The organism is Micromonospora sediminimaris (assembly GCF_016863575.1).
GTDB classification, from domain to species: Bacteria; Actinomycetota; Actinomycetes; order Mycobacteriales; family Micromonosporaceae; genus Micromonospora; species Micromonospora sediminimaris.
Genome location: NZ_BOPD01000042.1, coordinates 1 through 48,425 on the forward strand (window position 1 = coordinate 1; position 48,425 = coordinate 48,425).

The window sequence follows — 48,425 nt, forward strand, 5'->3', positions numbered from 1 at the left end:
AGTGGCGGTTCCGGCCAGATGATCGTCGGTCAGCAGTCCGGCCGGTGCCTGGACGTGCCGAACTCCAGCACCAGCAACGGCACCCAGATCCAGTTGTACGACTGCTGGGGTGGCTCGAACCAGCGGTTCACCCACACCTCGAGCAGGCAGCTCACGGTGAACGGCAAGTGCCTGGACGCCTCGAATTCGGGCACCAGCAACGGCACAGCGGTGATCATCTACGACTGCCACGGCGGTGCGAACCAGCAGTGGAACATGAACTCCAACGGCACGATCACCGGAGTGCAGTCGGGGTTGTGCCTCGACGCCGGTGGCAGCGGTAACGGCGCGAGAATCCAGCTGTACAGCTGCTGGGGTGGAGCAAACCAGCAGTGGAGCCGCCGCAACTGATCCATCGCAACTGATCCATCGGACAGGGGCCAGGCGCTCACGGGCCTGGCCCCTGTCTCCGCTCATCGTCATGGGCGTGGTGCGCCCGAGCGCTACGACTCGCGGCGATGGCGGGCGGGCGTTCAAGGGCCGGAGGCGATGCGGCTAGGCTGGGTCATTGTGCTCGTACTGGTGGTGGACAGCTCGACCCCGGCGGTGACCGCGGCGCTCGTCGAGGTCACCGCGAGTGGCGTCACGACCCGGGCGCACCGGTGCACCGTCGACGCGCGGGCGCACGGCGAACTGCTCGCCCCGCAGGTCGACGCGGTGCTCGCCGACGCGGACGCCCGTCCCGCCGACCTGCACGCGATCGTCGCCGGGCTCGGCCCCGGCCCGTTCACCGGGCTGCGGGTGGGCCTGGTCACCGCCGCCACCATGTCGCAGGTGCTCGGCATTCCCGCGTACGGTGTCTGCTCGCTCGACGCGATCGGGCACCCGGCGGCGGCCGGCGAGCCGGTGCTGGCGGCGAGCGACGCGCGCCGGCGGGAGATCTACTGGGCGGTCTACGACGGCGCGGGCGGGCGTCTCGTCGGGCCGGAGGTCGGCGCTCCGGCGGTGGCCGCCGATCGGGCCCGGGAACTGGGCGCGACCGCCGCCGTCGGTGACGGTGCCCATCGCTACGCCGAGGTGCTGGGCCTGCCGCTGCGGGCCGAACCCCGCTATCCGGACGCGGGCGCGCTGGCCACCCTGGCCGCCGAGCGGATCCGGGCCGGCGCGAGCGGTGACCCGCTCACCCCGCTCTACCTGCGCCGACCGGACGCGGTGGCCGCCACCGCGCGCAAGCCGGTGCTGCCGTGAGCCGGTTGCGGCCGGCCCGGTTCCGCTGGTGGCACATCGACGAGGTGCTGCCGATCGAGGCGGATCTCTTCGGTGCCGAGCAGTGGTCCGCGGCGATGTTCTGGAACGAGTTGTCCCACGGGCATTTCTACCGGGTGGTCACCGACGACGACGGCGGGGTGCTCGGCTACGCCGGGCTCGCCGTCGCACCGCCCGACGAGGCGTGGGTGCAGAACATCGCGGTCCGGCGGGAGGCGCAGCGCCGGGGGATCGGCAAACTGCTGCTGGAGGCGCTGCTCGCCGAGGCCGGTCGGCTCGGCGTACGCGCCGTGCTGCTGGAGGTCGCCGCCGACAACGCCCCGGCCCAACGGCTCTACGCGACGTACGGGTTCGAGCCGATCGGCGTACGGCGCGGCTACTACCAACCGAGCAACACCGACGCGCTGGTGATGCAGCGCACCCAGGACTGAGAAATCCATGGCTGACGAACCACTGATCCTCGGCATCGAGACCTCGTGCGACGAGACCGGCGTCGGTGTCGTACGCGGCCACACGTTGCTCGCCGACGCGCTCGCGTCCAGTGTGGACCAGCATGCCCGATTCGGTGGGGTGGTGCCGGAGGTGGCCAGCCGGGCGCACCTGGAGGCCATCGTGCCGACCATGCAGCGGGCACTCACCGAGGCTGGGGTGACGCTCGCCGACGTGGATGCGATCGCGGTCACCGCCGGGCCGGGCCTGGCCGGGGCGCTGCTGGTCGGGGTGGCCGCCGCCAAGGGGTACGCGATCGCCGCGGAGAAACCGGTCTACGGCGTCAACCATCTCGCCGCGCACGTCGCGGTGGACACGCTGGAGCACGGTCCGCTGCCCGAACCGGCGATCGCGCTGCTGGTCTCCGGTGGTCATTCGTCGCTGCTCCTGGTCGACGACCTGGCCCGGGGCGTGACCCCGTTGGGCGCCACCATCGACGATGCGGCCGGCGAGGCGTTCGACAAGGTGGCCCGCCTGCTCGGTCTGCCGTTCCCCGGTGGGCCGTACATCGACCGGGAGGCCCGGGCCGGTGACCCGGCGGCGATCGCCTTCCCGCGTGGACTGACCGCCGCCAAGGATCTCGTCGCGCACCGCCACGACTTCTCCTTCTCCGGGTTGAAGACCGCGGTGGCGCGGTGGGTGGAGGCTCGCCAGCGGGCCGGCGAACCGGTTCCGGTCGCGGACGTCGCCGCGTCCTTCCAGGAGGCGGTCTGCGACGTGCTGGTGAACAAGGCGCTGGACGCCTGCCGTAGCCGGGGCGTGCCGACCCTGGTGATCGGCGGGGGAGTGGCGGCCAACTCACGGTTGCGGGCGATGGCCGAGCAGCGGGCGGCCCGGCACGGCATCAGGGTCCGCGTGCCCCGGCCCGGCCTCTGCACGGACAACGGCGCGATGGTGGCGGCCCTCGGCTCGCACCTGGTCGCCTCGGGTGTCGCGCCCAGCCGGCTCGATCTGCCCGCGGATTCGGCCATGCCGCTGACCACTGTCGGCGTCTGAGGAGGACGGCGACGTGATCGTACGGATGTGGGAGGCGCGGGCGGAGCCGTACGCGCTCGCCGACCTGGTCACCTGGGTCTGCGACAGCGCGCTGCCCGAGTTCGAGCACGACCCGCTGCACGTGTCCAGCGAGGTCTTCTCCTCCACCGACCACCGGGTCGTGGTGATCTCCAAATGGCGCAGCAGCCCTCGACCGCTGCCCGACCCGCCGGTGATGCTGCTCGCCCGGCAGCCGCACTCCTGGGACTTCACCCAGGTCGACCGCTGAGGCCACCCAGGCCAGGGCGGGTCAGCGGATGGTCACCGTGGTGGTGGCGGTGGAACGGTCGATCTCGCTGGTCCGGGCGCTGACCCGCAACGTCCAGTCACCGGCGACCGGGAAGTGGATCTCGGCGCTGCCGTGGTGCGGTTCCAGCGCGAAGACCTCGACGGTGATCGGCTCGATGCCGGCCTCCGGCAGGGCGGCGGTGACCGTCCACTCCGCCACCGGCAACTCCTTCGCCTGCGGCGTGTAGACGTACGCGTGCAGGCTGTTCGCGGTGCCGGCGACCGCCGGGTAGATGTCGAACTGCAGGGTGAACAGGTCGGTGGTGAGCGACTGCGCGACACCCTCCCGGTTCACCCCGTCGGCCGCCGTACCGACGGAACGGCCCGGCGGTGTCTGCACCAGCACCGCCGTCAGCGCCAGCACCACCGCCGTCACGGCGAGTTCCACGCCGGCCGCCCGAGCGATCCAGCGGGGCCGGGTCGCAGCGACCCGCCGCCTGATCAACCGGCGTTGCCCGGCCGCCACCGCCAGCACCCCGGCCAGCAGTGCCGCCTTGGCCAGCAGCAGGCGGCCGTAGGTGCTGCCCCACAGAGCCGAGAGGCGGCCGAGTTCGATCACGGCCTGCCCGAGCCCGGCGGCGACCAGCCAGGCCACCGCGAGGGTGGCCAGCCGGGACCAGGCCGGCAGGATCCGGGCGAGCACCCGCTCGTGCGCGCCTCGCAGCAGGAACACGGTAAGCGCGAACAGTCCACCCAACCAGGCGGTCACCCCGGCGATGTGCAGGGTGCCCAGCGCGATGCTCACCGGCGGCAACGGCGAGGCGACCGGATGCCCGGCCAGTGGCCAGGTGACGAACCCGGCCAGGCCGATCGCCGCCAGTGCCGCACCGCGTACCCGGCTGGCGAGGCCCCGACCTGTTGACGAGCGCTCACCAGCGCCCCGCAGCACCGCCAGCAGCAGGGCCGCCGCCAAGCCGACCAGCGCCAGCCGGGCGGCCAGCACCACTCCGACGTCGCTGTCCGCCACGGCCCGCAGGTCGGCCGGGGAGAGCTGGCCGACCGGCGCGCCGACCACCTGGGCCGCCTGTCCGACCCAGGTGCCGAGCGTGCCGGCGGCGACGAGGCCGAGCCCGCACAGCGCGGTGGCCGTGGCAGCCCGACGGGAGCGACGGCGGGGCCACATGGTGGCCACGAGCAGCGGCGGGCCGACTGCCAGGAGCAGCCCGAGATACCCGAGGTACTTGGCGGCCGGCACCAGCACCCCGGCCGGTGACTCGGACTCCGCCAGGGCCGGCTCGGGCGGGGTCGCCGACGGTGCCCCGGCGGCGAAGGTGAAGCTGCCCGCGACCGGGTGACTGTCCGCCGAGATGACGCGGTAGCTGACCAGGTAGGTGCCGAGTGGACGGTCCGAGGGCCGCAGGGCGATCCGGATGGTCCGGTCCCGGACCTCAGGTTCGCCGACGTTTATCCGCTTGCCGTCCGGGGCGAGGACCTGCACCCGGCCGGGGACCACGGCGATGGTCTCGCTGAAGGTCACCAGCACCTCGCGCGGCGCGTACCCGAGCACCTCGTCGCGCTGCGGGGTGGTGGCTACCACCACGGCGTGCGCCGCCGCTGGGCCGGCGGGGCCCAGGGCGGCGCACAGTGCGGTGAGGACCAGCCCGAGCAGGGCAGCGGCTCGGGTACGAACGGTCATCGAAGCGGGTGGCAGCGGTCAGCTGCGACGGAACATGCGGTACGTGAGGAAGCCGCCGGTGCCGAGGGCACCGAGGAAGATCGCCCAGATGAGCGTGTTGCTGACCCCGATCTGCGGGCCGGTGTTGGCCTGCGCGGCGGCGAGCAGTCCGTCGTTGCCGGGGGCCGGCAGCGCGGCGGGCGGCAGTTCGGCGTACCGGACCAGGCCGGTGCTCTCCAACATCCGCATGTGGTCACCGACGAACGTGTTGGCCGAGTTGGCCAGGTCCCGGATCACCTCGTTGCGGGTGCTGGCCCGGACCGCGCCGATCACCGGGAAGATCTTGCCGTGGGCGACCCGGAGTCGGGTGACGAAGATCTGGTCGAAGCGGGCGCCACGGGCGTCCTTCATCTCGGTGAGCCAGCCCTGCTGCTCGGCGGTCGGCGCGTTGGGGATGACGGCGCTCAGCTTGTTGGCCGCCTCCACGGTGATCCGGTCGAGCTCCTCGTGCTGCCGGGCGATTTCGGCGCCCACCTCGCGGACCACCTGCGAGCTGCCCTTTTCGGCGGCCATCTGCCCGGCTGGCATCTCCCAGAGCCCGGCCAGCCGCACCCCGTCGAGCAGGGCCTGGTCGGCGGCGGCGAGTTGCTGAGCGGCGGGCGCGGCCAGGGCCACACCGGGCAGGACGACGAGGGCTGCGACGATCGTGGTGAGCAGCACCGCCAAGCGACGGGACCGGTTGCCCTGCCGGCGACGAGCGGAATCCAGCGGTGCCATGTCTGCGACGCCTCCTCGGACGAGAACGATCGTTGAGCGATGGACGTCCGCACCCCGTCGGCCGTCCGCAACCTGGTACGGATTGTTCGGCCGATCAGTTCATCGGTTGGCGAAACCGGCTCGCGAAATACGGAACTGGAGATCAGTTGACGTCGAGCGGGTCGGCCAGCAGCCGGTCGAAGGCGAGTTCGGCCGCGCCGACCAGGGGAGCGTCCTCACCGAGCTTCGGCGTACGCAACCGGACGTGCTCAAGGCAGGCCGGCAGCCCGTTGGAGTTGAGCCGGCTGCGCACCTGGGCGGCGGCGGCCAGATAGAGGTCGCGCATGGTGCCGCCGAAGATGACCATTTCCGGGTTGAAGATGTTGACCAGGTTGGCGACGCCGAAGCCGAGCCAGTCACCGGCCTGGCGTACCGCGATCTGGGCCTGGGCGTCGCCGCGGTCGGCGGCGTCGAAGACCGCCAGCATCGCCTCCCGGCCCCGGGCGTCGGAGCGACCGGCGGCCCGGAGCAGCCCGTGCTCGCCGATCTCGGTCTCCCAGCAGCCCCGGTTGCCGCACTCGCAGCGGGCCCCGTCGCGGACCACCACCATGTGCCCCACCTCGCCGCTGTAACCGCCGTGCCCGGTCAGCCGCCGGCCTGCGGCGATGATCCCGGCACCGACGCCGACGTCGCCGTAGAGGTAGATGACGTTGTCGCAGCCCGCCGCCGCGCCACGGGCGTGCTCGGCGAAGGCCGCCACGTCGGCCACGTTCCCGACGGTGACCGGCACGTCGACCCCGAGTTCGGTGCCGAGCGCGGTGCCGATCGGTTCGTCCACCCATCCGGTGGTGGGTCCGAGCCGGACCAGGCCGTCGTCGCGGCGGACCATCCCGCAGACCGCCACCCCGGCACCGACGCAGACGGCGTCCTCCGGCATCGCCTGCCGCATCTCCTTGACCGCGCCGGCCAGCAGTGGAGCGGCCTCCGCCGCGGTGAGACCGCGTGGGCGGTCCAGCTCCCGGCGGTCGAGCACCGCGCCGCCGAGCCCGACCCGCGCGGCCCGCAGCCGGTCCACCTCGATGCTGTACGCGTACGCGAAGACCCGGTCCGACTCGGGCCGGACGACAAGCGACGGTCGTCCGGCCCGGCCGGTTTCCTTCGGCGCCCCCTCAGTCACCAGGCCGGCCGCGGCGAGGTCGGCGGTGAGCGCGCCGATTGTGCTCCGGTTCAACCCCAGTGCGGTGGTCAGTTCCGCACGCGTGGTGGCACCGTGCACGTGCACGTAGCGCAACAGGGCACCGAGATTCTGCCGACGAATCTCGTCCTGGCTCGGTCCCACGCGCATCGGTTGTGACTACCTTCGGTGCAGCGGATCAGCGGCTGCCGCTGGCGGCGGCTCGTCGGCGCGACAGCGCGTCGACGCTGGCCGCCAGGAGCAGCACCACGCCGGTGACCACGTACTTGACGCCCGAGCTGTAACCCATCAGACCCATGCCGTTGTCGATCACCGCGACCACCGCGCCACCGAGCACCGCGTCCAGCACCCGGCCCTTGCCGCCGAAAAGGCTGGTGCCACCGATCACGGCCGCGCCCACGGCGTAGAGCAGCACGTTGCTGCCGCCGGTGTTCGGGTCGACGGAGTTGGCCCGGCTGGCGGCGACGATGCCGCCGACGGCGGCCATGGTGGAGCAGATGACGAAGACCGAGATGCGGATCCGGTCCACGTTGATGCCGGCCCGGCGAGCGGCTTCCTTGTTGCCGCCGACCGCGTAGATGTGCCGCCCGTAGCTGGTGCGATGGAGCACGAAGGTGCCGATGATGAGCAGCACGGCGATGATCGGCACCACGATCGGCACGCCCTTGAGCGAGCTGATCAGCACGTTGCGGCTGCGCTCCAGGTTGAGCATGTAGACCGCGAGGCCGAGGATGACGGCCAGCCCGCCGATCCGGGCGAGCACCACCGCCATCGGGTCGGTGACCAGGCCACGTGCGGCGCGGTTGCGGTAGCGCAGCAGCTGGACGGCGGCGTACCCGGCGACGGCCACGGCGGCGAGCGCCCAGCCGAGCAGCGGCGGCAGGTTGCGGTTGGCGATCGCCACCAGCACCGAGTCGCGCACCGAGATGTTGCGGCCTTCCTCCATCAGCAGCAGCACCACGCCCTGGAAGGCCAGGAAGCCGGCCAGGGTGACCACGAAGGACGGAATTCCGATCTTGGCGACCAGAAGGCCGAGGATCGTACCGATCACCATGCCGGTGAGCACGGCGGCGGCCACCGCGACGTACCAGGGATAGCCGAGCACGGTGACCACGTTTGCCAGCACCGCCGCGCAGACGCCGCTGGCGAAGCCGGCCGACAGGTCGATCTCACCCAGCAGCAGGACGAAGACCAGACCCATCGCGATCAGGGTGACCGCCGCGCCCTGGGTGAACAGGTTGGCGAAGTTCCCGGCGCTGAGGAACGAGGGCCGCAGGATCGAGAAGACCGTGCAGAGGACGAGCAGGCCGAGGACGGCGGGGAGGGCGCCGATGTCGCCACCGCGTACCCGTCGCCAGTAGTCGCGGACGTGGCTGCCGACGGAGGGCGTCGACGTGACTGCGGCCGGCCCCTCCTGCTTGACGGCGGTGGTGCTCATGAGACGCCTCCCGTGGTGCTGCCGGCCGGCGCCGCGCCGTTGCCGTTGGTGGCCGGTTCGCCGGTGAGTCCGAGCCCGCCGGAGCGACCGGCGGTGATCAGCTCGACCACCTGCGCATGAGTGATGTCGGTGGTCTTCACCTGAGCGACCATCTGGCCGAGGTAGAGCGCGGCGATCCGGTCGGAGACGGCGAAGACGTCGTTCATGTTGTGCGAGATGAGCACGACGGCCAGACCGTTGTCGGCCAGCCGGCGGACCAGTTCGAGCACCTGGGCGGTCTGCGCGACGCCGAGCGCGGCGGTCGGCTCGTCCAGGATCACCAGCTTGCTGTTCCAGAGCACGGCCTTGGCGATCGCCACCGTCTGACGCTGGCCGCCGGAGAGGCTGGAGACGAGCTGGCGCAGCGACTTGACGGTGCGTACGGAGAGCCCGGCGAGGGTGTCGGCCGCCATCTGTTCCATCGTCGGCTCGTCGAGGACGATGCCGCTGCGCTTCTCGCGGCCGAGGAACATGTTCTGCACGATGTCGAGGTTGTCGCAGAGCGCGAGGTCCTGGTAGACGACCTCGATGCCGAGCGCTGCGGCGTCGCGTGGGCTGTGGATGTTCACCGGCCGGCCGTCGAAGACGAACTGCCCGGCGTCGGTCGGGTAGATGCCGCTGATGCACTTGACCAGGGTCGACTTGCCGGCGCCGTTGTCACCGACGAGCGCGGTGACCTCGCCCGGGTAGGCGGCGAAGGCGACATCGCGTAGAACCTGGACGGGACCGAAACTCTTGTCGATCCCGCGTAGCTCCAGCAGAGGGGTCGCGGACACGGGGTTCTCCTTTGTCACGGAGGGAGATCGGGGCCCGTCCAGCGGCGGCACGCCGCCCGGCACGGGGTTACCGTGCCGGGCGGCGCCGCCTAGGCGGGTGAGGTCAGCTGATGCCCGCTTCGGTGCAGAGCGCGGCGAAGTTGCCGGTGCAGACCTCTTCCTTGGTCACGAAACCGTCGGCGATGACGTCCTTGACGTTCTCCTTGTAGATCGCCTGCGGGGTGAGCAGGACGGCGGGGACGTCACGGTTGCCCTCGGGGTCCTTGACGGTCTGGCCGGTCTCCTTGCGCTCGCCCTTGGCCAGCGCGATGGCCAGCTCGGCGGCGGCGTCGGCCTCCTGCTTGACGGCCTTGTAGACGGTCATGCACTGGTCACCGGCGAGGATGTTCTGCAGGCCCTGCGTGGTGGCGTCCTGGCCGGTCACCGGAACCTTGCCGTTGAGCTTGTTCTTCTTCAGCACCGAGATGGCGGCGTTGCCGAGGCCGTCGTTCGCGGCCAGCACGCCGTCGATCTTGCCGCCGGTCTGGGTGAGCATCTGCTCGAAGATCGTGGCGGCCTGGGCGTTGTCCCAGTCCGGCACGGACTGGTCCGGGCCCTTGACGTACTCGTTGGCGTCGAACTTGGGCTTGAGGATCGAGTCGTAGCCGTTCTTGAACAGGGTGGCGTTGTTGTCGGTCGGCGACCCGTTCAGGTACGCCACGACCGGCTTCTCCGCCTTCTGGTCGGTCAGGCACTTGGCCAGGCCCTCGCCCTGGAGCTTGCCGACGGCCTCGTTGTCGAAGCTGACGTAGTACTCCGCCGAGCCGCCGAGGGTGAGGCGGTCGTAGTCGATGGTGGCGACGCCCTGCGACTTGGCCTTGTCGAGGACGGCCTTGCCGGTGCCGGAGTCCAGGTTCACGATCATCAGCGCGGTGACGCCGCTCGTGATCATCTGGTCGGCGATGGTCTGGAACTGGGTCTTGTCGCCCTGCGCGTTCTGGATGTCGTATTCGACGCCGGCAGCTTCGAACGCGGCCTGGAGGAACTTGCGGTCAGCGCCCTCCCAACGGGCGGAGGACTTGCTGTCCGGCAGGATCACGCCGATCTTCGGGGTCACGTCGGAGCCGGCCTGGTCGCCGCCGGACTCGTCGCCACAGGCCGTCAGGCTGCCGAGGGCCAGCAGGCCCACGGTGCCGACGGCGAGGAAGCCCTTGCGCATGTGCAGGGTCCTTTCGAGGGTGGGGAAGGGTGTCGGTGTTTTGTTTTGTTGTGTCCGGCAACGTATTCCGCGCCACACGCCAGCACAAGGGTGGGCCGGTCACGAGTTTGTTGTCGGCGGTAACAATTCAGCAACGCCAGCGACACCTCGCCGCCACCGTGCCTGCGAGGACCCTGGTGTCCGGGTCGCCGGTCGGCGGATACGGGTCGGGTCAGGGGCGCGAAAGCGGGGCGAACCGGGCGTCGGTGAGGGCGGCCAGGTCGGCCGGGGCCAGCTCCACCTGGAGCCCCCGGCGGCCGGCCGAGACGTACACCGTCGGATGCTTCAGGGCGGAGACGTCGAGGACCGTGGGCAGCCGTCGCCGCTGGCCCAGTGGGCTGATCCCGCCGCGTACGTAACCGGTGGCCCGCTCGGCCGTCGCCCGCTCGGCCAACGTGGCCCGCTTGCCGCCCACGGCTGCCGCGAGCGCCTTGAGGTCGAGATCGCCGGTGACCGGCACCACCGCCACCGTCAGCGCCCCGTCGACCTCGGTGACCAGGGTCTTGAAGACGCGCTCCGGCGCCACCGCCAGGGCGGCGGCGACCAGCGCGCCATAGTTGGGCTCATCAGGCGAGACGTCGTACGGATGGGTGCGATGGTCGACCTTCCGCTTGGTCAGCAGCGCGGTCGCCGGGGTGCCACGTCCCGCCATGCCCGCCAACGTAAACCCGGGCCGCTGCCCGCAGGGCGCCAACATGCCGCAAGTCGCGCCTTCCGGCCGACGTTGAGGGCCCAGGATGCCGCAAGTCGTGACCGGCATGCCCGGCGAGAGGCCGGCCTGGGCCTCGGGCGGGCAGGTGGGGGCGGGGCGGAAGAATAGGCGGGTGGATCTGGAGCAGTTCGCCGCGTTGCGTACGCCCGAGGGGTCGGCCGCGCTCGACGCGGCGGCCGGGGTGGCCGGCGGTGATCCGCTGGCCGCGGCGGTGGCGCTGCGCTCTGCCGGGGTGCCCGGCGGGCTCGCGGCGGCGGCGCTGACCCAGGCCGAGCTGCGCCGCCGGGCGACCGGCAAGTTCGGGCCGGCGGCGGCCGGCATGTTCTTCACCCGGCCGGGGCTGGAACAGGCCACCCGGCGGGTCGTCGCCGACCGGCGGGCCCGGCGGCTGCGCGCCGCCGGGGTGCGCACACTTGCCGACCTGGGCTGCGGGCTGGGCGCCGACGCGCTCGCCGCCGCCCGCGCCGGCATCCGGGTGTACGCGGTGGAAGCCGACCCGCTCACCGCTGCGCTGGCCGAGGCGAACGTCCAGGCCGCTGGGCTGGCCGACCTGGTCACCGTCGAGTGTGGCGACGCGACGGCGTTCGACGTGACAGGGGTCGAGGCGGTCTTCTGCGACCCGGCCCGACGCCGAGCCGGCACCGGTCGCCGGATCTTCGACCCGAACTCGTACTCGCCGCCGTGGGACTTCGTGACCGGCCTGGCCGACCGGGTGCCGCGCACGGTGGTGAAGGTCGCGCCGGGGATCGACCACGCGCTGATCCCGCCCGGCGCGGAGGCGGAGTGGGTGAGCGTGGAAGGCGACCTGGTCGAGGCAGCCCTCTGGTGCGGCGAACTGGCCGAGGTCTCCCGCCGCGCGACCGTGCTGACCGGCGAGTCGGTGCACCAGCTCGCGGGGTCGGGCACCCACGAGGCGCCGGTCGGGGCGGTGCGGCGCTTCGTGTACGACCCCGATCCGGCGGTGGTGCGCGCACACCTGATCGCCGAGTTGGCTGCCGACCTGGACGCCACCCTCGCCGACCCGACCATCGCCTACCTCTACGCCGACACGGCCCGGCGCACGCCGTACGCCCGCTGCCTGGAAGTGACCGACGTGCTGCCGTTCTCCCTCAAGCGGCTGCGGGCGCTGCTGCGGGAACGGCGGGTCGGCCGGGTGGAGATCCTCAAGCGCGGCTCCGCGCTGGAGCCCGAGCGGCTCCGGCGCGACCTGCGGCTAAGCGGCGACCAGCCGGCGAGCCTGGTGCTCACCCGGGTCGCCACCGCCCCGACGGTCCTGGTCTGCCGCCCGGTGGCCTGAACCCCGCCCCGCTGGCCGGGCCGCTCATGTGCAGCCGGCGGGCGCGGGTTGCGGCATCCTGGGCTGTCAGCTCGGCGGGAGGCCGCGTCATGCCGCAACTCGCGGACCCCAGCGCGGGAGGGCGCGCGACCGCATGGCGAGCCCAGCCGGGGTGGGGACGGGGGCCGGGTCGGCGCAGAAGGGGGAGCGCCGGGTCGGGGTTGGTCAGCGGGTGGGGGCGTGGGGGGCGATGAAGGCGCGCCAGGCAGCGGGGGTGAAGGCGAGCGCCGGGCCGGCCGGGTCCTTGCTGTCGCGTACGGCGACCACGCCGGGCAGGTTGTCGGCGACCTCGACGCAGGCGCCGCCGTTGCTGTTGCTGCGGGAGGACTTGCGCCAGGCGGCACGGGTCAGGTCCATGACTTCGCCACTTCCTCGATCAGGCGGGCGGACTGCCGGTGTGGCAGCGCCTCACCGGCCACAGTCTCCCAGTGTCGCCCCAGGGCGGCAAGGTCGTTCGGGCTGTCCACTGTGTGCCCCCGGAGCTGGTTGTCCAGGTGCGCCACCTCGGTGCCGTCGGCCAGCCGGGCCAACACGAAGGGGCCGTTGAGTCCGACGTACCACGGGGTCTCGGCCGGGATGATCCGCACCTGGACATGCGGGCGGTCACTGACGGCCAGCAGGTGTTCCAGTTGCTCGCGCATGGTCGCGCGCTCGCCGACCTGCCGGCGCAACACCTGCTCGTCGAGCACCGCCACGAGCTGCGGGGGCTCCTCGCGGGCGAGCACCTCCTGCCGGGCCATCCGGGCCAGCACCCGCTTCTCGATCTGCTCGTCGGTAAGCGGTGGACCGGCCCGGAGCATCGCCCGCGCGTACGCCTCGGTCTGGAGCAGGCCCGGCACCACCGCCGGGTCGTACCAGCGCAGCGCGACCGCCTCCCGCTCGATCTCGCCCCACGGCCGGAACCAGTCCGGCTCGGCGTGCAGCCGGATCAGCTCCAGCATCCCGACGAAGAGGCCACCGGTCTCCAGCACCTTGTCGAACCGGGCCAGGTAGTCGGCGCTGAGCTGGTTCGGGCCGATCTCCATCGCGCTCACTGCCGAGGTCGAGTAGTTGATCATCTTGCTCAGCTCCTCCTGGCTGAGCCCGCGCACCTTGCGCGCCCGGCGCAACTGGTCGCGCAGGAACCCCAGGGTTGGTACGTCCGCCATGTGTCTGCCCTCCGTGACGTGGTCGCGCCGGAGAGTAAGGGGCGGTCGTTGGGCGGGGAAGAGACTGTCGGCGTGTTGCGGTAAACGCTGGCGAACGACGCCGGAAGAGTGGGTAAAAAGTGGCGGAGGGGCGGCGACACGAGGGTGGCGGATTGGCACTCTCCTTGACGGAGTGCTAGCCGAGGAATAACCTGCGATTAGCACTCTCACCCTGAGGGTGCCAACCTTCGGGCCCTGGTGTCCGGGGGTTGAACGCCAGGCGGACCGGCACCCGCGACGACGGCCCCGCCCGGTGGCATGTGGCAGATTGACGCCGGTCGGCATGCCGATCGGCAACGAAACCAAGTACCCCAGGAGGGTATGCCCGTGACTACCGCGACCAAGGTTGCGATCAAGCCGCTCGAGGACCGCATCGTGGTCCAGGCGAACGAGGCCGAGACCACCACCGCCTCGGGCATCGTGATCCCCGACACCGCCAAGGAGAAGCCGCAGGAGGGCACCGTCCTCGCTGTCGGCCCGGGCCGGATCGACGACAAGGGCAACCGCGTGCCGATCGACGTCTCCGTCGGCGACACCGTTCTCTACTCGAAGTACGGCGGCACCGAGGTCAAGTACGCCGGCGAGGAGTACCTGGTGCTCTCCGCCCGCGACGTCCTCGCGGTCATCGAGAAGTAAGTAAGACAGACCGATCAGTGTCGTTGCCCCGGTCCGGCTCGCCGGGCCGGGGCGACGTCGCTTCGAAGGGACATTCATGGCGAAGATCCTGAGCTTCTCGGACGACGCCCGGCACCTGCTGGAGCACGGTGTCAACGCGCTCGCTGACGCGGTCAAGGTCACCCTCGGGCCGCGCGGGCGCAACGTCGTCCTCGACAAGAAATTCGGTGCGCCGACGATCACCAACGATGGCGTGACCATCGCCAAGGAGATCGAGCTCACCAACCCGTACGAGAACCTCGGCGCGCAACTGGTCAAGGAGGTGGCGACCAAGACCAACGACGTCGCCGGCGACGGGACCACCACCGCGACCGTGCTCGCCCAGGCCATGGTCCGCGAGGGCCTGCGCAACGTCACCGCGGGCGCCAACCCGGCCGGCCTCAAGCGGGGCATCGACGCCGCTGCCACCAAGGTCTCCGAGGCGCTGCTCGGCAAGGCCGTCGAGGTCTCCGACAAGAAGTCGGTCGCGCACGTGGCGACGATCTCGGCGCAGGACGCCACCATCGGCGAGCTGATCGCCGAGGCGATGGAGAAGGTCGGCCGCGACGGTGTGATCACCGTCGAGGAAGGCTCCGCCCTGCACACCGAGCTGGACGTCACCGAGGGCCTCCAGTTCGACAAGGGCTTCATCTCGCCGAACTTCGTCACCGACGCGGAGTCGCAGGAGTCCGTCCTGGAGGACGCGTACATCCTGATCACCACGCAGAAGATCTCCGCGATCGAGGAGCTGCTGCCGCTGCTGGAGAAGGTTCTCCAGAACAACAAGCCGCTGCTCATCATCGCCGAGGACGTCGAGGGTCAGGCGCTGTCCACCCTGGTGGTCAACGCCATCCGCAAGACCATCAAGGTCTGCGCGGTCAAGGCGCCCGGTTTCGGCGACCGCCGCAAGGCGATGCTCCAGGACATGGCGATCCTCACCGGCGCCGAGCTGGTCGCCCCGGAACTGGGTTACAAGCTCGACCAGGTCGGCCTGGAGGTGCTGGGCAGCGCCCGGCGCATCGTGGTCGACAAGGAGAACACCACGATCGTCGAGGGCGGCGGCCAGGCCAGCGAGGTGACCGACCGGGTCGCGCAGATCCGCAAGGAGATCGAGGCCTCGGACTCCGAGTGGGACCGGGAGAAGCTCGCCGAGCGGCTGGCCAAGCTCTCCGGCGGTGTCGCGGTGGTCAAGGTCGGCGCGGCCACCGAGGTCGAGATGAAGGAGCGCAAGCACCGCATCGAGGACGCCATCGCCGCGACCAAGGCCGCGGTCGAGGAGGGTACGGTGCCCGGCGGAGGCGCCGCCCTGGCGCAGATCCTGTCGGTGCTCGACGACGACCTCGGCTTCACCGGCGACGAGAAGGTCGGCGTGTCGATCGTGCGTAAGGCGCTTGTCGAGCCGCTGCGCTGGATCGCCCAGAACGCCGGCCACGACGGCTACGTCGTCGTGCAGAAGGTCGCCGGCAGCGACTGGGGCCACGGCCTCGACGCCGCCGTCGGCGAGTACGTCGACCTGACCAAGGCCGGCATCATCGACCCGGTCAAGGTGACCCGCAACGCGGTGACCAACGCCGCGTCGATCGCCGGTCTGCTGCTCACCACCGAGAGCCTCGTGGTGGAGAAGCCGGCTGAGCCGGAGCCCGCCTCGGGTGGCCACGGCCACTCGCATGGCCACGGTCACAGCCACCAGCACGGCCCGGGCTTCTGAGCCTGCCGTACGCCGGACGTGGGGCGCACCGTCGACGACGGTGCGCCCCACGCGCGTGAGTGGGACGGTCATGCGCCGGAGCCGGCGGCGGAGGCGGACCCCTCGGGACGTCGGACCCGGTTCCGGGCCGGTGCGCGGTGACGAGAGGTTACGGAACGCCGACGGCGCTACCGGACCGGTGCCCGGTGGGAAACACTGGGCGGGTGAGCAGCACGACACCCCGGTTCGCGGCCCTGGCCGGCATCGCCGCCGCTGCGACGGCCATCGGCACCGCCGAAGTGGTTGCCGCCCTGACCGGCCCCCGGTCGTCCCCGCTCGTCGCGGTCGGCGGTCTCGTCGTGGACACCGCCCCCGAGCCGGTCAAGCGGTTCGGCATCGAGGTCTTCGGCACGTACGACAAGATCGCCCTGCTGGTCGGCACGGCGCTGCTGCTCGGCGGCTTCGCCGCCCTGATCGGCATGCTGGCCGCCCGGCGGCTGACGGTGGGCCTGGCCGGCATCGTCGTCTTCGGCGGGATCGGCGCGGCGGCGGCCCTGACCCGGGCCGGCGCGGACGCCGCCGACGTGCTCCCGTCGCTGCTCGGAGCGGCGGTCGGCGGGGTGGCGCTGTGGGCGTTCGTCGCCGGCCCGCTGGAACTCGACCCCTGGCCCTGGTCCCCACCGACGCCAGCCGGCAGTCCGTCGGTCCCGGGAAGCCCGCCGGCCGCCGGCGGCCCATCGGGCCCCGCAGGTCCGGGGCGGGGGGTCGACCCGGACTCGCGGCGGCGGTTCCTCACCGGGGTCGGGACCGTGCTCGGGGTGGCTGCCGTCGGGGGAGTGGCGGGGCGGTGGTTGGCCGGCCGTCAGGGCGTGTCGGCCGCCCGCGAGGCGATCACGCTGCCGGCCCCGGTCTCCGCCGCACCGCCGGTGCCGGCCGGCGCTGACCTGGCCCAGCCCGGGCTGGCCAGTTACGTCACGTCGAACCGCGGCTTCTACCGGATCGACACCGCGCTCGTGGTGCCGCAGGTCGATCCCGCGACCTGGCAGTTGCGCATTCACGGCCGGGTCCGCAACCCGGTCACGCTGAGCTACGCCGATCTGCTCGCCCGGCCCATGGTGGAGCGGTACGTCACGCTGGCCTGCGTCTCCAACGAGGTCGGCGGCGACCTGATCGGCAACGCGCGCTGGCTCGGCGTGCCGATCCGGGATCTGCTCGACGAGGTGGGGCCGTTGGACGGCGCCGACCAGGTGGTCGGGCGTTCGGTCGACGGTTGGACCTGCGGCACCCCGACGGCCGCGCTGCGCGACGGGCGGGACGCGCTGCTCGCGGTCGGCATGAACGGCGAGCCACTGCCGGTGCAGCACGGCTTCCCGGTCCGGATGGTGGTGCCGGGCCTGTACGGCTACGTGTCGGCCTGCAAGTGGATCACCGAGCTGGAGCTGACCAGCTTCGCGGACTTCGACGCGTACTGGGTGCCCCGGGGGTGGTCGGCGCAGGGTCCGATCAAGACGCAGTCGCGGATCGACACGCCCCGCCCGCGCAACCGACCGGCCGCCGGCCCGGTCACGGTCGCGGGCGTCGCCTGGGCGCAGCACCGGGGCATCGACCGTGTCGAGGTACGCGTCGACGAAGGGCCCTGGCAGCAGGCCCAACTGGCGCCGACCGTCTCGGTGGACACCTGGGTGCAGTGGTCGTGGCAGTGGCCGGCGACCCCGGGCGAGCACACCCTCCAGGTGCGGGCGACGGACAGCACCGGCGAGACCCAGACCGCCCAACGGCAGGACGTCGCCCCCGACGGTGCGACCGGCTGGCACTCCGTCACACTCACCGTCACCTGATAGGTCCCGCGGTGCCGGCGCTCCGGTACCGGCCGGGAGTGGCGGGAGTGTGCGGACAGCGCGACGCCGCGTCCCTCTGGTCGGGACGCGGCGTCGGTGGTGCGGGTCTGGTCAGGCGACGTTGCGCTGGATGGGCACCGTCGACCGGTGCGAGCTGCCCAGCCGGGCCTCCAGGCGGTTGATGTCGACGCGGGTCTGGCGGCGGTCGGCGAGATCCTCCCAGCCGACCGCGAGCAGTCGCAGCCGCTCGGACTCGCTGAAGCCACCCCAGACGCCGTACGGCTCGCGTACCGCCAGGGCGTGCGCGGCACACTCGGCGCGGACCGGGCAGGCACGGCAGACGGCCTTGGCGGAGGATTCCCGGCGGAGCCGGGACGAGCCGCGCTCACCGTCGGGATGGAAGAACTGGGCGCTGTCGCGGCCCCGGCAGGCACCGAGCCGCTGCCAGTCCCAGAGGTCGATGATGGGTCCGGGCAGTCTACGTACGTTCGACATCAGCACCCCTCCTCTCGCGCGGCACCGCGAGACAGCTTGTGGCCGGTTGTCCGGGCGGCGGGCCGCGCAGGCGCACCGTTCCCGGCCTGGCCACTCCCTACCCGGGCGCCTCTCGCCTCACACGTCTTTGATCCAAAACATCTGGCAGATTGCGGCATATGCCCTATCTGTCGGAAAAGTTGGGAGGATTGCCCGGAACCTCCTCCCGACCGGGGCTGGTCATGGTCTGCTCGTCAGCGGAGAGGAGATGCCTGTGCGTACCGTTCTCGTGTGCGTTCGAACGCCGCTCGCGGCGCAGCACCTGACCTCCGCGGCAGCGCGGTTGGGATTGTCGGGTGCCGTCCGGACGGCGGTCTCCGACCCCGAGGTGATGTTGCGGTTGGCCGAACGTCCGGCCGATGTGGTGCTCGCCGACACCGCGCTCACCCGCCCCGACAGCGTCGGCTTCGTCCGCCGGGTGCTGGCCCGTGCTCCGCAGGCCGCTGTCCTGCTGCTCGGCGCCGAGGAGTCCGAGGCGGCGGCGGCGACCATCGGTGCCGGGGCCCGCGGGCTGATCCAGGGGGTCGACCAGGATCTGACCAGCGCCGTCGCCAAGGCGCTGCTGCTGCTGGCCGCGCCCGGTCGGACCAACCGGCACCGGATCGCTGATCCGGCCCGGGACGCCGCGGCGGTCGGCAGCCCGGCCCGGCCGGCCCCCGGTGGTCGTACCGGCGGCGAGGCGCCCACCGCCTGGCCGGGCACGGACGCGGCGGGCGGCCCGGCGGTGGTGCCGGTGCAGCGTGGCGACGACCCCGCCGAACCGGGTGCCGAGCCCGAACCGGGCAAGCCCACGTCGCCACCCAGAACCGACAGGTCCGCGATCGGCCTCACCGAGCGGGAGCTACAGGTGCTGCTCGGCATGGCCGAGGGCAAGAGCAACGCCGAGATCGGCCGGGAACTGTTCGTCTCCGAGGACACCGTGAAGACCCACGCCCGCCGGCTGTTCCGCAAGCTCGGTGCCCGCGATCGGGCGCACGCCGTGGCCGCCGGATTCCGGGCCGGTCTGGTCGCGTAGCAACCCGGCCGGCTCGGTCCGGCCGATTCCGCCGGCCGGACCGGCCCGGCCGGTCGAGCCGAGCGGTAGCTGCGCTTCCGGTGACGGGTCAGCGGCCCGAGCCGGGCTCGTCCTCGGTGCCTTCGCTGAGGGTGTCGTGCACGCCGTCGGCGTAACCCCGCGCATAGTCCCAGGTGACGTAGTGGTCGGGGTCGGGATCGTAGGCCGGCTCGTGCACCCGTGGGCGCCCGGAGCTGAGCAGGTGCCGCAGGTTTCCCCGGAGCAGGTCCCAGTCGAAGTAGTGCGGTTCCCGGCAGTCCTCACACTCGATGACCAGCCCGCGTACGCCGATCGGCGCGAGCAGGGCCTGGTAGATCTCCAGGTCGGCGAGATCCTCCAGCACGTCCTGGCGCTCGACGTCGGTCAGTGGGTCCAGCGGCGCGTCGTCGTCGGGGGCCTCCAGGTCGGCCGCCGGATCGGTCGGGTCGCCGGTGAACGGGTCGATGGGATCGTCGTGCACCCCCTCACCGTAGTCCCCTGCCACCGCTGACGCGTGTCCCCCGGTCGCGCGAGCCGTCACCGGGGCGGGCACCGCGCGGTTCAGGAGGAGAAAGCTTCAGTGGGTACGATGAGGCTGACACCCTCGCCCGGCGTTCGCCGGTGCCCCCGTGCCACCTCGCTGAAGCCCGGTTCGAGCAGCTCAGGAGAGCAATCGTGGAGAATTCGCCCCGTACCGACCTTCCCGCCGGCGTCGAGGGCGGCGAGTTGGGTGGCCATCTGCCCGAGCTGCCCGCCGGTTCGGCCCGGGTGGTGCCGCTGGGGCTGACCTTCGACGACGTGCTGCTCCAGCCGGGTGAGTCCGACGTGGTGCCGAGCCGGGTGAACACGATCACTCAGTTGACCCGTAACGTCTCGCTCTCCATCCCGCTGCTGTCCAGCGCGATGGACACGGTCACCGAGGCCCGGATGGCGATCGCGATGGCCCGCCAGGGTGGCATCGGCGTGCTGCACCGCAACCTCTCGGTGGAGGACCAGGCGCTCCAGGTCGACCTGGTCAAGCGCTCCGAGTCGGGCATGATCACCAACCCGGTGACCGCGAGCCCGGACGACACCCTCCGCGAGGTCGACCAGCTCTGCGGGCGCTACCGCATCTCCGGTGTGCCGGTGGTGGACGCCCAGGGGCAGCTGGTGGGCATCGTCACCAACCGGGACATGCGCTTCGTCTCCGACCCGGCCGTGCCGGTCCGCGAGATCATGACCAAGGCGCCGCTGGTCACCGCCCCGGTCGGGGTGAGCAAGGACGAGGCGCTCGGCCTGCTGCGCCTGCACAAGGTGGAGAAACTGCCGATCGTCGACGGCTCGGGCAAGCTGCGCGGTTTGATCACCGTGAAGGACTTCACCAAGAGCGAGCAGTACCCGAGCGCCACCAAGGACGAGGCGGGGCGGCTGCGGGTGGCGGCGGCCATCGGTGTCGGCGAGGACGCGTACAAGCGCGCCCGGGCACTTGTCGACGCCGGCGTCGACGTCATCATCGTGGACACCGCCCACGGTCACCAGCGCGCGGTGCTGGAGATGGTCAGCCGGCTCAAGAAGGACGTCGCCGTCGACATCGTCGGCGGCAACGTGGCGACCTACGCCGGTGCGCGGGCACTTGTCGAGGCCGGCGCCGACGGGGTGAAGGTAGGTGTCGGCCCGGGCGCGATCTGCACCACCCGGATCGTGGCGGGCGTCGGTGTTCCGCAGATCACGGCGATCATGGAGGCCACCCGGGCGGCCCGTCCGGCCGGCGTGCCGGTCATCGGTGACGGTGGCATCCAGTATTCCGGCGACATCGCCAAGGCACTTGTCGCCGGTGCGGACACGGTGATGCTCGGCAGCCTGCTGGCCGGTTGCGAGGAGAGCCCCGGTGAGCTGATCTTCGTCAACGGCAAGCAGTTCAAGACGTACCGCGGCATGGGTTCGCTCGGCGCGATGCAGTCCCGTGGGCAGGCCAAGTCGTACTCCAAGGACCGCTACTTCCAGCAGGACGTGACAAGCGACGAGAAGTTGGTCCCGGAGGGCGTCGAGGGTCAGGTGCCGTACCGTGGGCCGTTGGCCCGGGTGGCCCACCAGTTGGTCGGCGGCCTGCGGTTGGCGATGGGGTACGCGGGTGCGGAGAACATCCCCGAGCTGCACCAGCGGGGTCAGCTCATCCGGATCACCGCGGCCGGGCTCAAGGAGAGCCACCCGCACGACATCCAGATGACCGTCGAAGCCCCCAACTACCACACCCGCTGACCCCTCCCCCCACCCCCGAAGACATCTGGAGTGCCCCATGCGTGACGTGGTCGAGATCGGGCTGGGCAAGACCGCGCAGCGCGGCTACCACCTGGACGACATCGCCATCGTGCCGTCCCGCCGGACGCGGGACGTCGACGACGTCTCCACCGGGTGGCAGCTGGACGCGTACCAGTTCGGCATCCCGTGCGTCGGGCACCCCTCCGACGCGACGATGAGCCCGGCCTCGGCCGTCCGGCTCGGTCAGCTCGGCGGGCTCGGCGTACTCAACGTCGAAGGGCTGTGGACCCGTTACGAGAACCCGAGCAAGGTGCTTGAGGAACTCGGCGGTCTCGACGAGGACGCCCGCGCCACCAAACGGCTCCAGGAGGTGTACGCCGAGCCGATCCGGCCGGATCTGATCACCGAGCGGGTCCGTGAGCTGCGCGACGGTGGCGGCACCGTGGCGGTGCGCGTGTCACCGCAGCACACCCTGGCGCTGGCACCGGTCATCCTCGACGCGGGCGTCGACATCCTGGTCATCCAGGGCACCATCGTCTCGGCCGAGCACGTCTCGACCACCGACGAGCCGCTCAACCTCAAGGAGTTCATCGCCGACCTCGACCTCCCGGTCATCGTCGGCGGCTGCACCGACTACAAGACGGCCCTGCACCTGATGCGCACCGGCGCAGCCGGCGTGATCATCGGTATCGGTGGGGACGAGTGGTCCACCACCGAGTCGGTGCTCGGCATCCGGGTACCGATGGCCACCGCGATCGCTGACGCCGCCGCAGCCCGCCGCGACTACCTCGACGAGACCGGCGGGCGGTACGTGCACCTGATCGCCGACGGCGACATCCGGACCTCCGGCGACATCGCCAAGGCCCTCGGCTGCGGCGCGGACGCGGTGATGCTGGGCGAGCCGTTGTCGCTGTGCGAGGAGGCGCCGGCCGGCGGGTCCTGGTGGCACTCGGCGGCCAGCCACCCGTCGCTGCCCCGCGGCGCCTTCGAGACCGCCGGTGAGCCCCTCGGCTCGATGGAGCGTCTTCTCTTCGGCCCCGCCGACGAACCGGACGGCCAGCTCAACCTCTTCGGTGGCCTGCGCCGTGCCATGGCCAAGTGCGGCTACCGCGACCTCAAGGAGTTCCAGAAGGTCGGCCTCGTCCTGGACCGCTGACCCCCGCCGCCTCCCGCCGACGTCGATCATGCAGTTGTGGCGCCCGGTTGGCTGGGTGATGCCCGATTCGCCACGTGCCACAACTCCATGATCGACGGACCAGGCGGCAGTAGGCTCGGGCTGGTGAGCAACAGGGGCGGCAGGTGGTGGGGGGCCGGTGCGGCGGCGCTGGTCGCGGCCGTGGTGGCGGCGGTCGTACTGGTCAGCGGCATCGCGGGTCGGGACGCGGCGACGCCGGGCGAATTCCGGGCGGGCAGCGTCGATCTCGGCGACCCGTACGTGCCGGGCAGCGGCAACGGCGGCTACGACGTGGCCCACTACCGGCTCTTGGTGCGCTACGACCCGGCTGATGACCGGCTCACCGGCAGCGCCGAGATCACCGCGACCGCCACCCATGCGCTGTCCCGATTCAACCTGGACCTGTCCGGGCTGGAGGTCAGCTCGGTGACAGTGGACGGTGCCTCGGCCGAGCACCGGCGGGACGACGGCGAACTGGTGGTCACCCCGGCCCGGGGGCTCGACTCCGGTAGCCGGTTCACCGTGGAGGTCGGCTACGGCGGCGTGCCCGAGGCGGACGCCGACGGCGTGCTGGGCAGTGGCGGCTTCCAGCACACCGACGACGGCGCGATCGCCCTCGGCCAACCGCACTCGGCGGCCACCTGGTTCCCGGTCAACGACCATCCGTCGGACAAGGCGACCTACGACCTTCAGGTGACCGTCCCGGACGGGCTCGCCGCGCTCAGCAACGGGGTGCCCGGGGAGCGGACCAGCGCCGACGGCTGGACCACCTGGCGCTGGGCCGAGCGCTCGCCGATGGCGAGCTACCTCACCACGCTGGTGATCGGCGACTACCGGGTGCAGACCGGCGAGCACGCCGGCAAGCCCATCGTCACCGCCGTACCTGACGGAGCGCCGACGACCGGGCCGGCGGCGACCTCCCTGGCCCGCACCGGCGAGATCGCCGACTTCCTGACCACCCGCTTCGGGCCGTACCCCTTCGAGTCGTACGGCGGTGTGGTGGTCTCCGACGGCCGGATCGGATACGCGCTGGAGACCCAGTCCCGGCCGGTCTACGGGCCGGGGTTCTTCCGGGGCGGCGAGCCGAACTACAGTGTGGTCGCCCACGAACTGGCCCACCAGTGGTTCGGCAACAGTGTGGCGCTGGCCCGCTGGGGCGACATCTGGCTCAACGAGGGCTTCGCCAGCTACGCCGAGTGGCTGTGGGAGGAACACGACGGCGGGCGCAGCGCCCAGCGCAACTTCGAGATCCAGTACGCGGCCACCGACTGGTCTCGGCGTACCCTCGACCCCGGCCCCGGCCAGATGTTCAGCACCGCCGTCTACAAGCGCGGGGCGCTCACCGTGCACGCGTTGCGGCGTACCGTCGGCGACGACGCCTTCTTCCAGATCCTGCGGACGTGGACAAGTGAACGCCGGGACGGCACCGCCACCACCGACGACTTCGTCGCCCTGGCCGAACGGGTCTCCGGCCGCGACCTGGGCCCGTTCTTCGACGCCTGGCTGACCGGCACCGCCGCACCCACCCGGCCCTGACCGGCACCGCCGCACCCGCTGTCCTGATTGGGCATCGCCGTGCGCGTCCTGCCTGACGGGCGTCTCGTCCGCCCGGTCGCCGTCGGCCGGAGAACGGCTCGCGGCCACCGCCCGAACGACGTTCTTCCAGTGATCATTCGATCGGTAGGCTGCGGCCTGCGATCGGACTGTCGGTCGCGCGGGCCGGCCGTCGGCCGGTCACGTGTCACGGGGAGGAACGAGCGATGACAGGTGTGCGGACGCACCTTCGGCGGAGCGTGGCTCTGCTGCTGGTGGGGACGTTGGGGCTGACCGGCTGTGATTCGGCCGCCCCGGAGGAGGCGGAGCCGAGCACGGCGACGCCGAGCGAGTCGGCGACACCGCCACCGGACTTCCAACCGGGTGCCGCGGGAGCCGGGGATCCGTACTTCCCGAGTTACGGCAACGGCGGCTACGACGTCGCCGGCTACACGGTGAAGGTCCGCTACGACCCGGCGAAGGACCAGTTGAGCGGCGTCACCACGGTCCAGGCGAAGGCGACGGCCGACCTGTCGTCGTTCAACCTCGACCTGGCGCACCTGAAGGTCAGCCAGGTCACCGTGGACGGTGCACCTGCGCAACACCGGCAGGAGAAGAACGAACTGGTCGTCGCTCCTGCCGACGGGCTGGTGTCCGGCCGGGACTTCACCGCCGAGATCACCTACGCGGGCAAGCCGAAGTCACTGAAGAACCAGGCGGTCGGTGAGGGTGGCTGGCTGCACACCAGCGACGGCGCGATCGCACTCGGCCAGCCCGAGTCGGCAAGCACCTGGTTCCCGGTCAACGACCACCCGTCGGACAAGGCCACCTACCGGTTCGAGATCACCGTCCCGGACGGGCTGACCGCGATCAGCAACGGCGTTCCGGGCGGCAAGACCAGCACCGCCGGCTGGACCACCTGGCGCTGGGCCGAGAACACGCCGATGGCCAGCTACCTGAGCATGGTGACGATCGGAAAGTTCCGGATCAAAGAGGGCAGCCACAAGGGACGGCCGGTGTTCAACGCGGTCACCACGAAGGTGTCCAAGGGCGCGGCGGACGCCTCGATGGCCAAGACCCTCAAGGTGGCCGACTACCTGGAAACCGTCTTCGGCCCGTACCCGGTCGAGGCGTACGGCGGTGTGGTCGTCTCGGACGAGCGCATCCGGTACGCGTTGGAGACGCAGAGCCGGTCGGTCTACTCGGCCGGCTTCTTCCGGCGGGGCGAGAACACCGGAGTGGTCGCGCACGAGGTCGCCCACCAGTGGTTCGGCAACAGCGTGGCGTTGAGCCGGTGGCAGGACATCTGGCTAAACGAGGGTCTGTCGTCGTACGCCGAATGGTTGTGGGCCGAGCACACCGACGAGTTCACCGCGAAGGAGGCGTTCGACATCCGGATGGCGCGGGTGCCGGCGGAGGTCTGGCGTACGCCGCCGGGCAAGCCGGGGGTGAAAAACATGTTCAGCGAGTCGGTCTACCAGCGCGGCGCGATGACAGTGCACGCCCTGCGGGTGTCCGTCGGCGACAAGGCGTTCTTCGAGATCCTCAAGACCTGGGCGCGGGAGAAGCGCGACGCCAACGGCACCACTGAGGAGTTCGTGGCGCTGGCGGAGCGGATCTCCGGTGAGAAGCTGGACAAGCTCTTCGACGCCTGGCTCTACGGCAAGAAGAAGCCGGCCGCGCCGAAGCGTCTCTAGAACCTTTCCGCCACCGGGCGAGGCGTTCCATCGCCCGGTGGCGGGGGCCCGGTCAGCTCTTCACCTTCAGCTTCGGATTGTCGGCCAGGAAGGCGTCGGCTTTGCCGGCGCGCAGCTGGGTGAGGAAACGGCGGCCGACGGCTGTCAGCTCCTCGCCCCGGTAGGCGTTGCCCCGACCCACCGACGCTCCGGGCAGCCCGACCAGCGTGACCGCCTGCGGTGACAACGAGCCCAGGGCGTACGCGAAGTCCACGATCCGCCGGCCGCCGACGTAGAGCAGCGCGTCGTCGAGCGCGGCGACCACCTGTTCGACCCGCTCGGGCTGCCGGGCCAGATCTTGGTCGAGGATCTTCCCGATCAGCGCCCGGATCAGCTGCTGGTGGTGGCGTTGCCGGGCGTAGTCACCACCGGGCAGGTAACGCTGGCGGGCGTAGTCGAGGGCCTGCCATCCGTTGAGGTGACGCTCGCCGGGTTCGTAGACCATCTGTGGCCCGACGTAGCCGCCCACACCCGGGCCTGGCTTTCGGTGCTTGCCGTCGGGTTGCCGGTGCCGCGACACGACCCGCTGGTCGACGCGGATGTCCACGCCACCCAGGCTGTCGACCAACTCGTCGAAGCCGCCGAAGGTGAGCACCGCGCCCGCGTCGATGCGCAGGCCCGTGTAGTCGCTGACCGTACGGCGCAGCAACTCGTACCCCTGGGCGGCGTCGGGTCGCTTGGGGCGGCCCGGCACCCGGCTGCCGTAGCTCATCGCATGGGTGAGCTTGGTCCGCCCGCCCGGGTAGCCGGCCGGCTTGTAGGCCGGGATGTCCACCACCAGATCGCGGGGCAGGGAGAAGAGGTACGCCTGGGACAGCCCCGCCGGCACGTGCAGCACGAGTACGGCGTCGGCGTGCGGCTCCCAGCCGGGCACACTCACCCGGGTGTCCACTCCGACCAGCAGCAGGTTGAGCGGACCGGTGATGTCGGCACCCGGCGGCGGGCTCGGGCTCGGGCTGGGGCTCGGGCTGGGCGACTCGCTCGGGCCGCCGGTGGCGGCGGTCGGTGTCCGTCGGTCGTCGCTGCCGGTACGCGCCATCACCACGCCGATCACCGCGACCACCACAAGTGTGACCAGGCCGGCCAGCACCCACGTCAACCGTTTCCGGTCTGCTCCGAGCATCATCCCCCGCCTCCTTAGGGCGTCTGTCGAATCCCTACGCCGCCTGCGACGCCGCCTACGACGCCGCTCGGCTCGACGGAGAACTTCGACACCCGCCCTGGGTCGATATCGGTCCAACGCGCTGAACCGGGCTCGTGGTTGCGTCCCGAACGGGCGAGACTGACGCGGTGCGGAGCATGATCGCGCGGAATCAGGTCCTGGCGCGAGAGCTACTCGCAAGTAATGATGCGTTCATGCGGTACGACGTGGTGGTCATCGGGTCGGGCTTCGGCGGCAGCGTCGCCGCGTTACGGCTGGCCGAGAAGGGCTACTCGGTCGGCGTACTTGAGGCGGGCCGGCGGTTCGCCGACGACGAGTTCCCGCAGACGTCGTGGCGGCTGCGTCGCTTCCTCTGGGCACCGCGGCTGGGTTGTTTCGGCCTCCAGCGCATCACCCTGCTCCGGGCGGCCCACCGGCGAGCCGGCGGCGGTGTGCTGGTGCTCTCCGGAGCCGGCGTCGGTGGGGGTTCGCTGGTGTACGCCAACACTCTCTACGAGCCCCTGGACGCCTTCTACGACGACCCGCAGTGGCGGCACCTGACCGACTGGCGGGCCGAGCTGGCCCCCCACTACGAACAGGCCAAACGGATGCTCGGGGTGACCACGTACCCGATCGCCACCGGGGCGGACCAGGCGATGCGGCAGGTCGCCGAGCGGATGGGAGTGGGGCACACCTTCCACGCCACCCCGGTCGGCGTGCACCTCGGACGGCCGGGGGAGCGGGTCGCCGACCCCTACTTCGGCGGGGCCGGCCCGGAGCGTACCGGCTGCACCCACTGCGGCGCCTGCATGACCGGCTGCCGCGTCGGCGCGAAGAACACGCTTGTCAAGAACTATCTCTGGTTGGCCGAACGGCTCGGCGTGCGGGTACATCCGCTGACCACGGTGACCTCGGTACGGCCGGTCGACGGCGGGTACCAGGTGCACGCCGAGCGCACCGGCACCTGGCTGCGCCGCAGATCGCAGGTGATCCACGCCGACCAGGTGGTCTTCGCCGCCGGTGCCCTGGGCACCCAGCGGCTGCTGCACGAGATGCGGGAACAGCGGCACCTGCCCAACCTCTCGTCCCGGCTCGGCGAGCTGACCAGGACCAACTCGGAGGCGATCCTGGGTGCCTCCGTACCGCGTCGGCCGGCCCGGGAGCGTGGGTTGGACTTCACCGAGGGGGTGGCCATCACCAGCTCGTTCCACCCGGATCCGCAGACCCACATCGAGCCGGTCCGCTACGGCCGGGGCTCCAACGCGATGGGGCTGCTCCAGTCGGTGCTTGTCGACGGCGGGCCGCACCGGCTGCGCCGGTGGCTCGGGCAGCTGCTCCGGCAGCCCCGGGTGGCAGCCCGGCTGCTCTCCGTTCGACGCTGGTCGGAGCGTACGGTGATCGCCCTGGTGATGCAGTCGACCGACAACTCGCTGACCCTCCGGCTGCGGGGCCGCCGGCTCGTCTCCGGCCCGGGCCACGGTCGCCCCAACCCAACTTGGATCCCGGCCGGCAACGAGGCGGTCCGGCTGCTCGCCGAGGAGATCGACGGTACGCCGGGCGGCGCGCTGACCGAGCCGTTCGACATCCCGGTGACCGCGCACATCCTGGGCGGTGCGGTGATCGGTGCCACCGCCGCCGACGGCGTGATCGACCCCTACCACCGGGTGCACGGTCACCCCGGCCTGCACGTCGTCGACGGTGCTGCCGTCTCGGCCAACCTGGGCGTCAACCCGTCGCTCACCATCACCGCCCAGGCCGAGCGCGCCCTGTCCCTCTGGCCCAACAAGGGCGACCCCGACCCCCGCCCCGCCCCCGACGCCCCCTACCGCCGCCTCGCCCCGATCGCCCCACACCACCCCGCCGTCCCCCCACACGCCCCCGCCGCCCTCCACCACCCCTGACGGGGGTGTGTCGACGGGGGGGCGGTGGGCAAGGGAGGGCGGGGTGGGGGCGGGGGGAGGCGGCGTCACGCTGGGTAGGATTGCCGGCTATGAGCCTGCCGCGTCCTGTCCTCGTGGTCGACTTCGGAGCCCAGTACGCCCAGCTGATCGCCCGCCGGGTACGCGAGGCGAAGGTCTACTCCGAGATCGTTCCGCACACCACGCCCGTGGCCGAGATGCTGGCCCGCGATCCCGCCGCGATCATCCTCTCCGGTGGCCCGGCCAGCGTCTACGAGCCGGGCGCTCCGCAGGTCGACGACGGGCTGTTCACCGCAGGCGTGCCGGTCTTCGGCATCTGCTACGGGTTCCAGGCGATGGCCCGCTCCCTCGGCGGCACGGTGGCACGCACCGGCAGCCGCGAGTACGGCGGCACCCCGCTGCGCCCCCGCCTGCTCGACCCCGGCGTACTGCTCCGTGACCTGCCGGCCGACCTGCCGGTCTGGATGAGCCACGGCGACTGCGTGACCGAGGCCCCGGAGGGCTTCACGGTGACCGCCGAGTCGGCGGGTGCGCCGGTCGCCGCGTTCGAGGACGTCACCGGCCGACGGGCGGGCGTGCAGTTCCACCCGGAGGTGGGGCACACCGCGTACGGGCAGGAAATGCTGACCCGCTTCCTCTACGAGATCGCCGGGATCGAGCCGACCTGGACGGCCGAGAACATCATCGACGAGCAGGTGGCCCGGATCCGCGATCAGGTCGGCGACAAGGAGGTCATCTGCGGCCTGAGCGGCGGGGTGGACTCAGCGGTCGCCGCCGCGCTTGTGCACAAGGCCGTCGGCGACCAGCTCACCTGCGTCTTCGTCGACCACGGGCTGCTGCGGGCGGGCGAGGCCGAGCAGGTGGAGAAGGACTACGTCGCGGCGACCGGCATCAAGCTGAAGGTGGTCGACGCGGCCGACCGGTTCCTCGGCGCGCTGGCCGGGGTGACCGACCCGGAGCAGAAGCGAAAGATCATCGGGCGGGAGTTCATCCGGGTCTTCGAGGCCGCCGCCCGGGAGATCGCCTCGCACGGTGACGTCGAGTTCCTGGTGCAGGGCACCCTCTACCCGGACGTGGTCGAGTCCGGCGGGGGCACCGGTACCGCCAACATCAAGAGCCACCACAACGTCGGCGGGCTGCCCGAGGATCTGAAGTTCGCCCTGGTCGAGCCGCTGCGCACGCTGTTCAAGGACGAGGTCCGTACGCTCGGCCTCCAGCTCGGGCTGCCCGAGGCGATGGTCTGGCGGCACCCGTTCCCGGGCCCCGGCCTGGCCATCCGAATCATCGGGGCGGTCGACCGGGAGCGGCTCGACGTGCTCCGCCGGGCCGACTTCATCGCCCGCCAGGAACTCAGCGCCGCCGGTCTCGACCGGGACGTCTGGCAGTTCCCGGTGGTGCTGCTGGCCGACGTGCGCAGCGTCGGGGTGCAGGGTGACGGGCGCAGCTACGGGCATCCCGTGGTGCTGCGCCCGGTTTCCAGCGAGGACGCGATGACCGCCGACTGGTCCCGGCTGCCCTACGACGTGATCGCCCGGATCTCCACCCGGATCACCAACGAGGTGGCCGAGGTGAACCGGGTGGTGCTGGACGTCACCAGCAAACCCCCGGGCACCATCGAGTGGGAGTGACGCCGTACCCCGTCGTGGTGCGCTGACGGTGTCTCAGGCCGGCGGCTGAGGCGCCGGTCGCGGCGTCGGTTCCGGCGTCGCCCCGGCCTCTGGCGTGGTGTCCGGATGCGCCGCCTCGGCGTCGGCCGCCGGTGAGCCGGTCGCGGGCTGCGCCGGCAGGTCCTCGGGTCGAGCCGGTCCGCTGCGGGCAGGTGCCGATGGTTCCGGCCGCGCGGGCGGGGCGTCGGGGTGCGGGGTCGATGCGGCCGGGGTGGCTGCCGGCGGCCAGGTGGTCGGTGCCGGCGGTCCGGCGTGCGGCCCCGGGCCGGTCGGCCCGGGGAACGGCCAGGCGGGGTGCGGTGTGGCGGTCGGCTGGGGCGGCGCGCCGGGCGTCGGGTGCGGCCAGGCGGGTGCGCCCGCCGGCTCCTCGGGCATCAGGAACCACATGATCGGGTACGCGAGGGCGGCGATCCCGCCGGTCACCAGGGTGACGACGGCGAATGCCACCCGGACCAGGGTGGGATCGACGCGGAAGTAGCGGCCGAGACCGCTGGCCACCCCGGCGATCATCCGGTCGGTGGTGGGGCGACGCAGTTGCCGGTACGGAGCGTGAGGTGTGGAAGTCATGTCTCCACGGTCCTCGTCGCGCAGCGTATCGACCTCGGTGACCGCCCGGATCCCTACCCTGAACCCTGTCTCAGGGGCGAGGCATCAGTCAGGAATCCGACTCTTTTCCGCGTCGGTAACGGGTGGCGGGGAGAATTTGGCTCCGTGACCACCATGCTGGAGCCGCTGCGCAGGATCGCGGCATACGCAGTCTGTACTGATTCCGTAGACCGAGTGCTGCTGGTCCGCGCATCGGAGCGCTCCGGCACCCCCGGCACGTGGTCCCTGCCCGGCGGGGCGGTCGACCACGGCGAGGACCCGCACCATACCGTCGTCCGTGAGACCGCCGCCGAGACCGGCCTGTCGGTGGCCGTCGCCAGCCTGCACGACGTGCTGGCCGACATGCGGGCACTGCCCGAGCGGGGCATCACCATCCACACCGACCGGTTGGTCTACCGGGTGTCGGTCCGGGGCGGCTCGCTCACCGACCGGGTCGACCGACCCACCGACCTGGCCCGCTGGTTCACCCGGGAGGAGGCGGCGCGGTTGCCGCTCCGCTCGTTCACCGCCCGCGCGCTCGGGCTGCCCGCCTCGTCGGCGGACATCGTGCCGGACGAGCCGCCGGAGTTCCCCTCCTTCTACGCGGTGCCCGGCCCGGACGGGCTGCACCGGGCGCAGCGCTTCGCCGCGTACGCCGTGGTGACCGACCCGGAAGGTCGGGTGCTGCTGACCCGGGTTTCCGACGGCTACCCGGGTGCCGGCTGTTGGCACCTGCCCGGGGGCGGTACCGATTACGGCGAGCAGCCGGGCGCGGCGCTGATCCGGGAGCTGGTCGAGGAGACCGGGCAGACCGGGCGGCTCGTCGGGCTGCTCGGGGTGGCCAGTCACCGGGATGCTGCCTCGCTCGGCCCGGAGGGTTACCCGATCGACTGGCACGGGGTGCGGGCCTTCTACCGGGTGGTGGTGGACCAGCCGGCCCCGCCCACCGTCGGTGACGTCGGGGGCTCCACCTGCGAGGCCCGCTGGTTCGCCCGGGAGGAACTCGGCGCCCTGCCCACCGACCGCCTCACCGAGGTCACCGCCGAAGCCGTCCAAGCCGCCCAGCTGACCTGACCCACCCCACCCACCCGTGCATGCATGCACGCGTGCACGCTTGCGTCGATCATGAAGTTATTGTTCCGACGAGCCTGGCGACGGCGATAGCTTCATGATCGACGCTGTTCCGCGGGACGCGGTGGCGCGGGCGCGGTGGTGGACGGGGGCGTGGGGTTGTGGAGCGGGTGCGGCGGGTTGGCGCGTACGGGGTGTTGCGGGACGCCGAGCGGCAGGTGTTGCTGGTGCGGGGCTCCTCGTTGGCGGACTTTCCCGGGGTGTGGTCGCTGCCCGGCGGTGGACTGGAACACGCCGAACATCCCGCGCACGCGGTGGTCCGCGAGGTCGCCGAGGAGACCGGGTTGACAGTCGAGGTGAGCGGGCTGCGCGCGGTCGTCGCTGACGTGGTGCCGTACCCGGAGCTCGGGGTCGCCCTGCACACCGATCGGATGCTGTTCGACGTGGCGACGATCGGTGGACGGTTGTGCGCCGAGCGCGACGGCAGCACCGACCTGGCCCGTTGGCTGACCCTGGACGAGGCGGCCGAGCTGCCGCTGCTGCCGTTCACCGCCGAAGCTCTCGGTCTGCCGGTCGTTCCGCTGCCACCCGATGCCCTGCGCCGTCGAGAGCCGTTCCCCGGCCCTGGGACCAATCGCCGGCAGCGCTTCGGGGCGTACGGGATGGTCACCGGCCCGGACGGACGGGTGTTGCTGACCATGATCGCCGAGGGTTACCCGGGAGCGGGCCGATGGCACCTGCCCGGTGGAGGCACCGATCACGGTGAACAACCCGTCACCGCGTTGCTACGGGAGCTGGTCGAGGAGTCCGGCCAACTGGGCCGGGTGACCGGGCTGATCGGGGTGGACAACCTGCACAATCCGGCGGCCCTGGGCCCGGAGGGGTACCCCATCGACTGGCACGGCATCCGGGTCGTCTACCGGGTGGAGGTCGACCTGCCGACCGAACCGGCGGTGACCGAACTGGCCGGCGGCTCCACCGCTCGTGCCGCCTGGTTCACCCCAGTTGAGCTGCGGAATCTTCCGTTGACTGAGATCGCGGCGATGGTCCTGGAGCCGTCCAGGTGAACCCACGGTGACCATGTCGGGCCGATCTCGCCACCGAGCCGGGGCGGACGACCTCCGGTACAGTCAAGGCAGCGCAGGCGTAGAAAACGGGCGATGGTGTCCCGGATGGGAATAAGACGGCGGTTCGCGCGGTTAAGGGAGATATAAGTACCGCCGGCAGCTATCGCCATTCCCCACCCCCCTGTGCGATGGTGTACTCCGCAAAACGGCTGCCGGGCCAGGAAGGTCCGGCACGAGACAGCCGGACGCCCGCCACGTTGCGGTAAGCCGATCCGGTGATGGAGGAAACGTGCCGAGAGCCCCATGGCGCCGGCGTCGTACGACTGACAGCCCGCGTCCCGCAGGGCGAAGCTGGACGGGCCCGCTGCGCCGCAGTGGCACCCTCGCCCGCCAGGTCCTGCTGGTCCGCGTCGGCCGCCGAGGTGCAGAAATGCACGGCGCGACCGACCTGTTGCCCGAGCCCCGGTATCAGGACCGCCCGCGTCGCCGATACGGCCTCCGGCGGTCCCGCCGCACCGGGATGGAGACCATCGCCCCGGTCAGCCCGCTGGTCGGCCCGGTCACGGTCAACCCACCCGTTGCGCCGGCTCCGGCGCTGGGCGCGTCGACAGCGACACCGGCGCCGCTGCTGCCAGGTGAGCGGACCCCGGCGCGGCGGATGAAGTTCGCCCTGGTCAACGCCTGCACGCTGGCCAGCCTGCTGCTCGGCATCAACGCGATCTTCGTCGCCATGCAGGGTGAGGTGCGGCTGGCCGCGTTCCTCCTGATCGCCTGCGTCGCGTTCGACGGCCTGGACGGCGCGCTGGCCCGCAAGCTCGGGGTGTCCAGCCCGTTCGGTGCCCAGATGGACTCGCTGGCCGACATGTGCTCCTTCGGTCTCGCCGCACCCGTGGTGGTCTACGCGTCGCTGGCCGGTTCCGCGCCGACGGCCGCCGCCGCTGTGGCCGCCGCGCTCGTCGCCGCCTGCGCCGCCATCCGGCTGGCGAGGTTCAACGTCTCGCCGAGCGACGGACGGTTCTTCTCCGGCGTACCCACCACCATGGCCGCCGCCGTGCTCGCCCTGATGGTGGTGATCGGAATGCCGGTGCCGGGGGCGGTGCAGATCGCCGGGGTGGCCCTGCTCGCCTTCACCATGGTCAGCAGCTTCCCCTACGCCAAGCTCGCCCGCCTGGTCAAGCTGCCGCCGTGGGTCTGGCTCGCGCCGGTGATCGGCGCCCTGATCGACGTCCGGCTCACCTTCGGGCTGATCGTGGTCGGATATCTGGTCAGCGGTCCGGTGCTCTGGCTGCGCCAGCGTCGCACCATCGTCTGACCCGCTGCTGAAAAGGGGTGTCGCGGCCAAGCCGCGACACCCCTTTCTCTTCGCCCCATCTCCGCCAGGCGGCACCCGACTCGCGGCATGTCGCGGCCTCCGGGCCGGCTGAGGGCCCAGGTTGCCGCAACCCGCGTGCCGGCCCACCCGCGTGCGGCCGCGACCCGCGTGCGGTCGCCTACCGGGTCAGCGCCAGCGGGCGATCACGGTCGATCCACCGATAACCTTGTCACCCGGGCCGACCAGCGGCTCCGCAGCCTCTGCCGGCAGGTAGACGTCGGTACGCGAGCCGAAGCGGATCAGCCCGAACCGTTCGCCCCGGGCCAGCAACGCGCCGATCGGAGCGCGCTGCACGATCCGGCGGGCGATCAGGCCGGTCCGCTGGGCCACCACCACGGTGCCGTGGGCGGTGTCCAACACCGTGTAGGCGGCCACGTTGTGCTCCGCGTCCGGCTTCATCGCGTTGACGAACCCGCCGTCGGCGACGAAGTAGTCGACCACCTTGCCGGCCACCGGGGAGCGGTTGACGTGCACGTCCAGCACCGACAGGAAGACAGCGATCCGGAGGAACTCGCTGTCGCCGAAGCGCTCGTCCGTCAGGCGCTGCACCGACAACACCTGCCCGTCGGCGGCGGCCACCACGGCCGACGGGTCCTCCGGCACGTCCCGCTGCGGGTCCCGGAAGAAGGCCGCCACCGGCGCGGCGGCCAGCGCGGGCAGCAGCCAGAGCTTCGACTTCGGTCGGGCCAGTCGGGTCAGCGCGGCCAGCCCGAGGGCGATGCCGGCGGCGGCGACCCCGTTGGAGTCGATGTGCATGTCGCGGCTGAGCGGCACGCTCGACGGCCGGTACGCGGGAGCGAGCCGCTCGGCCGCTGCGGCCTCGGCCGGGGTGAAGCGGAGCCGGTACACGCGTACCGGCGGGTTGTTGAGCAGCACCAGGTCGTTGCCGACGCCGTACAGCGCGCCCTGCCGGTCCAACTCGGCGGCTGCGCCGGCGGTCCGGGCGACGGCGGTGGCGACGCTGAGCACCGCGCCGTCGGCCAGGTACTTGGTGAGTGTCCCGATGGTGGTGCGGGCCTCGTCAGCGGTGCCGGTGAACGCCTCGGCGGCGATGACCACCGCAGCGGCCTCCGCCTCGGCGAGGCTGTCCACGACCCGGACCCGCTCGGCGACCCAGCGGCCCTGGGCGGTGACGTGCTCCCGCAGCGCCGTGGCGCTGACCCGTTCGGCGGGTACCAGGGTGAGGGTGTCGCCGGGCAGCATCGCTTCGATCGCCGCGGTAAGCACCGCGGACTCCGGAGCCGCGCCGACCAGCAGGGCGGCCTTCGGTTCGTTGATCCGGGCAAGCTCGGAGACGAGGGTACGGGCGGCGCGCTCGCCGAGGCGGACCGGACCGGATCGGTCGGGCGTACGCACGGCGGGGGACTGGGTCATGTCGAACGGGCTCCTGACGGGTAGAGGCGACTGACGCGATGGTCACCGCCGGCGGCGAGGTCGGCCCGGCCACGGACGGCCCGCGCGCCGACGACCCGCGGGGTTGCCCTGCGGCGCGGGCCGGCCAGCGCTGGCGGGAGCACACCGGCCAGCATAGGCGGCGAGCGACAGTGGCCGCACGGTCAGGCGTCGCGCCCCTGCCGTCCGGGCGGTGGCGTCTCGTCCGCCCCGCCGAACAGATCCAGTGTGCGGTCCACCTGCGGATCCGGGTCGGCCGCCCGTGCCGAGCTGACCGGGGCCGGCTGGCCCGTCGGGGTGTCGGGAGTCGCCGGGCCCGGAAGCGGATCGGCGGCGCTCTCCGCAGCGTCCGGTGCGGAGTCTTTCCGGCCGGTGTCGTCGGGCGTGTCGGCCGGTGCGGGCCGACCGTTGTATCGGCTGGAACGCAGGGCGCCGATCAGGCCGAGCCCGCCGACCAGGATCAGTCCGCCGGCCAGGAACCAGCCGGCCGGTGGCAGTACGAGACCGAGCACCTGGGCGAGCAGCCACCAGGCGGCGAGGGCGAGAAAGAGCAGCCCGAAGGCGAACGACACCAGGTCGGTGCGGTGGGTCCTCACCGGGTCACCTCCATGTGTCCGGCGTTGACGTGCAGGTTGAGGCGCAGTTTGCCGCCCCCGGCGCCGTCCGGACCCAGATCGACGACGTCAACGGGCCGGTTGTCCATGCCCTGCGTTCGTTGGCCGAGGACGTTCGCGTCACCGGCGGTCACCTGGGTCACCGCCGTGACGTCCACGTTCGGTGGCAGCACCACGGTGGCCTCACCGAAGTTGATGGCGACGGTTATCTCCGTCTCCTGCTGGTCGAAGTCGATCGCCCGCAGGTCGAGCACCGCGTCGCCGAAACTCTGTTCGTACCGGACGGCGAGGTCGCGGTGGCTCGTCGGTGCCCAGGTTACCGCGCCGTCCACCCCGCGTACCCGGTCGTAGGACTCGACGACCGTGACCACGGCCAGGGCGGCGGCGGTCACCAGCCCGAGCGCGATCAGCCAGCGGGCCCGCCCGAACCAGGTACCCACGAGCAGGCCGAGGCCGATCACCGCGAGTGCCGCGGCGAAGTAGGCCGACGCGCCGATCTCGAAGACGTCCAGCAGGTCGAGCACGCCGACCAGCCCCAACGCGACAAAGATCAACGATAAGGTCACCGCGCCCAGGGCCGATCGTTCCCGGGGCTTGCGGGGCGGCTTCGACTTGGGCGGTGGCGGCGGGGCCACCTTCGGCGGCCCGGCGTAAGGGCCGTGCGGGGCGAACGGGGGACGGTAGGTCGGTGGGGTGACCGCTGGGCCCGCCGCGGCGGCGCTCGTCGGCCATGCCGACGCCGTCGGCAACTGCATGGTTGGCTCCTCAGGCCCGCCCGGCACCGACGGTGCCGAGGGAACGCCGGACGTCGGGCCGGCTGGGTGGAAGACGGGCGGCGCGACCGTCGTGGTCCGGCCGAATTCCGGGTACGCCGCCGGATAGGCGGTCGGCCCGGGATAGCTGACCGGCGGCACCGGACCGGGTGGCGGAGGTGGACTCGCGCCGACACCAGCGTCCGGCGTACCCGGTACGGCCGACTCGGGTCGGGCTTCGCGCTGCTGACGATTCAGCAGCAGCGCACCGCCGACCAGGATGGCCGCGCCGAGCAGTACCGCGCGGAAGGCGTCGGTGACGACGAAGCCGAAGCCCACCGCTACCACCACGCCGAGGACGATCACGGTGACCGGGGACATGCTGGAACGCCCACGGCCCAGCATGGACTCGATGGGCGAGGCGGTGTCGCCCTCGCCCGGGATGATCAACCAGGCGGCGACGTAGACCAGGATGCCGACACCGCCGAAGAAGCCCAGGACCGCCAACAGCACCCGCCAGAGCACGGGGTCGGTGTTGGTGGCTCGACCGACGGCAGCACAGACGCCCGCCAGGTAGCGGCCCTCGCGTGGCCGGACCAGCCCGTACCGCGAGGTGAAGCCGGCGCCGCCGAACGGCCCGCCCGGGCCGCCTCCCGGCGGCGCACCGGCCCCGCCCCACCACCCTGGCCCGCCGGGTCGGCCCGGTCCGCCCGGCCCCCCGAGTCCGCCCGGCCCCCCGAGTCCGCCCGACTCCCCGGGTCCGCCCGGCCCCCCCGGCCCGGCGGACGGTGGCGCGGTGTCCCATGCCGTTCCGCCGGTGGGCGGTGGCGCCGCGGCAACGGGTGGCGGTGCGTCGTCCCACGCCGCTCCACCGGTGGGCGCCCGCCCGCCGACGGGTGCGGCCGGGCCGTCCGCCTCGGCACCGGGGGATTCGGGTACGGCCGGCCCGGTGGCCGCCGGAGGCGTCGACTCCGGTTCGGTCGGCCCCGGCCGGTGCGGCTGGGCAGCGTCGTCGGTCATGCCTCGATCCTGCTGCGCCCGATGCCCGAGCGGCCTCCGGAAGCGACCCTGACCCCACCCTGAGATCCGACCGGCCCGAATGTCGGGGGCGTCCCCGTGGTCGGGCGGCCACGCCGCGTGTGACGATCGGATCGGCGCCGGAAATCCTCGCCTCTCGTCCGGCTCGACCGTCCTGACCAGGGAGCCCGCGATCAGCAGCATCAGTCAACCACCCCGCCTCTACCGCGCCCCGGAGCACCGGATGGCCGCCGGGGTGGCCGCCGGCATCGCCGAGCATCTCGGAGTTCCGGTGGTCCGGGTCCGGATCGCCTTCATGGTGCTGCTCGGGCTGAGCGGGTTGGGTCTGCTGCTCTATGCCGCCTTCTGGGCGGTCGTGCCGCTGCGACCCGGTGACAACGCCGTACCGCCGCGCCGCGATGTCGGCCAGCTGCTGCCCTTCGTGGCCATCGGGCTCGGCGTACTGCTGATCCAGGTGATGGTCTTCGACTCGGTCGGCGCGGCCGGCACGGCAGGCTGGTTGGTCGCCATCATCGCGGTCGGCGCGGGCGTGATCTGGCACCAGTCCGCGCCCGAGCGGCGACGGCAGTGGGGCGAGTCGATGCCGGTGCCCTGGCTCGGCGCGGTGATAGAGGAGAGCGACCGGCGGGCCTTCGTACTGCGCTTCGTCGGGGGCGGGGTGCTGGTCGCGGTCGGCATCATCGGTGTGGCCGCGGTCTACTCCCCGGCGCAGAACCTCGACGCCGTGATCAACGGTGTGATCTTCGCGTCGGTCGGGCTGGCGGGTGTGGGGGTGGTGGCCGCGCCGGTGCTCTGGCGCACCTGGAACCAGCTCCGCTCCGAGCGCGAGGGGCGCATCCGCGAGCAGGAGCGGGCCGAACTGGCGGCCATGGTGCACGACCAGGTGCTGCACACCCTCGCGTTGATCCAGCGCAACGCCAGCGACGTCAAGACGGTGCAGCGGCTCGCCCGGGGCCAGGAGCGCTCGCTGCGCAACTGGCTCTACAAGCCCACCGCGTCACCCACCGAACGCCTCGCCGCCGCGCTGGAACAGGCCGCGGCCGAGGTGGAGGACACCTTCGCGATCACCGTGGAGGCGGTCGTGGTGGGCGACCGGGAGACCGACGAGCGGGTCGGTGCGCTGGTGGCCGCGGCGCGTGAGGCGCTGGTGAACGCCGCCCGGCACGCCGGGGTGCAGACCGTCTCGCTCTACGCCGAGGTCGAGCCCGAACAGGTAAGTGTCTTCGTACGGGATCGGGGTGTCGGGTTCGATCCGGATACGGTGGAGGACCATCGGCACGGTGTCCGAGGCTCGATCGTCGGGCGGATGAAACGGCACGGTGGCCGGGCGGAGATCCGCTCCCGGCCTGGAGAGGGGACCGAGGTCCGGCTGATCCTGCCGATCGCCCGGGAGTCGGCCACTGCGGAGAGGGACAAATGATGGCCGAGCAGTCGACACCACCGGTCGAGCCGGAGAGCACCGGGCCCGGACGGCTGCGGGTGTTCCTGGTCGACGACCACGCCATGTTCCGAGCCGGGGTACGCGCCGAACTCGGTGCGCACGTCGAGGTGGTGGGCGAGGCGAGCACGGTGGCCGAGGCGGTCAGCCGGATCGCGGCGACCGGACCGGACGTGGTCCTGCTCGACGTGCACATGCCCGACGGTGGTGGGCGGGCGGTGCTGGAGGCGATGCGGCGCAGCCATCCCGAGGTCCGCTTCCTGGCACTCAGCGTCTCCGACGCGGCCGAGGATGTGATCGGGCTGATCCGGGCGGGTGCGCGTGGTTACGTCACCAAGACCATCTCGCCGGACGAGTTGGCCGCGGCGATCCGGCGGGTGGCCGACGGTGACGCGGTGTTCAGCCCGCGCCTGGCCGGTTTCGTACTGGACGCCTTCGCCGCCCGGCCGGACGCCCCGGTCGCCGATCCGGAACTGGACCAGCTGACCAACCGGGAACGCGAGGTGCTGCGGCTGCTCGCCCGGGGGTACGCGTACAAGGAGATCGCCCGGGAGCTTTACATCTCGATCAAGACCGTCGAGACGCACGTCTCGAACGTGCTGCGCAAACTCCAGATGTCCAACCGGTACGAGCTGTCCCGCTGGGCGGCGGACCGGCGTTTGGTATAACCGACCTTCTCGGCATAAGCGGCTAATCAGGCCGCAGGGCGTGACATGTGATCAAGTCGCGGTCAATAATGCCCCTCGCCTTTCCTTGCGTGCGGATGCCGCTCATCCCGCGGGAACGGCGACTCCGGCCACCCGCGCGTACGCGGGTCACTCCCTGCCCGAGAGGTGCACGAAAATCATGATCGGACAACGAGGACGGCGCTGGGCGCGGATCGCGCTCGCGGCCGTCACCGGCGGCGCGCTGGCGCTCGGTGCCGCCGCCCCTGCCGCCGCCGAGGACCCGGCCACCGGCGTGGCGAAGTCGGTGCCGGACAGCACCGTCAAGCTGCTGCTCGACGGCAAGGTCAAGCGGACCTCGGCACTGGCAATCAAGATCGACGGCAAGCAGCTTCCGGCCTTCTGCATCGACTACCACACGAACGTCGCGATCAACGGCAAGTACCAGGAGGGCACCTGGGACGAGTCCCAGGTGAAGAACCTCGCGAAGGTGCAGTGGGTGCTGACCCACGGGTACCCGAACGCCGACTCCGCCGCGCTGTTGGCCGCCGCCGGTGCCACCGTGCCCGCCGGGACGGACGCGAAGGTACGCCGCAACCTGCTCTACTTCGGTACCCAGACCGCCGTGTGGCACTTCAGCGACGGCATCGAACTGGGTGACTGGGCCGCCGGGCGTGGCCTGATCAACAAGCAGCGGTACGCAGTGATCAAGAAGGTCCACGACTACCTGATCGCGAATGCCACCGACCAGCCCGAGCCGAAGGCCGAGCTGAGCATCGATCCGGCCACCGCCACCGCGAAGGTCGGGGAGAAGGCCGGTCCGTTCACCGTGACGGGGCCGGCGGGTGAGATCACGCTGGCCGTCACCGGCGGGTCGGCGGTCGACGCCGAGGGCGCGCCCGTGACCACGACCGACAACGGCGGCCAGTTCTGGCTGACGACCGAGGAAGCCGGCGAGGTCAGCGTGACCGCGTCCGCCGCCGACTCGGTCTCCTTCGGCCGGGTGTTCCTCTACACCGGGCCCAAGGCGGCGCAGAAGCTGATCCTGGGCGGCAGCACCGGCGCCACGGTGACCGCCGAGGCGAAGGCCACCTTCACGGCGCCGCAGCCGAGCCCCGAGCCGACGACGCCGGAGCCGACGCCGTCCACCCCGACGGAGTCCCCGTCGCCGGAGCCGACGCCGAGCACTCCCGAGGAGTCGCCGGCGAGTCCCGCCCCGTCCACCTCGCCGGCCTCGAACGACGGTGGTCTGCCGCTGACCGGTGCGCCGATCATCACCGCGATCGCCGCCGGCCTGGTGCTCCTGGTCGCCGGTGCGGTCACCGTCCTGGTGCTGCGTCGTCGCAGGATCCACTTCACGGCCTGATCACCACGCCGCGACACCGCGTCCGACCCCGGATCCCGCAGCAACGCGGGATTCGGGGTCGGACCGCTTTTGGGGGACAGGAGTCCTTCAGCCGACCAAGACGATCGACCGCTGGTCTGGAATCAGACTCATACTTTCGGATAGGATTGCGGAAGGAGTGGCGGGATTCACGTCGATGCTCCGGCGGGTTCGCGGAGTCGTCGGGCTCGCGTCATCCGACGGTCGGCCGAGCGTGGAAATGTGGTTGACGAGCAGCTCATACCATGCCTCCGACGCGCCGGAGTGGTGCCTGTGGGTCGATGTCGGCACCGTCCCGGGCGGGTATCGGGTTGATAACACGCCTTCCCGCCTGGGCGCATCGGGTGTCACAGTTGCAGGCACCTCACAACCCCCTCGTGAGCCGAGCGCCCTGAGGAGGCACTCCCATGCGCGGGAAATTCCTGAAGGTGGCGGTCGCGGCGACCGCCACCGCCATGTTGGCTACCGCCTGTAGCAGCGGTGGCGACGACAACGAGCCGGCCGGCGAGTCCGGCGGCACGCTGCGGGTGTACAACGCCGAGCCGGCGTTCCTGACCCCGTCCGGCGGCGACGACGAGCCGTCGTTGTACGTGATCCGTCAGCTGTACCGCGGTCTGGTCAAGTACAACGCCGAGACCTCGGCGGTCGAGATGGACCTGGCCGAGTCGGTCGAGTCGACCGACCAGAAGCTCTGGACGATCAAGCTCAAGAGCGGCTACACCTTCGACAACGGTGAGCCGGTCAACGCTGACGCGTTCCTCCGGTCGTGGAACTACGCCGCTTACGGGCCGAACGCCCAGAACAACGGCTACTTCATGAAGCGGATCGCCGGTAAGGCGGACGTGGCGCCGGCGGACCCGGACGGCGAGGGCCCGAAGAAGGCTCCGGAGCCGACCGCCGAGACCATGTCGGGTCTCAAGAAGGTCGACGACCTGACCTTCACCGTCGAGCTCGACGCGCCGTTCTCCGGTTTCCCGACCACGATCGGTTACCCGGGCTTCTTCCCGATGGCCCAGGCCTGCGTCGACGACATCGCGAAGTGCAACGAGACGCCGATCGGCAACGGCCCCTACAAGATCGATGGCAGCTGGCAGCACAACGTCGCCATCAACCTGGTCCGTAGCGACACCTGGAAGGGTGAGCCGGGCAAGCCGGACCGCATCGAGTACCGGATCTTCGCCGACATCGACGCCGGCTACGCCGCCTTCCAGGCGGGCGAGCTGGACGTGCTCTACACGCTGCCCCCGGCCCGCTACAAGGAGGCCCAGGCGCAGTACGGCGACCGGATGTACGAGCAGCCGGGTGACAGCTTCACCTACGTCGGCATGCCGCTGTACCAGGACGCCTTCAAGGACAAGCGGATCCGTCAGGCGCTGTCGCTGTCGATCGACCGTCAGTCGATCATCGACGCGGTGTTCGACGGCCGGTTCACCCCGGCTACCGGCTACGTGGCCCCGACCTTCGAGGGTGCGCGTGAGGGCGTCTGCAAGTACTGCACCAAGGACGTCGAGAAGGCCAAGCAGCTGCTCGCCGAGGCTGGCGGCTGGCCGGCCGGTGAGAAGCTGATCCTGTGGGCCAACGCCGGTGCCGGCCACGACCTGTGGCTGCAGGCGGTTGGTGACCAGATCAAGGAGGCCCTGGGCATCGACTACGAGCTCAAGGTCAACCTGCAGTTCGCCGAGTACCTGGAGACCGCGGACCAGAAGAAGTTCACCGGTGGGTTCCGCCTCGGCTGGGGTCCGGACTACCCGTTCATGGAGACCTTCCTCTACCCGCTGTACGGCACCGGTGCCGGCAGCAACAACTCGGGCTACACCAACCCGGAGTTCGACGCTCTGATGAAGGAGGGTGACTCGGCCGACTCGATCCAGGCCGCGATCCCGTCCTACCAGAAGGCGGAGGACATCCTCGGCGAGGACCTGCCGGTCATCCCGATGTGGTTCAACAAGGTTGGCGCGGTCTACAGCGAGAACGTCGACCAGTTCGTCTGGAACGCCGTCTCGGATGCCGACTACGGTGCGATTTCGCTGAAGCAGAACTGAGCTTCAGACTCCTGATCCTGCCGTAATACGACGTGGCGGCAACGGTGACCCCAACAGGGTGATCGTTGCCGCCACGTCAGCGCCGAGAGGAGACCCCGTCATGGGGCGCTACGTCATTCGACGGTTGCTCCAGTTCATCCCCACCGTGCTGGGCACCATGTTCCTACTGCACTACATGACCTCGCTGGCGATCCAGTTCAGCGGGAACCCGGTCCGGGCGCTGTTCGGGGACCGGACGCCGGATCCCGCGCTGCTTGCGGCGATCACCGAGCGGCTCGGCTACGGTGACCCCTGCCTGGACCAGCGGGGCAACCCCTGTTTCGGGCTCTTCCTGGACCGTTTGCAGAACATCTTCTTCCACTTCGACTTCGGCATCAACCTGCGCCAGCGGGAGGTCACCGACCTGGTCGCCGATGCCATTCCGTTCACCCTCAAGCTGCTGGTCATCGCGATCGTGTTCGAGGCGGTCGTCGGCATCGCAGCGGGTGTGCTTGCCGGTCTGCGCGGCGGTAGCTTCACCGACTACCTGGTGAAGATCAGCACGGTCTTCGTCATCTCGGTGCCGATCTTCGTGTTGGGCCTGGTGGTCCGGGAGTTCGTCGGGGTCAAGTTCGGCAACGTGCTGCGGGGCCAGGACTGGATTCCGGACGTGATCTCTTCCGGCATGTTCAGCCCCGGCTTCAAGCCCGACTATCCGTTCGCAAGCCTGATCATTCCCGGCATGGTGCTCGGCGCGGTCTCGCTCGCTACCACCGCCCGGCTCACCCGGACCAGCATCATGGAGAACATCCGTGCTGACTACGTCCGTACCGCCAAGGCCAAGGGGCTGACCAACAAGCGCGTCATCGGCGTGCACACGCTCCGCAACTCGCTGATCCCCGTGATCACCTTCCTCGGCGTCGACATCGGCGCCGCGATGGCCGGCGCGGTCGTCACCGAGACCATCTTCAACGTGCCGGGCATCGGCCGGCTGGTGACGATGTCGGCGCGCACCGGTGAGTCCTCGGTGGTGGTCGGGGTGGTGACCATGCTGGTGCTGGTCGTCCTGTTGGCCAACCTGCTGGTCGACCTGCTCTATGCCGTGCTCGACCCGAGGATCCGCTATGAGTGACCGAATCACGGTGGCGGACGTAGGTCTTCCGACCGTTCCTGATGGCCGGGTGGAGCGAAACGAGGTGTGGACATGAGTGACCTGACGAGCGCGGGCTCCGCCATCGGTGGTGCGCCGGTGGCCGGTGACGGCCCTACGCCTGACGCGCCGGGCGGCAAAGAGCGCAACGCGAGCCTGTGGGCGGACGCCCGGCGGCAGCTGCTGCGCGACCCGGTCTTCGTGATCGCCTTCGTCTACGTTCTCGCGGTCGGCTCGATGGCGCTCTTCCCGAAGCTCTGGACCAGCCAGGACCCGCGGGCGTGCAGCACCGACAGGTCCCGGGTCTCGCCGAGCTGGGAGCACCCCTTCGGCTTCGACGTGCTGGGCTGCGACTACTACTCGCACGCGATCTACGGTGCCCGCCCGTCCATGGTGATCGCGGTGATGGCGACCAGCGGCATCGTGGTGTTCGGTGGGGTGCTCGGCCTGCTCGCCGGCTACTACGGCGGCTGGGTCGACGCGGTCATCTCCCGGGTGATGGACATCTTCTTCTCGCTGCCGTTCCTGCTCGGCGCGATCGTGTTCCTCACCGTGATCAAGCGGCAGAACATCTGGACCATCACCGCGGTGCTGTTCCTGCTGGCCTGGCCGACCATCGCCCGGATCATCCGGGGCAGCGTCATCTCCTCGAAGGACCTGGACTACGTGCACGCCGCGAAGGCGGTCGGCGCCCGCAACTCCCGGTTGATGTTCCGGCACATCCTGCCGAACGCGATCGCGCCGATGCTTGTGTACGCCACCATCGTGCTCGGCTCGTTCGTCGCCGCCGAGGCCACGCTGACCTTCCTCGGTGTGGGGCTGCAGCAGCCCGCGCAGTCCTGGGGCATCATGATCAGCACTCACCAGGTCTACTTCCTGGACGACCCGTGGCTGCTGCTCTTCCCCTGTGGTCTGCTGGTCGGCACGGTGCTGTCCTTCATCCTCATGGGTGACGCGCTGCGTGACGCCCTCGACCCGAAGTTCCGGTGAGTCCGATGAGCGAGTCTCAGCGAGCGAATCATCAGCACAGGGCGACGGTGCCTCATGAGGGCACGGAGCGAAGCGGAGTGCCGGCATGAGTACTGATGTGAACGTCAAGATGGAGGCGCTGGCGGGCGTGGACCCGGATGCGCTGCCGCTGCAGGTCAAGGACCTGCACGTGGAGTTCCGCACCCGCAACGGCATCGCTCACGCTGTGAACGGCGTGAGCTTCGACCTGCGGGCGGGTGAGACCCGGGCGATCCTCGGCGAGTCCGGCTGCGGCAAGAGCGTGACCGCTCAGGCGATCATGGGCATCCTGGACACCCCACCCGGCTTCATCACCGGCGGTGAGATCCTCTACCGGGGGGTCGACCTGCTCAAGCTGCCGGAGTCGGAGCGCCGCAAGGTGCGGGCGAACCGGATCGCGATGATCTTCCAGGACGCGCTCTCCGCGTTGAACCCGGTCTTCACCGTCGGTTTCCAACTGGCCGAGCTGTTCCGCAAGCACCGGGGCATGTCCCGGCAGGACGCCAAGGCCCGTGCCGTCGAGCTGCTGGACCTGGTGAAGATCCCGGCGGCGAAGCAGCGGGTGAACGACTACCCGCACCAGTTCTCGGGTGGTATGCGGCAGCGCGTCATGATCGCGATGGCGTTGGCGCTCGACCCCGAGGTGCTGATCGCCGACGAGCCGACCACCGCGCTGGACGTGACCGTGCAGGCGCAGATCATGGCGCTGCTCGCCGAGTTGCAGCGGGAACGGAACATGGGTCTGGTGCTGATCACTCACGACATGGGTGTGGTGGCCGACGTGGCGGACCGGATCTCGGTGATGTACGCCGGCCGGGTCATCGAGGAAGCCGGCGTGAACGACATCTACGCCAGCCCCGCCCACCCGTACACCAAGGGTCTGCTGGAGTCGATCCCGCGCCTGGACCTCAAGGGTCACGAGCTCAGTGCCATCAAGGGCCTGCCGCCGATGCTGACAAACATCCCGCCGGGCTGCGCCTTCAACCCCCGGTGCGGGTACGCGCAGGAGGTCTGCCGGAAGGACCCGGCGCCGCCGCTGTACCAGGTGTCGCCGAGCCGGACGGCCGCCTGCCACTTCTGGAAGGAGGTCAAGGGCGATGAGTGATGTGGTGCTGGAAACCCGCGACCTGGTCAAGCACTTCCCGCTGACCCGGGGCATCGTCTTCAAGAAGCAGTACGGTGCGGTGCAGGCGGTCGACGGGGTCAACCTGCAACTGCGGCGCGGCGAGACGCTTGGCATCGTGGGCGAGTCCGGCTGCGGCAAGTCGACGTTGGCCAGGCTGCTGGTGGGGCTGGAGACGCCGACCTCCGGCGACCTGTTCGTGCAGGGCAAGAACATGTCAAACGTCGGCGCCGAGGAACGACGTCGGGGCCGGCGCAACATTCAGCTGGTGATGCAGGACCCGTACACCTCGCTCAACCCGCGGATGACCGTCGGCGACATCATCGGCGAGCCCTTCGAGGTGCACCCGGACGTGCTGCCGAAGGGCAAGCGGCGGGCGAGGGTGCAGGAGCTGCTCGATCTGGTCGGCCTCAACCCGGACCACATCACCCGGTACCCGCACCAGTTCTCCGGCGGTCAGCGGCAGCGCATCGGCATCGCCCGGGCGCTGGCGCTCAACCCGGAGATCATCCTGTGTGACGAGCCGGTCTCCGCGCTGGACGTCTCCATCCAGGCCCAGGTGATCAACCTGCTGGAGAAGCTCCAGAAGGAGCTCGGGCTGTCGTACATCTTCATCGCCCACGACCTGTCGGTGGTCCGGCACATCGCCGACCGGGTCGCGGTCATGTACCTCGGCAAGATCATCGAGATCGGCACCGAGGACGAGATCTACGACAACCCGACCCACCCGTACACGCAGGCACTGCTGTCGGCGGTGCCGGTGCCGGATCCGAAGCTGCGTGGGCATCGGGATCAGATCGTGCTGACCGGTGACGTGCCGTCGCCGGCCAACCCGCCCTCGGGCTGCCGGTTCCGTACCCGGTGCTGGAAGGCCCAGGACATCTGCGCCGAGCAGGTGCCGCTGCTGGAGGTCCGCGACAGTTCGGGCCACCCGAGCGCCTGCCACTTCGCTGAGGTACGCGACGTGGTGCACGCGTCGGAGTAGCCCCACAGACGCCGTCGGCTCCCGTCCATCCGTACCGGGAGCGGCGGTGAAGGTAGTGCCTCCTCAGTGATTCGGGGCGTCGGCCGTCACCAGCAGCCGGCGCCCCGGTCCACATCCTGCATCACCCACCCACCCACCCACCCCCAGGTTGATCAAGAAGTTTGCGTCTGGAACAGCGCGGATCCAGACGCAAACTTCTTGATCAACGGGGCGGTCGGGGGGTGGGGGGGTCGGGGGGCGGGGGTGGGGGTGGGGGGG

At 71.2% G+C, this 48,425-nt stretch carries 41 protein-coding genes and 2 pseudogenes; 27 read left to right on the forward strand and 16 right to left on the reverse strand.

Features of this window, described 5'->3' with window-relative positions; translation table 11 throughout:
• From Vse01_RS26175 to Vse01_RS26195, 5 genes are all read left to right on the forward strand, one after another.
• Positions 1 to 390: RICIN domain-containing protein (locus Vse01_RS26175; protein ID WP_204019266.1), on the forward strand; the 390-nt coding region annotated here is incomplete at its 5' end.
• A 159-nt stretch (positions 391 to 549) separates the two neighbouring features.
• Positions 550 to 1,227, forward strand: a complete 678-nt coding sequence (tsaB, locus tag Vse01_RS26180) for a tRNA (adenosine(37)-N6)-threonylcarbamoyltransferase complex dimerization subunit type 1 TsaB (protein ID WP_093405451.1) — start codon at positions 550 to 552, stop codon at positions 1,225 to 1,227.
• A gap of 5 nt (positions 1,228 to 1,232) precedes the next feature.
• Complete coding sequence (gene rimI, locus Vse01_RS26185; RefSeq protein WP_093405449.1) at positions 1,233 to 1,676, forward strand: ribosomal protein S18-alanine N-acetyltransferase; 444 nt, start codon at positions 1,233 to 1,235, stop codon at positions 1,674 to 1,676.
• Between the two features lie 7 nt (positions 1,677 to 1,683).
• Positions 1,684 to 2,730: a tRNA (adenosine(37)-N6)-threonylcarbamoyltransferase complex transferase subunit TsaD gene (gene tsaD / locus Vse01_RS26190; protein WP_093404896.1), complete on the forward strand. Its 1,047-nt coding sequence runs from the start codon at positions 1,684 to 1,686 to the stop codon at positions 2,728 to 2,730.
• A 13-nt stretch (positions 2,731 to 2,743) separates the two neighbouring features.
• Positions 2,744 to 2,998 (forward strand): hypothetical protein, encoded by a 255-nt coding sequence (locus tag Vse01_RS26195; RefSeq protein ID WP_093404899.1) that lies wholly within the window; start codon positions 2,744 to 2,746, stop codon positions 2,996 to 2,998.
• 21 nt (positions 2,999 to 3,019) lie between these two features.
• Here Vse01_RS26195 and Vse01_RS26200 read toward each other — a convergent pair whose 3' ends face one another.
• From Vse01_RS26200 to ybaK, 7 genes are all read right to left on the reverse strand, one after another.
• Positions 3,020 to 4,693 (reverse strand): copper resistance CopC/CopD family protein, encoded by a 1,674-nt coding sequence (locus Vse01_RS26200; RefSeq protein ID WP_093404901.1) that lies wholly within the window; start codon positions 4,691 to 4,693, stop codon positions 3,020 to 3,022.
• 18 nt (positions 4,694 to 4,711) lie between these two features.
• Positions 4,712 to 5,449 (reverse strand): DUF4142 domain-containing protein, encoded by a 738-nt coding sequence (locus Vse01_RS26205; RefSeq protein WP_093404904.1) that lies wholly within the window; start codon positions 5,447 to 5,449, stop codon positions 4,712 to 4,714.
• A gap of 142 nt (positions 5,450 to 5,591) precedes the next feature.
• On the reverse strand, positions 5,592 to 6,773 hold the full coding sequence (locus Vse01_RS26210; RefSeq protein WP_093404906.1) for an ROK family transcriptional regulator: 1,182 nt from the start codon (positions 6,771 to 6,773) through the stop codon (positions 5,592 to 5,594).
• Positions 6,774 to 6,801: 28 nt separating this feature from the next.
• Positions 6,802 to 8,061 carry a sugar ABC transporter permease gene (locus tag Vse01_RS26215; RefSeq protein ID WP_093404909.1) on the reverse strand — a complete coding sequence of 420 codons (1,260 nt, stop codon included), beginning with the start codon at positions 8,059 to 8,061 and terminating at the stop codon, positions 6,802 to 6,804.
• Positions 8,058 to 8,876 (reverse strand): ATP-binding cassette domain-containing protein, encoded by an 819-nt coding sequence (locus Vse01_RS26220; RefSeq protein WP_093404911.1) that lies wholly within the window; start codon positions 8,874 to 8,876, stop codon positions 8,058 to 8,060. Before Vse01_RS26220 ends, Vse01_RS26215 begins: the two co-directional genes overlap by 4 nt.
• A 103-nt stretch (positions 8,877 to 8,979) precedes the next feature.
• Complete coding sequence (locus Vse01_RS26225) at positions 8,980 to 10,074, reverse strand: sugar ABC transporter substrate-binding protein (RefSeq protein ID WP_093404913.1); 1,095 nt, start codon at positions 10,072 to 10,074, stop codon at positions 8,980 to 8,982.
• A 211-nt stretch (positions 10,075 to 10,285) separates the two neighbouring features.
• A complete protein-coding gene (gene ybaK / locus Vse01_RS26230; RefSeq protein ID WP_093404915.1) occupies positions 10,286 to 10,765 on the reverse strand; it encodes a Cys-tRNA(Pro) deacylase in 480 nt (159 codons plus the stop codon).
• Positions 10,766 to 10,937: 172 nt separating this feature from the next.
• Between ybaK and Vse01_RS26235 the strand changes: the two genes are divergently transcribed.
• Complete coding sequence (locus Vse01_RS26235; RefSeq protein WP_093404918.1) at positions 10,938 to 12,122, forward strand: THUMP-like domain-containing protein; 1,185 nt, start codon at positions 10,938 to 10,940, stop codon at positions 12,120 to 12,122.
• 204 nt (positions 12,123 to 12,326) lie between these two features.
• On the opposite strand, the gene Vse01_RS26240 is transcribed toward Vse01_RS26235, so the two are convergent.
• Entirely contained in the window at positions 12,327 to 12,518 is a 192-nt protein-coding gene (locus Vse01_RS26240; protein ID WP_093404920.1) for a DUF397 domain-containing protein, read from the reverse strand.
• Complete coding sequence (locus Vse01_RS26245; protein WP_093404923.1) at positions 12,509 to 13,309, reverse strand: helix-turn-helix domain-containing protein; 801 nt, start codon at positions 13,307 to 13,309, stop codon at positions 12,509 to 12,511. Before Vse01_RS26245 ends, Vse01_RS26240 begins: the two co-directional genes overlap by 10 nt.
• Before the next feature lie 366 nt (positions 13,310 to 13,675).
• Between Vse01_RS26245 and groES the strand changes: the two genes are divergently transcribed.
• The 3 genes from groES to Vse01_RS26260 all read left to right on the forward strand — a co-directional run bounded on the left by groES (position 13,676) and on the right by Vse01_RS26260 (position 17,527).
• Entirely contained in the window at positions 13,676 to 13,984 is a 309-nt protein-coding gene (gene groES / locus Vse01_RS26250; protein WP_498070723.1) for a co-chaperone GroES, read from the forward strand.
• Between the two features lie 76 nt (positions 13,985 to 14,060).
• Positions 14,061 to 15,710 carry a chaperonin GroEL gene (gene groL / locus Vse01_RS26255; RefSeq protein ID WP_093404925.1) on the forward strand — a complete coding sequence of 550 codons (1,650 nt, stop codon included), beginning with the start codon at positions 14,061 to 14,063 and terminating at the stop codon, positions 15,708 to 15,710.
• A gap of 203 nt (positions 15,711 to 15,913) precedes the next feature.
• Positions 15,914 to 17,527 (forward strand): sulfite oxidase, encoded by a 1,614-nt coding sequence (locus Vse01_RS26260; RefSeq protein ID WP_093404928.1) that lies wholly within the window; start codon positions 15,914 to 15,916, stop codon positions 17,525 to 17,527.
• 111 nt (positions 17,528 to 17,638) lie between these two features.
• On the opposite strand, the gene Vse01_RS26265 is transcribed toward Vse01_RS26260, so the two are convergent.
• Entirely contained in the window at positions 17,639 to 18,022 is a 384-nt protein-coding gene (locus Vse01_RS26265; protein ID WP_093405453.1) for a WhiB family transcriptional regulator, read from the reverse strand.
• Between the two features lie 253 nt (positions 18,023 to 18,275).
• Here Vse01_RS26265 and Vse01_RS26270 point away from each other — a divergent pair, with 253 nt between their 5' ends.
• The gene (locus Vse01_RS26270; RefSeq protein WP_093404930.1) at positions 18,276 to 19,076 is read left to right on the forward strand and encodes a helix-turn-helix transcriptional regulator; all 801 of its coding nucleotides are present in this window, start codon (positions 18,276 to 18,278) and stop codon (positions 19,074 to 19,076) included.
• Positions 19,077 to 19,164: 88 nt separating this feature from the next.
• On the opposite strand, the gene Vse01_RS26275 is transcribed toward Vse01_RS26270, so the two are convergent.
• Positions 19,165 to 19,575, reverse strand: coding sequence for a DUF5319 domain-containing protein (locus Vse01_RS26275; protein WP_093405456.1), 411 nt, complete (start codon positions 19,573 to 19,575; stop codon positions 19,165 to 19,167).
• A gap of 194 nt (positions 19,576 to 19,769) precedes the next feature.
• Between Vse01_RS26275 and guaB the strand changes: the two genes are divergently transcribed.
• From guaB to Vse01_RS26295, 4 genes are all read left to right on the forward strand, one after another.
• On the forward strand, positions 19,770 to 21,332 hold the full coding sequence (gene guaB, locus Vse01_RS26280) for an IMP dehydrogenase (RefSeq protein ID WP_093404933.1): 1,563 nt from the start codon (positions 19,770 to 19,772) through the stop codon (positions 21,330 to 21,332).
• 37 nt (positions 21,333 to 21,369) lie between these two features.
• Complete coding sequence (locus tag Vse01_RS26285) at positions 21,370 to 22,488, forward strand: GuaB3 family IMP dehydrogenase-related protein (RefSeq protein ID WP_093404935.1); 1,119 nt, start codon at positions 21,370 to 21,372, stop codon at positions 22,486 to 22,488.
• A gap of 123 nt (positions 22,489 to 22,611) precedes the next feature.
• On the forward strand, positions 22,612 to 24,042 hold the full coding sequence (locus Vse01_RS26290) for a M1 family metallopeptidase (RefSeq protein WP_232511263.1): 1,431 nt from the start codon (positions 22,612 to 22,614) through the stop codon (positions 24,040 to 24,042).
• Between the two features lie 224 nt (positions 24,043 to 24,266).
• Positions 24,267 to 25,736, forward strand: coding sequence for a M1 family metallopeptidase (locus Vse01_RS26295; protein WP_093404937.1), 1,470 nt, complete (start codon positions 24,267 to 24,269; stop codon positions 25,734 to 25,736).
• A 52-nt stretch (positions 25,737 to 25,788) separates the two neighbouring features.
• On the opposite strand, the gene Vse01_RS26300 is transcribed toward Vse01_RS26295, so the two are convergent.
• Positions 25,789 to 26,901 carry an LCP family protein gene (locus Vse01_RS26300; RefSeq protein WP_093404940.1) on the reverse strand — a complete coding sequence of 371 codons (1,113 nt, stop codon included), beginning with the start codon at positions 26,899 to 26,901 and terminating at the stop codon, positions 25,789 to 25,791.
• Positions 26,902 to 27,131: 230 nt separating this feature from the next.
• Between Vse01_RS26300 and Vse01_RS26305 the strand changes: the two genes are divergently transcribed.
• A complete protein-coding gene (locus tag Vse01_RS26305) occupies positions 27,132 to 28,817 on the forward strand; it encodes an FAD-dependent oxidoreductase (RefSeq protein ID WP_093404944.1) in 1,686 nt (561 codons plus the stop codon).
• Between the two features lie 89 nt (positions 28,818 to 28,906).
• Entirely contained in the window at positions 28,907 to 30,463 is a 1,557-nt protein-coding gene (guaA, locus tag Vse01_RS26310; RefSeq protein WP_093404947.1) for a glutamine-hydrolyzing GMP synthase, read from the forward strand.
• A 285-nt stretch (positions 30,464 to 30,748) separates the two neighbouring features.
• On the opposite strand, the pseudogene Vse01_RS26315 reads toward guaA, so the two are convergent.
• Positions 30,749 to 31,069: pseudogene (locus Vse01_RS26315) on the reverse strand (PspC domain-containing protein); the annotation flags it as partial.
• 144 nt (positions 31,070 to 31,213) lie between these two features.
• On the opposite strand from Vse01_RS26315, the gene Vse01_RS26320 reads away from it, so the two are divergent.
• From Vse01_RS26320 to Vse01_RS26330, 3 genes are all read left to right on the forward strand, one after another.
• Complete coding sequence (locus Vse01_RS26320; RefSeq protein WP_093404949.1) at positions 31,214 to 32,161, forward strand: NUDIX hydrolase; 948 nt, start codon at positions 31,214 to 31,216, stop codon at positions 32,159 to 32,161.
• Between the two features lie 158 nt (positions 32,162 to 32,319).
• Positions 32,320 to 33,225 (forward strand): NUDIX hydrolase, encoded by a 906-nt coding sequence (locus Vse01_RS26325; RefSeq protein ID WP_093404951.1) that lies wholly within the window; start codon positions 32,320 to 32,322, stop codon positions 33,223 to 33,225.
• Between the two features lie 364 nt (positions 33,226 to 33,589).
• Positions 33,590 to 34,537, forward strand: coding sequence for a CDP-alcohol phosphatidyltransferase family protein (locus Vse01_RS26330; protein ID WP_093405460.1), 948 nt, complete (start codon positions 33,590 to 33,592; stop codon positions 34,535 to 34,537).
• Between the two features lie 186 nt (positions 34,538 to 34,723).
• On the opposite strand, the gene Vse01_RS26335 is transcribed toward Vse01_RS26330, so the two are convergent.
• The 3 genes and pseudogenes from Vse01_RS26335 to Vse01_RS26345 all read right to left on the reverse strand — a co-directional run bounded on the left by Vse01_RS26335 (position 34,724) and on the right by Vse01_RS26345 (position 38,375).
• Positions 34,724 to 35,971 carry a phosphatidylserine decarboxylase gene (locus Vse01_RS26335; RefSeq protein ID WP_093404954.1) on the reverse strand — a complete coding sequence of 416 codons (1,248 nt, stop codon included), beginning with the start codon at positions 35,969 to 35,971 and terminating at the stop codon, positions 34,724 to 34,726.
• A 431-nt stretch (positions 35,972 to 36,402) separates the two neighbouring features.
• Positions 36,403 to 36,585: pseudogene (locus Vse01_RS29750) on the reverse strand (hypothetical protein); the annotation flags it as partial.
• Positions 36,582 to 38,375: a PspC domain-containing protein gene (locus Vse01_RS26345; RefSeq protein WP_232511264.1), complete on the reverse strand. Its 1,794-nt coding sequence runs from the start codon at positions 38,373 to 38,375 to the stop codon at positions 36,582 to 36,584. The pseudogene Vse01_RS29750 and the gene Vse01_RS26345, both read right to left, overlap by 4 nt.
• Positions 38,376 to 38,547: 172 nt before the next feature.
• Here Vse01_RS26345 and Vse01_RS26350 point away from each other — a divergent pair, with 172 nt between their 5' ends.
• The 8 genes from Vse01_RS26350 (at position 38,548) to Vse01_RS26385 (ending at position 48,167) form a co-directional block, all read left to right on the forward strand.
• Positions 38,548 to 39,813, forward strand: a complete 1,266-nt coding sequence (locus Vse01_RS26350; RefSeq protein WP_093405467.1) for an ATP-binding protein — start codon at positions 38,548 to 38,550, stop codon at positions 39,811 to 39,813.
• Positions 39,813 to 40,499, forward strand: a complete 687-nt coding sequence (locus tag Vse01_RS26355) for a response regulator (RefSeq protein WP_093405465.1) — start codon at positions 39,813 to 39,815, stop codon at positions 40,497 to 40,499. Before Vse01_RS26350 ends, Vse01_RS26355 begins: the two co-directional genes overlap by 1 nt.
• Positions 40,500 to 40,677: 178 nt before the next feature.
• The gene (locus tag Vse01_RS26360; RefSeq protein ID WP_232511265.1) at positions 40,678 to 41,862 is read left to right on the forward strand and encodes a thioester domain-containing protein; all 1,185 of its coding nucleotides are present in this window, start codon (positions 40,678 to 40,680) and stop codon (positions 41,860 to 41,862) included.
• Positions 41,863 to 42,287: 425 nt separating this feature from the next.
• Positions 42,288 to 43,922, forward strand: a complete 1,635-nt coding sequence (locus Vse01_RS26365; protein ID WP_093404958.1) for a peptide ABC transporter substrate-binding protein — start codon at positions 42,288 to 42,290, stop codon at positions 43,920 to 43,922.
• A gap of 100 nt (positions 43,923 to 44,022) precedes the next feature.
• Positions 44,023 to 45,033 carry an ABC transporter permease gene (locus tag Vse01_RS26370; protein WP_093404960.1) on the forward strand — a complete coding sequence of 337 codons (1,011 nt, stop codon included), beginning with the start codon at positions 44,023 to 44,025 and terminating at the stop codon, positions 45,031 to 45,033.
• A 72-nt stretch (positions 45,034 to 45,105) separates the two neighbouring features.
• Positions 45,106 to 46,041, forward strand: coding sequence for an ABC transporter permease (locus tag Vse01_RS26375; protein ID WP_093405472.1), 936 nt, complete (start codon positions 45,106 to 45,108; stop codon positions 46,039 to 46,041).
• 85 nt (positions 46,042 to 46,126) lie between these two features.
• Complete coding sequence (locus Vse01_RS26380) at positions 46,127 to 47,164, forward strand: ABC transporter ATP-binding protein (protein ID WP_093404964.1); 1,038 nt, start codon at positions 46,127 to 46,129, stop codon at positions 47,162 to 47,164.
• A complete protein-coding gene (locus Vse01_RS26385; RefSeq protein ID WP_093404968.1) occupies positions 47,157 to 48,167 on the forward strand; it encodes an ABC transporter ATP-binding protein in 1,011 nt (336 codons plus the stop codon). The genes Vse01_RS26380 and Vse01_RS26385 overlap by 8 nt, the downstream gene beginning before the upstream one ends.
• The last annotated feature ends 258 nt before the right edge of the window (positions 48,168 to 48,425 follow it).

Coding starts and splice junctions, on each gene's coding strand:
- tsaD (WP_093404896.1), top strand. CDS start 1,684: ATGGCTGACGAACCACTGATCCTCGGCATCGAGACCTCGTGCGACGAG.
- Vse01_RS26200 (WP_093404901.1), bottom strand. CDS start 4,693: ATGACCGTTCGTACCCGAGCCGCTGCCCTGCTCGGGCTGGTCCTCACC.
- Vse01_RS26205 (WP_093404904.1), bottom strand. CDS start 5,449: ATGGCACCGCTGGATTCCGCTCGTCGCCGGCAGGGCAACCGGTCCCGT.
- Vse01_RS26210 (WP_093404906.1), bottom strand. CDS start 6,773: ATGCGCGTGGGACCGAGCCAGGACGAGATTCGTCGGCAGAATCTCGGT.
- Vse01_RS26215 (WP_093404909.1), bottom strand. CDS start 8,061: ATGAGCACCACCGCCGTCAAGCAGGAGGGGCCGGCCGCAGTCACGTCG.
- Vse01_RS26225 (WP_093404913.1), bottom strand. CDS start 10,074: ATGCGCAAGGGCTTCCTCGCCGTCGGCACCGTGGGCCTGCTGGCCCTC.
- ybaK (WP_093404915.1), bottom strand. CDS start 10,765: ATGGCGGGACGTGGCACCCCGGCGACCGCGCTGCTGACCAAGCGGAAG.
- Vse01_RS26240 (WP_093404920.1), bottom strand. CDS start 12,518: ATGGACCTGACCCGTGCCGCCTGGCGCAAGTCCTCCCGCAGCAACAGC.
- Vse01_RS26245 (WP_093404923.1), bottom strand. CDS start 13,309: ATGGCGGACGTACCAACCCTGGGGTTCCTGCGCGACCAGTTGCGCCGG.
- groL (WP_093404925.1), top strand. CDS start 14,061: ATGGCGAAGATCCTGAGCTTCTCGGACGACGCCCGGCACCTGCTGGAG.
- Vse01_RS26265 (WP_093405453.1), bottom strand. CDS start 18,022: ATGTCGAACGTACGTAGACTGCCCGGACCCATCATCGACCTCTGGGAC.
- Vse01_RS26285 (WP_093404935.1), top strand. CDS start 21,370: ATGCGTGACGTGGTCGAGATCGGGCTGGGCAAGACCGCGCAGCGCGGC.
- Vse01_RS26295 (WP_093404937.1), top strand. CDS start 24,267: ATGACAGGTGTGCGGACGCACCTTCGGCGGAGCGTGGCTCTGCTGCTG.
- Vse01_RS26300 (WP_093404940.1), bottom strand. CDS start 26,901: ATGATGCTCGGAGCAGACCGGAAACGGTTGACGTGGGTGCTGGCCGGC.
- Vse01_RS26305 (WP_093404944.1), top strand. CDS start 27,132: ATGCGGTACGACGTGGTGGTCATCGGGTCGGGCTTCGGCGGCAGCGTC.
- guaA (WP_093404947.1), top strand. CDS start 28,907: ATGAGCCTGCCGCGTCCTGTCCTCGTGGTCGACTTCGGAGCCCAGTAC.
- Vse01_RS26335 (WP_093404954.1), bottom strand. CDS start 35,971: ATGACCCAGTCCCCCGCCGTGCGTACGCCCGACCGATCCGGTCCGGTC.
- Vse01_RS26345 (WP_232511264.1), bottom strand. CDS start 38,375: ATGACCGACGACGCTGCCCAGCCGCACCGGCCGGGGCCGACCGAACCG.
- Vse01_RS26355 (WP_093405465.1), top strand. CDS start 39,813: ATGGCCGAGCAGTCGACACCACCGGTCGAGCCGGAGAGCACCGGGCCC.
- Vse01_RS26360 (WP_232511265.1), top strand. CDS start 40,678: ATGATCGGACAACGAGGACGGCGCTGGGCGCGGATCGCGCTCGCGGCC.
- Vse01_RS26365 (WP_093404958.1), top strand. CDS start 42,288: ATGCGCGGGAAATTCCTGAAGGTGGCGGTCGCGGCGACCGCCACCGCC.
- Vse01_RS26370 (WP_093404960.1), top strand. CDS start 44,023: ATGGGGCGCTACGTCATTCGACGGTTGCTCCAGTTCATCCCCACCGTG.
- Vse01_RS26375 (WP_093405472.1), top strand. CDS start 45,106: ATGAGTGACCTGACGAGCGCGGGCTCCGCCATCGGTGGTGCGCCGGTG.
- Vse01_RS26380 (WP_093404964.1), top strand. CDS start 46,127: ATGAGTACTGATGTGAACGTCAAGATGGAGGCGCTGGCGGGCGTGGAC.
- Vse01_RS26385 (WP_093404968.1), top strand. CDS start 47,157: ATGAGTGATGTGGTGCTGGAAACCCGCGACCTGGTCAAGCACTTCCCG.